General features: G+C 66.1%; 38 protein-coding genes, 5 pseudogenes and 3 CRISPR repeat arrays. Of the genes and pseudogenes, 24 read left to right on the top strand and 19 right to left on the bottom strand.

Annotation, left to right across the window (positions count from 1 at the left end; all coding sequences use genetic code 11):
- The first annotated feature begins 333 nt into the window (after positions 1 to 333).
- Both mycP and DLJ58_RS05360 read left to right on the top strand, forming a co-directional pair.
- Positions 334 to 1,569: a type VII secretion-associated serine protease mycosin gene (mycP, locus tag DLJ58_RS05350; RefSeq protein ID WP_244218791.1), complete on the top strand. Its 1,236-nt coding sequence runs from the start codon at positions 334 to 336 to the stop codon at positions 1,567 to 1,569.
- A gap of 617 nt (positions 1,570 to 2,186) precedes the next feature.
- Positions 2,187 to 2,276: pseudogene (locus DLJ58_RS05360) on the top strand (IS5/IS1182 family transposase); the annotation flags it as partial.
- A gap of 77 nt (positions 2,277 to 2,353) precedes the next feature.
- On the opposite strand, the pseudogene DLJ58_RS35100 reads toward DLJ58_RS05360, so the two are convergent.
- A pseudogene (locus tag DLJ58_RS35100) lies at positions 2,354 to 2,446 on the bottom strand (IS5/IS1182 family transposase); the annotation flags it as partial.
- Between the two features lie 313 nt (positions 2,447 to 2,759).
- Between DLJ58_RS35100 and DLJ58_RS05370 the strand changes: the two are divergent.
- The 6 genes from DLJ58_RS05370 (at position 2,760) to DLJ58_RS05400 (ending at position 7,325) form a co-directional block, all read left to right on the top strand.
- Positions 2,760 to 3,362, top strand: a complete 603-nt coding sequence (locus tag DLJ58_RS05370; RefSeq protein ID WP_244218792.1) for a GTP cyclohydrolase II — start codon at positions 2,760 to 2,762, stop codon at positions 3,360 to 3,362.
- Positions 3,355 to 3,582, top strand: a complete 228-nt coding sequence (locus DLJ58_RS35105; protein ID WP_208740862.1) for a DUF1653 domain-containing protein — start codon at positions 3,355 to 3,357, stop codon at positions 3,580 to 3,582. The genes DLJ58_RS05370 and DLJ58_RS35105 overlap by 8 nt, the downstream gene beginning before the upstream one ends.
- Entirely contained in the window at positions 3,569 to 4,648 is a 1,080-nt protein-coding gene (locus DLJ58_RS05380; RefSeq protein ID WP_412769037.1) for a dCTP deaminase, read from the top strand. Before DLJ58_RS35105 ends, DLJ58_RS05380 begins: the two co-directional genes overlap by 14 nt.
- A 479-nt stretch (positions 4,649 to 5,127) precedes the next feature.
- Entirely contained in the window at positions 5,128 to 5,697 is a 570-nt protein-coding gene (locus DLJ58_RS05390) for a hypothetical protein (RefSeq protein ID WP_124854133.1), read from the top strand.
- Positions 5,698 to 5,706: 9 nt separating this feature from the next.
- Positions 5,707 to 6,012, top strand: a complete 306-nt coding sequence (locus DLJ58_RS05395) for a hypothetical protein (protein ID WP_124854134.1) — start codon at positions 5,707 to 5,709, stop codon at positions 6,010 to 6,012.
- The gene (locus DLJ58_RS05400; protein ID WP_124854135.1) at positions 6,009 to 7,325 is read left to right on the top strand and encodes a hypothetical protein; all 1,317 of its coding nucleotides are present in this window, start codon (positions 6,009 to 6,011) and stop codon (positions 7,323 to 7,325) included. Before DLJ58_RS05395 ends, DLJ58_RS05400 begins: the two co-directional genes overlap by 4 nt.
- A gap of 331 nt (positions 7,326 to 7,656) precedes the next feature.
- On the opposite strand, the gene DLJ58_RS05405 is transcribed toward DLJ58_RS05400, so the two are convergent.
- The 8 genes from DLJ58_RS05405 to DLJ58_RS05445 form a co-directional block, all read right to left on the bottom strand.
- Positions 7,657 to 8,721, bottom strand: coding sequence for a hypothetical protein (locus tag DLJ58_RS05405; RefSeq protein ID WP_124854136.1), 1,065 nt, complete (start codon positions 8,719 to 8,721; stop codon positions 7,657 to 7,659).
- A 71-nt stretch (positions 8,722 to 8,792) separates the two neighbouring features.
- Complete coding sequence (locus DLJ58_RS05410; RefSeq protein ID WP_124854137.1) at positions 8,793 to 10,142, bottom strand: ATP-binding protein; 1,350 nt, start codon at positions 10,140 to 10,142, stop codon at positions 8,793 to 8,795.
- Between the two features lie 662 nt (positions 10,143 to 10,804).
- Positions 10,805 to 12,712: a methyltransferase, FxLD system gene (fxlM, locus tag DLJ58_RS34235; protein ID WP_208740864.1), complete on the bottom strand. Its 1,908-nt coding sequence runs from the start codon at positions 12,710 to 12,712 to the stop codon at positions 10,805 to 10,807.
- Positions 12,713 to 12,720: 8 nt separating this feature from the next.
- On the bottom strand, positions 12,721 to 13,383 hold the full coding sequence (locus DLJ58_RS05420; RefSeq protein ID WP_124854138.1) for a GNAT family N-acetyltransferase: 663 nt from the start codon (positions 13,381 to 13,383) through the stop codon (positions 12,721 to 12,723).
- 18 nt (positions 13,384 to 13,401) lie between these two features.
- Entirely contained in the window at positions 13,402 to 14,895 is a 1,494-nt protein-coding gene (locus DLJ58_RS05425) for an APC family permease (protein ID WP_124854139.1), read from the bottom strand.
- A gap of 38 nt (positions 14,896 to 14,933) precedes the next feature.
- Complete coding sequence (locus DLJ58_RS05430) at positions 14,934 to 15,596, bottom strand: GOLPH3/VPS74 family protein (protein WP_244218787.1); 663 nt, start codon at positions 15,594 to 15,596, stop codon at positions 14,934 to 14,936.
- A 301-nt stretch (positions 15,597 to 15,897) separates the two neighbouring features.
- Positions 15,898 to 16,173 (bottom strand): hypothetical protein, encoded by a 276-nt coding sequence (locus DLJ58_RS05440; protein ID WP_124854142.1) that lies wholly within the window; start codon positions 16,171 to 16,173, stop codon positions 15,898 to 15,900.
- Positions 16,170 to 16,427, bottom strand: coding sequence for a hypothetical protein (locus DLJ58_RS05445; RefSeq protein WP_124854143.1), 258 nt, complete (start codon positions 16,425 to 16,427; stop codon positions 16,170 to 16,172). Before DLJ58_RS05445 ends, DLJ58_RS05440 begins: the two co-directional genes overlap by 4 nt.
- Positions 16,428 to 16,861: 434 nt before the next feature.
- Between DLJ58_RS05445 and DLJ58_RS05450 the strand changes: the two genes are divergently transcribed.
- The 4 genes from DLJ58_RS05450 (at position 16,862) to ribD (ending at position 20,357) form a co-directional block, all read left to right on the top strand.
- Positions 16,862 to 17,749, top strand: coding sequence for a helix-turn-helix domain-containing protein (locus tag DLJ58_RS05450; RefSeq protein ID WP_124854144.1), 888 nt, complete (start codon positions 16,862 to 16,864; stop codon positions 17,747 to 17,749).
- Entirely contained in the window at positions 17,746 to 17,940 is a 195-nt protein-coding gene (locus DLJ58_RS05455) for a DUF397 domain-containing protein (protein ID WP_124854145.1), read from the top strand. The genes DLJ58_RS05450 and DLJ58_RS05455 overlap by 4 nt, the downstream gene beginning before the upstream one ends.
- 396 nt (positions 17,941 to 18,336) lie before the next feature.
- Positions 18,337 to 19,473, top strand: coding sequence for an NsdA family TPR-like regulatory protein (locus DLJ58_RS05460; RefSeq protein ID WP_124854146.1), 1,137 nt, complete (start codon positions 18,337 to 18,339; stop codon positions 19,471 to 19,473).
- Positions 19,474 to 19,499: 26 nt separating this feature from the next.
- Positions 19,500 to 20,357 (top strand): bifunctional diaminohydroxyphosphoribosylaminopyrimidine deaminase/5-amino-6-(5-phosphoribosylamino)uracil reductase RibD, encoded by an 858-nt coding sequence (ribD, locus tag DLJ58_RS05465; protein ID WP_244218793.1) that lies wholly within the window; start codon positions 19,500 to 19,502, stop codon positions 20,355 to 20,357.
- A 42-nt stretch (positions 20,358 to 20,399) separates the two neighbouring features.
- Here the strand turns inward: ribD and DLJ58_RS05470 are convergent, their stop codons facing one another.
- From DLJ58_RS05470 to DLJ58_RS05495, 6 genes and pseudogenes are all read right to left on the bottom strand, one after another.
- The gene (locus DLJ58_RS05470) at positions 20,400 to 21,359 is read right to left on the bottom strand and encodes a hypothetical protein (protein ID WP_208740866.1); all 960 of its coding nucleotides are present in this window, start codon (positions 21,357 to 21,359) and stop codon (positions 20,400 to 20,402) included.
- Positions 21,360 to 21,708: 349 nt separating this feature from the next.
- Positions 21,709 to 22,479 (bottom strand): polyprenyl diphosphate synthase, encoded by a 771-nt coding sequence (gene uppS / locus DLJ58_RS05475; protein ID WP_341869896.1) that lies wholly within the window; start codon positions 22,477 to 22,479, stop codon positions 21,709 to 21,711.
- Positions 22,480 to 22,609: 130 nt separating this feature from the next.
- A complete protein-coding gene (locus DLJ58_RS05480) occupies positions 22,610 to 22,804 on the bottom strand; it encodes a hypothetical protein (RefSeq protein ID WP_099855341.1) in 195 nt (64 codons plus the stop codon).
- A gap of 18 nt (positions 22,805 to 22,822) precedes the next feature.
- Positions 22,823 to 23,581, bottom strand: coding sequence for an IS21-like element helper ATPase IstB (gene istB, locus DLJ58_RS05485; protein WP_099855343.1), 759 nt, complete (start codon positions 23,579 to 23,581; stop codon positions 22,823 to 22,825).
- 187 nt (positions 23,582 to 23,768) lie between these two features.
- Positions 23,769 to 25,280: pseudogene (gene istA / locus DLJ58_RS05490) on the bottom strand (IS21 family transposase); the annotation flags it as partial.
- Positions 25,281 to 27,532: 2,252 nt separating this feature from the next.
- A CRISPR array of direct repeats spans positions 27,533 to 28,352; the repeat unit is 28 nt; unit sequence GGATCACCCCCGCGTGCGCGGGGAGCAG.
- A gap of 277 nt (positions 28,353 to 28,629) precedes the next feature.
- On the bottom strand, positions 28,630 to 30,726 hold the full coding sequence (locus tag DLJ58_RS05495; protein ID WP_124854150.1) for an N-6 DNA methylase: 2,097 nt from the start codon (positions 30,724 to 30,726) through the stop codon (positions 28,630 to 28,632).
- 315 nt (positions 30,727 to 31,041) lie between these two features.
- Here DLJ58_RS05495 and DLJ58_RS05500 point away from each other — a divergent pair, with 315 nt between their 5' ends.
- Positions 31,042 to 31,749, top strand: coding sequence for a hypothetical protein (locus DLJ58_RS05500; RefSeq protein ID WP_244218788.1), 708 nt, complete (start codon positions 31,042 to 31,044; stop codon positions 31,747 to 31,749).
- On the opposite strand, the gene DLJ58_RS05505 is transcribed toward DLJ58_RS05500, so the two are convergent.
- The gene (locus DLJ58_RS05505) at positions 31,688 to 32,998 is read right to left on the bottom strand and encodes a serine/threonine-protein kinase (protein ID WP_124854151.1); all 1,311 of its coding nucleotides are present in this window, start codon (positions 32,996 to 32,998) and stop codon (positions 31,688 to 31,690) included. The two genes, DLJ58_RS05500 and DLJ58_RS05505, sit on opposite strands and share 62 nt — an antisense overlap.
- Before the next feature lie 191 nt (positions 32,999 to 33,189).
- On the opposite strand from DLJ58_RS05505, the gene DLJ58_RS05510 reads away from it, so the two are divergent.
- From DLJ58_RS05510 to cas2e, 10 genes and pseudogenes are all read left to right on the top strand, one after another.
- Positions 33,190 to 35,295, top strand: a complete 2,106-nt coding sequence (locus DLJ58_RS05510) for a UvrD-helicase domain-containing protein (protein ID WP_158629550.1) — start codon at positions 33,190 to 33,192, stop codon at positions 35,293 to 35,295.
- Positions 35,292 to 38,135 (top strand): CRISPR-associated helicase Cas3', encoded by a 2,844-nt coding sequence (gene cas3, locus DLJ58_RS05515; protein ID WP_124854153.1) that lies wholly within the window; start codon positions 35,292 to 35,294, stop codon positions 38,133 to 38,135. Before DLJ58_RS05510 ends, cas3 begins: the two co-directional genes overlap by 4 nt.
- Entirely contained in the window at positions 38,029 to 39,828 is a 1,800-nt protein-coding gene (gene casA / locus DLJ58_RS05520; protein ID WP_244218789.1) for a type I-E CRISPR-associated protein Cse1/CasA, read from the top strand. Before cas3 ends, casA begins: the two co-directional genes overlap by 107 nt.
- Positions 39,825 to 40,499 (top strand): type I-E CRISPR-associated protein Cse2/CasB, encoded by a 675-nt coding sequence (casB, locus tag DLJ58_RS05525; RefSeq protein WP_124854155.1) that lies wholly within the window; start codon positions 39,825 to 39,827, stop codon positions 40,497 to 40,499. Before casA ends, casB begins: the two co-directional genes overlap by 4 nt.
- Positions 40,496 to 41,620, top strand: coding sequence for a type I-E CRISPR-associated protein Cas7/Cse4/CasC (gene cas7e / locus DLJ58_RS05530; protein ID WP_124854156.1), 1,125 nt, complete (start codon positions 40,496 to 40,498; stop codon positions 41,618 to 41,620). Before casB ends, cas7e begins: the two co-directional genes overlap by 4 nt.
- Entirely contained in the window at positions 41,617 to 42,318 is a 702-nt protein-coding gene (cas5e, locus tag DLJ58_RS05535; RefSeq protein WP_124854157.1) for a type I-E CRISPR-associated protein Cas5/CasD, read from the top strand. The genes cas7e and cas5e overlap by 4 nt, the downstream gene beginning before the upstream one ends.
- Before the next feature lie 2 nt (positions 42,319 to 42,320).
- Positions 42,321 to 42,986 carry a type I-E CRISPR-associated protein Cas6/Cse3/CasE gene (gene cas6e / locus DLJ58_RS05540; RefSeq protein WP_124854158.1) on the top strand — a complete coding sequence of 222 codons (666 nt, stop codon included), beginning with the start codon at positions 42,321 to 42,323 and terminating at the stop codon, positions 42,984 to 42,986.
- Positions 42,987 to 43,000: 14 nt separating this feature from the next.
- Positions 43,001 to 43,345 (top strand): annotated as a pseudogene (locus DLJ58_RS34440) (CRISPR-associated endonuclease Cas1); the annotation flags it as partial.
- A gap of 239 nt (positions 43,346 to 43,584) precedes the next feature.
- Complete coding sequence (locus DLJ58_RS34445) at positions 43,585 to 43,950, top strand: CRISPR-associated endonuclease Cas1 (protein ID WP_244218790.1); 366 nt, start codon at positions 43,585 to 43,587, stop codon at positions 43,948 to 43,950.
- Positions 43,950 to 44,306: a type I-E CRISPR-associated endoribonuclease Cas2e gene (cas2e, locus tag DLJ58_RS05550; protein ID WP_124854159.1), complete on the top strand. Its 357-nt coding sequence runs from the start codon at positions 43,950 to 43,952 to the stop codon at positions 44,304 to 44,306. Before DLJ58_RS34445 ends, cas2e begins: the two co-directional genes overlap by 1 nt.
- A 97-nt stretch (positions 44,307 to 44,403) precedes the next feature.
- Positions 44,404 to 45,652: a CRISPR direct-repeat array (repeat unit 28 nt; unit sequence GGATCACCCCCGCGTGCGCGGGGAGCAG).
- Positions 45,653 to 46,101: 449 nt separating this feature from the next.
- Here the strand turns inward: cas2e and DLJ58_RS05555 are convergent.
- Positions 46,102 to 46,593, bottom strand: coding sequence for a hypothetical protein (locus DLJ58_RS05555; protein WP_124854160.1), 492 nt, complete (start codon positions 46,591 to 46,593; stop codon positions 46,102 to 46,104).
- Between the two features lie 383 nt (positions 46,594 to 46,976).
- On the opposite strand from DLJ58_RS05555, the gene DLJ58_RS05560 reads away from it, so the two are divergent.
- Entirely contained in the window at positions 46,977 to 47,645 is a 669-nt protein-coding gene (locus DLJ58_RS05560; RefSeq protein WP_124854161.1) for an HNH endonuclease family protein, read from the top strand.
- 353 nt (positions 47,646 to 47,998) lie between these two features.
- A CRISPR array of direct repeats spans positions 47,999 to 48,880; the repeat unit is 28 nt; unit sequence GGATCACCCCCGCGTGCGCGGGGAGCAG.
- Positions 48,881 to 49,036: 156 nt separating this feature from the next.
- Here DLJ58_RS05560 and DLJ58_RS05565 read toward each other — a convergent pair.
- Positions 49,037 to 52,135 carry a C-terminal helicase domain-containing protein gene (locus DLJ58_RS05565; RefSeq protein ID WP_124854162.1) on the bottom strand — a complete coding sequence of 1,033 codons (3,099 nt, stop codon included), beginning with the start codon at positions 52,133 to 52,135 and terminating at the stop codon, positions 49,037 to 49,039.
- Positions 52,132 to 52,236: pseudogene (locus tag DLJ58_RS34450) on the bottom strand (IS5 family transposase); the annotation flags it as partial. The gene DLJ58_RS05565 and the pseudogene DLJ58_RS34450, both read right to left, overlap by 4 nt.

Consider the following 52,236-nt stretch of genomic DNA (forward strand, 5'->3'; position numbering starts at 1 on the left):
GAGGTGGGGGCAGCCCTGTCGTCGGCGGCGGGGTCAGTGCGGGCGGCATCCCTGGCATGGTCGGCGGTGGCAACGGCAGGGTGCCGCCGGTGACCAGTGCGGCCAGGGCGGTGCGCAACGCAACCGGTGCCGGTCGCGATGGCGCCGGCGCGGGTGGCTCGCGGGGCAGCGCGGGCGGTTTGCTCGGCGGCGCCGGTGCCGCTGGACGCGGCAACGGCGCGGAGCACGATGAATCTGGTCCCGGATCGTCGTGGTTGACTGAGGACGACGACCCGTGGTGTGCCGATGACACCGGTTCTCCGGGGATCCTGCGATGAGGACGGACGGTTGAGTGTGAACGTCGGCGCGCTCCGGCCTGTCGCGGCTGGCCTGCTGGCCGTGCTCCTGACGGGTGCCGCCGCCCAACCTGCCGTCGCCGCGCCTCAGCGGGCCGAACAGTGGTACCTGGACGAACTCCGCATCGACCAGGCGCACAAGCTTTCCACCGGCCGAGGGGTGACCGTCGCGGTGGTGGACAGTGGCGTCGACGCTACCCACCCGGACATCCGGGGCCAGGTGCTCCCCGGTGGTCGGAGCTATGGCGCCTCCGGCGACGGCCGCGCCGACGAGGACGGCCACGGCACGCACATGGCCGGCATCATCGCAGCGACGAACGCAGCCACCGACGGCGTGGACGGAATCGCCCCGGACGCCAAGATCCTTCCCATCAAAATCAAGAAGGGTAAGGGTCCGGCTAGCGACCAGGCGCAGGCTCAGGGCATCCGGATGGCCGCCGACGGCGGCGCCACGGTGATCAACCTGTCCGTCGGCGGGCCAGGCGCCGCCTCTCCAGAGGAAGAGCAGGCCATCGCGTACGCCCTCGAACGCGACGTCGTCGTGGTCGCCTCCGCCGGCAACACCGCCAAGGGAGAGAGCGCAGTCATCTCACCAGCCAACATTCCAGGCGTGCTCGCCGTAACGGGCACGACCCGCGGCGGAGCGTTCTGGTCCGGCTCAGTGCGAGGGCCGGAGGCAGTGGTAGCGGCCCCCGGTGATGGCATTCTCAACATCGGCCCCGCCCATGGATACGGGTGGGGGGACGGCACCTCTGACTCCGCCGCCATCGTCTCCGGCGTCGCGGCGCTGGTCCGGTCGAAGTATCCGGACCTGGACGCGGCGAACGTGATCAACAGGATCATCCGAACCGCGCGCGACGCCGGTCCGTCGGGCCGCGACACGCAGTACGGGTTCGGTCGGATCGACCCGGTGGCCGCGTTGACAGCGGACGTGCCGACGGTCTCCGAGAACCCGTTGCTCGATCGCGCTGCCCCGGCCGGCGGCACTGCCCAGGCAGCCGAGGACGACACCTTCGACGTGACCAAGTACGGCGACCAGGGCGGCCCGACCGACCAGCAGGTCGTCGTGATCGCCGCCGGCATTGGCCTGGTTCTGGTGATCCTGCTGGCGTTGGTGATCTTCCTGATCTGGAACCGTCGCCGCCGCAGCCGAGAGGCCGATGCCCGGGCAGGTGCGCGGGACGAACTACTCGATGAGGTTTCCGCTGGTGGTCACCCGCAGCAGCCGCGATGAACGGCTCGGGGCCGTAATCGTACGCAGGGCCGATACTGCGACAACAGTCGGCGAATCGAGTTCGGCTCGTGCTCGTTGGCTCCTGTGATGGATGTTGATGTTGGTCGGGGTATTTAGACCTGGAGCGGTTGCGTGCGTGGGTCGGGTTCCGGTTTCGCTGGTCGGAACCGCGGCGGCGGGCTCGTCAATAAGCCTTCGCGGGGGCCCCACATCCGAGTCACTCGAACCCATCACGCAGTATCGAGAAGTGGGACATGCCGAGTTCGTCGAGCGCGCACCGACGGGTTACTCGCTCAAGGAGGGTGATCTGTTGCAAGTCCGGTCAGGTCACCCTCCGCTGAGATCGGACTGGCTCGCGGCCTGCTGGCGAATACTGCCAGCGATGATCAAGGAGCCCTTTTCAAGCTGATCTTGCAGTTCAGGGTGAGTGTGGTGAGCCCGGCAATCGATGAGGGCGAGGCTCCAGGTAAGACAGGGCATGATCCCGAATGGCTCAGCTGGGCCTCCGAGGCGTAGAGCCGCCGCCCCTGCCGGCCCACCCGCTCGGCCCGGTACGTGGTGTCGCCGGCCCGACGCAGCGCGTCCCGCGGGTCGGCGTAGTGCGACGGCGCGATGCCGAGCTACGCATCTGCCCACGCCGCGCCACTGCCGCCGTGCAGGCCATCCCCGTCCTGCACCACGTCGAAGCGAACCGCTACGCAGGATGAAAATGCCTCAAGGGACCACGGGAAGACTCGTCGTTGACGTTGCCGCCGGAGCGCACCGAGGAGGCCAGGGCCGGTCCGACGCCGTTGACGTCGCGGTGAATCTTGGTGGTCAGTCCACCTCGGCTTCGACCGTGAATGTGATCTTGTTGTTCGTCTGATTCTCGACGCTTCCTCTAGCGTCAGCGCCTGGGTTGGTAGGCCGCACGCAGTGGTATTCGAGCCACTGCAGCGGCACTAGCCATGGACGCCTGGACGCCTGGACGCCGCGCTGTGCGTGCCGTTTCAGCGTCGCCTCACATCAGTCCATCAGCTAATCGCGGAGCCGCAGTGCGCAGGCGGCAAGCCACTCTCTCCACTTTGGCCATGTTCGACAATGGGTGCTACAGTGACACTTGTGAATCTTGGCCGAAATCCGTGTTTTTGAACAAATGTTGATATAGATGAAACGTCCCGCTCGCATCGCAACCATGATTGGTCGTGCTCATGGATATCATTCAGAGCTTGCTCAAGACGCGTGTCGGGACCTTCGGGGCGTTTTGCTTCGATGACGGCAGGACACAACCTCCGGTCGCGTTCGCCTTCGGGGCGTACAAAGAACGACCACCGCTAGTCCGGATTCAATCTGAGTGCCTGACCGGGCTCGTCTTCGGCTCGCTTACTTGTGACTGTGCTGGCCAGCGTGACGACGCGCTCGACGCAATTGCCGCAGACGGGGCGGGAGTGGTCATCCACCTATGGCAGGAAGGTCGCGGCATCGGCCTCGCGGACAAGATGCGCGCCTACGCCCGCCAGATCAACGACGGTGCCGACACGGTGGATGCGAACCTCCTCATCGGCCGCCAGATCGACGAACGAAGCTACGTCGACGTCAAAGCAATCCTGAATTGGTTCCAGATTCCGGCTGTTCGACTGCTGACAAATAACCCCTCCAAGGTTGATGCATTGCGTCAGCTTGGCATCGAGGTTGCGGAGACCGTATCCATCCCACCTCAAGTGAATCCTTTGAACCGCAACTACATCCGCACAAAGGCTGTTCGCCTCAATCACACGTACGATCTGTCGTCTGTGGATGCGGTCGATGACTGAAAGCGGCATCTACCGCCATTATAAGGGCGGCCTGTACGAAGTTTTCGGAGTCGCAGAACACACTGAGAACGGCGAGCGTTTTGTCGTATACACGGATGCGCTTGGCCGGCTCTGGGTGCGTCCACAGGCCATGTTCGACGAGGTTGTCAAGGTTGCTGGTTTATCCCAGCCTCGCTTCCGCTACCTCGGACGGTCCGGGGGTGATCATGTACCTAGCTGACGTCGACATTCGCGCTCACCTAGACGACATCAACTTCGAATGCAGGCTCCCTGAACATCCGTTTAGTCCAGATGTACAGATCGGCCCTGCATCTGTAGATATACGCATCGACACCGTGTTCTGGGAGGCGAAGCGCAAGAACCCGAGGCGCTGGCGTAGTAGCCGGTCTGGTAGGCGATGGCGGGCTGAGGATGTAGTGGATCTACGACGGCACGACGTGTACGAGGCGCAGCCGACGCTGCACTGGAGACAGCGCAGGCTTGCGCCTGGCGAGACTCTTGTCGTCAATCCTGGCGAGTCAATCATGGCGCGAACATACGAAGAATTCTCGATGCCGAAAGGAATGGCGGGCAAGCTCGCTGCTCGCGTCTCATATTCGCGCCTAGGCTTGCTCGTCCATTGCGGCAATGACTTTATGAACCCCGGATGGCGCGGACACCACCCCCTACAGCTGGTGAACCTTTCGGGTTTACCGATCCGGATCGCACCACTGTTCCCGGTAGCCCAGCTCAGCTTCGTACGTCTGACTCAGCTGAGCGAGCAGGTCTATGGCGAGGGTGAGCGATACATGCACGACGACGGCGGTCCGTCCAAGTGGTGGCGCGATTCGCTCGTCCGTGACGTTGTTAGTGCATACGGTCAGGATAACCTTCCCCGTTCGGTAAGCGACCGGATCAACGGCGTCATCGCTAATGGAGCGTTCAGCGATGAGCAGCTCGTCCGCATGCTTGCCTTCCGTGAATCAGTAACCGTCTCCCGATTCACCAGCGGCAGTGACTTCATCAGCGAGTTCGCTGAAAGGGAACTCGCGAGGAAGAGGCGGCGACAAAAATGGCGCGTCATTAAGCTGGGTGCCCCACCGCTCCTGTTCGGTGCTACCCTCGGATCGCTCTTCGAGCGGCCCTACGACTGGCTGCATCTAGGATTAGCGGTTGCCACACTCGTCTCATTCGCAATCGGCCTACACGAGTTACTCACACATCGTGACGAGGATCTCTTTCTTCCCCAACAGTGGCTCGAATATGAGGAGCAGGAGCGGGTGCAGTCACGAGGCAACCCAACCTGAACACCGGGGGCCTACCCCTAAGAACTGTCATTGCAGTACACGCGCTGCGTGGTGCCCCGCTGGTGCATGATCTGCGCTGATCGCTGAGGACAGCGGGCCGGTGACGCCCGTTGATAGGGTCATCGCCATGATGGCGCTGCGACGGGAGGCCGCGTCCGTCGGACGCTCGCACGGTCCGATGGCGGCGGTCCGCACTGTCGTCCGGAAAGGACCGGTCCGATGACCTCCGGGCCACCTAAGCCCTCAGATCCCGACGTAGCTGCTCCTGGACCTGATGTCGATGTGTACTCGCCGGACCGGTCTGTTCGCATCGCTGCCACGAGTCGGGGTGACATCGCGGTCGAGGTAGACGGCCTGCACCGGCACACGGACGATTCGCTGGCCCGGCAGGTGCGGGCCGCGGCCAGGGTCGCGTTGGCGTCACTGCAGCTGCCGGCACCCCATGTGAAGCCTTCCGAGTACGAGCAGCGGTCTGAATCGTGAGCGGTCCGATGAGTAGGAGGACGCTGGCCGTTGTGGCTGTCGTTGTTGTCGTGGCCGGCGGGTTGCTCGGCGCGTGGCGGTGGGGGCCGTTCGGCGACGATGAAGTCGTTCCCTCATGCAGTGAGTTGGCTGAGGCCCTGCCGAGCGTCGTCGAGGGGGCGTGGAATCTGACCCGTGCGGAGCCCAAGCGCGAATCCAGCAAGTCCCTGGTCAGCTGCGAGTTCGACTTCTCGTCGGCCGAGCGGTCGTATCGGGGCAAAATCGCCGTGAGTCTCACGGAGAGCGACGACGAGGCATATCTGCGCAAGACGGCGGCCGAGGGCCCCTGTTACGGGGAGGCGGTGCCGTACCCGAGCGCTGCCAAGTACCGGGTCGCGCGTTCATGCGCGGAGAAGATCAACGAGAAGATCTTCGCGGGCGTGTTTGTGGCATCCGATGACCGGTACGCGCACGTCTACGCGGATTTCAGCAACCCCGGTTTAGGGGTTGAGCAGCTTGTCGAGTACGCGAACACCACCGCTCAGCGCGTCACCGACCGGGCAATGACGCTCAAGTCCACCGAGTAGGAGCACGCCGTGGGCAAGTTGGAGCGCTACTTCGAGGACGTGGCCCGGATCAAGGCCGAAGGCGTCTCCACCAACGGTTGGGTGACGGTCGTCCGGGACCACGACGGAGACCTGAAGGTCGGCATTCGGCCTGGGATGCTGCGCCGGTGTGGTCCAGACCATGTGGCGTCCGAGATCCGGACAGCCCTGCTCGCGGCAGTGGCGGATCACCGGCGGCAGTACCGCCAGCTGCGCATCGACTACTTCGGTTCGCCCCTCGGCGTTGAGCTGCTCACGCCGATCGAGCCGACAAACGGGGAGAGACACGGGGAATGACCACGGACACGTCGGCCCTGCGGGTCGAATCGCGGGCCCTGGTGGCCTTCGGAGTGGAACGCTACGAGGACGCCGTGACCTACAGCGCCGTTCGCCGCTACCTCGGCGACGTCGGTGCGGTCCCGGTCGCCGCCTGGGGCACGCTCGAGGGGATATCCGACAAGCTCAACCGAGACTGGGCGACGGCCCTGGGTAGCAGGCTGTCCGAGGCGAACATCGCCCGGAACGAGATGGAGCGCATCGCCGACGGCCTGATGCAGATCGCCGCCGACTACGAGGGCACCGAGTTGGACGTCACCACCAACTTCGACGTGTTCAACCGGGACCTGGGACCCTATCTACCGCTCAGCGACGGCTACGGCAGCAGCGTACGGGTGCGTCCGGGTGGTGCCGGCATCCTGTCCCAGCCGCACGAGCGCCAGCTTCCCGGCGACGAGCCGGTGCTGGTCATCCCAGACGGCAACGACCGATTGGGCGCCACCCGCAACGAGCGGCTGCCGCAGACCCGCGTGGTCGAGGAGCCGATCACCATCGGCAGCACCGACGGCAACAACCTCGGCTTCTCCGGCGGCCGGACCACCCACTACGAGAACGGCGAGGGCGACCAACTCGACACGTTCATCCACGAGCACCGGGACACGCTGCTCCAGTTGGAGGCGATCCTGATCGAGCTGGGCACCGGCCAGCGTCTCCCGCTGAGCGATCTGATGGTCCATGCCTGGCGCTCCGCGCCCAAGCTGATCTGGAACCGTGCTGACCTGGTGCACTCGGCTGCCGGCACCTACGCCGAGCTGCGCGCCGAGATGGACGGTGAGCTGAAGAACCTCAAGTTGTACTGGGAGGGCAGCGCCTCGCAGGCGTTCGGCCAGTACGCCGAACGCGCCTCGGCCTACCTGCTCCAGCTCGAGACCCAGACGCGGTGGCTGGCCGAGGAGGGCAAGAAGGCCGCGAGCATGTTGGAAGGCCTTCGCAACGCGTACGCCGGCCTCGGCTACCAGCACATCGGGAAGCTCGTCGAGGCCCTCAACGGCTATATCGAAGCCGTCAACGGTCTCTTCTCGTCCTGCTCGAACCCCGAAGCGGCCCTCCTGGCGGTAGTGAAGGACTTCGTGACCTTCCTGCTGGACGCGGAGCGCCGGCACGTCGAAGCCATGTCAGACCTGATCAAGATCGACGAGCAGGAGCGCAAAGAACGCCCCGACCTTGGCACCCGCAGCCACAACACGACGCCCTTCCCGCAGGCCGAGGTGGGTGCCAACGCCTGGTTGGACGGCGGCAAGTGGACTCCTCGGCCAGACCGTCCAGCCGCGTGATCGGTTATGGGAGGTGCTCAGCCCTCAGCGTGCCGGCTGTCGAGGGATGACAGTGTGACCGTCCGAGGCCACCATGGATCCGTGGCGAGCTTCCCAGAGGCGTACTTGGGTAACGTTAGGCTCTAGCGGAAACGATACCCATTAGTCCACGCTTGCCGACTATCAGGGAAAACCAGCGGCTCCTCATGCTGGCAAACATCCCGCGTAGCGTACTTAACGCCGAAAGTGATGATCGGCCGGTCCCCCGCGTCGTCCCGATGGCTCGAAGTGGTATTGCCTGGGAACGCACGCGACCCGGAGTACGACTAATTAGGCGGATGCAGAACGGTGTTCATCCCAATTGTTGGCGTACCAATCCAACCCACATGCCGACGATTTCCTCATCGTTTCCCTTCAAGTCACGCATGTGAGAAACTCGGTTTCTGATCGGCATGACCTGCTCCACAAATCGCCTCCAGATGACAGCGTCAACGCCAAGTCCGTTGAACTTGTTCGAGCGCGCGATATCTAGCAGTTCGCCGAGCGTTAGCCACTCAAGAGGATCTCGAAGTTCCTTTACGCTCGCAGCGCTAATGCTTGAGTCTAATCGTGCGCGGCTGAGAACTTCTGTAGACAGAGCTCCGACAATAGAGCTTCGCCATTTCGGTCCATCGATCGATACGGCGGCCGACCGCAGGGTGGACCGGATGGTTCGCTCGATATACCAAAGACCATTTACGACGGCCGCCAGATCTCTTGCCGGAACCGTTGTGGAGCTAATCACATTGGCGAGTGCACTCTTCAACTCCAGCAGGCGATTAGGAATTGTCAGAGAACATCTTCCTGAAGTGTCCACCTCAACAAGGCCTGCGCACCGAAGGGCCTCTTTATCTCGATGCGAGAGGTAGGCCAATCCCGCAGCTCCCCTCGGGTCGATCTCGAATACGCAATGATCCAGCGAGCTAAGAACGCCAGGGCCTAATTCTTTGAGAATCGACACAAAAAGGTCTTCCAGTCTGACGTCTGCGCCCATGCCGATGGTCGGTAGTTTCCATCCGATTTCTGATCGGCCTTCATTGGGGCATTCTTCCAAGGATAGAAGAGGGAGATGGAGTAATGCAGCATCCTCTAGGATGGAGCTCCCTGGAATGCTCGCAAATGCTACTCGTGGCGCACGAGAAACCAGGCAAATGTTCTTGCCCTCATCCATTAGCTTTATAACTATTTCGCGGAGGGCGCCCATGGTGACTTCTGGCCTGCCGGATGTGGGCGTAACCAACACTTCGATGTCAGTTATCACGTACGACGCCGACTTCGAGAAGTCATAGGTCTTAGATAAGACATCCGAAACAGTGACGAGCTCCGCACCCAGGCGCTCGAGCATGGATTGCCGCATGGCTTCAAAGGCCGCACCCATCTGTATTAGTACCAGACGGTGTCGTGCCAAGCTCGCTCGGATCGCGTCGGACCGTACAACGACCGCTTGTGTCATAGCAGGCTCAGAATGGTTGTGGCTTCATAGTCATGTCCATCTGCTCGCACGAGACCGAGGCTGAGAAGGTGCTGCAATGCTGCTGGGTACTCGTTTGCTAGCTCGGTAAATGATGCCGGCTCTTGCGTCAGGACCTCAAGAAGGACGCTCTCGTTTGGATAGTAACGCCGTACATGATTCAGCATCTCTTCGATGTTCCCGGAAACGGAGCGCTTCCATTGTGTAACAGTGCGAAGTACGTCGGCGCGGGTCACATGTCTTTGAAAGACGTCAACGGGAAGACTTTGAACGACAGCAGAGGCTAGACTTCGGTAAAGGAAAGCGTGTCCGCCTGTAGCTTCATATAGGGCCTCTAAGGCCCCTTCTTCGACGTCAATGCCCATTCTGCTGCTAATCGACGTTGCTAGCTCGTCGGCCTCGCTGCGATCAAAGGGTGTGAGGAAATGAGATTTTGACCAGGAGAACAAGGGGTTCGGGCGACCGTATAGCCGGCCACCCTCCGTTATTGCGCTCGTTAGGCCAGACAGCAGGAAGGTGAAGTTAGGATTTTCCTGCACTAGACTCCGAAGCGCTCCGAGGAACTGGGCCACGGAGGTCATATCACCCTCGTAGATGTCGATGCGGTCGGAAGGCGTTAGATACTCGATCTCGTCAAGCATCAGCACAATGCTTACCTCGCGAGCCGCCAGAGCGCGTAACACCGATTGCATCGCCCGCCTAAAATCTGAAATATCCGTTGAGTTCGCGAGCTGTTGAAGCTCCGTTTCAAGGTGTGGCTGCGCGAGAAATCTATCCTTGATGTCTGCGACAAGATCTTTCAGAAGACTTGGAATCGGGTCTATAGGCGGCGACGGTAAGCTCTCCAAGTCACGTAAGATGACTACACGTGCAGGAGACGAGATGACCTCCGAGAGTTGAGAAAGAACGCTTGTCTTCCCCGCCTTTCGAAGGCCAAATAGTCCAGCTACTCGCTGGCTCTGCACGTCGTCGCGTAAACTCTGAAGAATCTGGCGACGTCCAAAGAATCGATCGCCTCGAACCGGGGTTGACTCGTAGAAGAGATCCCGAGCGTAAATATAGTCACGGAGGAGGGAAATTAGCGCCACTGGGTCATTGCTCTGAATCGACGCGAGCGGAATTGCCAGCAGGCCGCCGCCTTGTGACCAATCGTCCAGCTTCTGGCGTGATCGCGGATCAGGCGACCAGATGAAAATTACATCCGGCGTGACGGCTCGGCGGAGCATTTTAATCGCATTCTTGGCGGCTTCGAACTCCCTGATTTGTAGGTCAGGATATGGGCTGTAGAAGAACAATACTTCCCGCGTTAGACCGAACGCGGCCTCCACGGCCCCACTGAAACGAACCAAGCCGAGGCGGCATCGGTGCAGGCCCTTCTGTTCACATCGCTGCGCGTGAACCATCTGCGAGCCTAGCTCAGACAGGGCGGCCCGATGATCTTCAACAACGGGGAAATCGGCTTCGAGGGCCGAAATGTGCCTTTGCAGAGTGTCGCTCGAGGGTGGCTTAACGGCGCCGGCGTTCCAACTACTTCCCACTCTTGGCAACGCTCTTACCCCTCATCTTGGAAGTTCGGGTGCCGTTGTGCGTACGGTGCCGCCGGGCGTCCATTATATGGCTGCTGCCGGCTTGAGCACGTACCGCTAGCCGCCGGTGTACAAGAAAGGGGTTAAGTAGGTTGATCGGGCGGACATGGTCATCGAGTTGACGACCAAAATGGTGCGCTTGGCGACGAAAAACCTTTAACTAGCTGTTTGTTCTAGCTGCAGGTTGGGTCCTCGCACTAGCTTGCAGGCCGCCGTGCTCGAGGTCACCCGTTATGTGATGAAAGCAGCCTGATTGCGCCTGGTGCTGACGTCGCGGTCGCTCTCTTGCCTGGCGTGACCGGCCAGGGCATGCAGGTCGTCAAGCGGGTGACCAAGGATCTGGATGGGCTGCGTTCGGTCGAGGAGCGGGAAGCGGCACAGAAACACGCTGTCCCGCGTCCGGCTCATTCCCAGGTGACAGTGATGGGGTGGTGTGGCCGGGCGAGGACGAAGCGTCCGACCGCGGGGTCCGCTCCGATGGGAGCGTCGGGAATCTCGAAGCGGACTTCGCGGGAGCGGTAATTGGTATACCAGCTGCGGATCTCCTCGCTGACGTGGTGCGCGAGGTCCCGCCCGTTGGGTCCGTGGCCGATGACGCCCACCTCGTACAGTCTGCTGCCGTCCGGCCTGGCCAGCGCCGGCCTGGTCGTGAGGTAGGCGAGGTCCGCGCCGCGGGTGGTCGCCATCGCGCCCCACGAGAACATCGGGGTGACGGCGCCGCGTTGGACGGCCGTGGGTTGCACGCTCATTCGCATGATGGCGTTGTCGAGGCGGCAGGCCAGCCAGAGGTCCATCCACTCGTACGGCACCATCGGCGGGAAGAACACGTCGGTCCAGACCTTGCGGCGCTCGGTCTCGAGTACGTCGGCGAGTGCCGCAGCCTCGACCTCCTGATCTTTGTGCACCTGCAGGATCACGTCCAGCTCGGGGGTGAGGGAGACGAGTCGGCGGGCATCGTCGCCGATGCCGCGCAGCGGCATGAACACGGCCAGCTCACTGCCCTGATCGCGCCACCCGCCGTCGTACCTCTCGAAGATGATCGAACGTGAGGCGGCCCCGCGCAGACGGAGCGGTACGACGAGTCGTCCATCGGGGGCGAGCTGCTTTAACCAAGCCGCCGGGGTCTCGTAGGCACCGACGGTGGCGATGATCCGGTCGTAGGGGGCGCCCTCGGAGTAGCCAAGTGCTCCGTCACCGTGCACAACGTCGACGTTGGCAACGCCAGCGGCGGCGAGGCTTTTGCGCGCCCCGTTGACGAGGTCCTCGTCGACGTCGATCGTGACCACGCGTCCGCTGTCACCGACGACAGCTGCCAGGAGGGCAGCGTTGTAGCCGGTGCCGGCCCCGGCTTCCATGACTCGCTGGCCGGACCGTACGTCGAGTTGCTCGAGCATCATGGCCACGATCCGCGGCTGCGATGCGGCGCTGATCGAGGTGCCGCAGGTGTCGGTCTTGGTGTAGACAGGCTCGTCGGCGTACGCCTGCTGCATTGGTACCCCGGGGAGGAACAGGTGGCGCGGGGTCCGGCGCATCGCAACCTCGACGGCGGACGTGCGGATCGTGTCCTCGGCGCATAGCTGGTCGATGAGGTTTGTTCGCAGGTCCGAGGCCTCACGAAGCATGGTCACTCGCTCGACGCTAGTGGTCGTGAAGGTGGGTTCTGAGGTGGACACGACTTCAGCCACCGCCGATGGCACCCCATTTCGGCCGGCCTGGTCGGATCGTGCTGCGGGGTGGCCAGGGCGGCGCAGTGGCCAGAGCCGTGGTCCGCTTGGCAGGTGCAACGGCAGCCCGGCGATGTAGCCGTGGAAGGTCAGGAAATCCCGGGCACGCTCGCTTGTTACCACGACGTCGACTGGCAACCCGCGCTGATCGACGACCTGGTGGTGACGGGCGAGCAGTTCGGTGCCAACGCCCTGCCCGCGGCAGTCGTGCTCCACGTAGAGCCATGCCAACCAGTGATGGGGCGCGTCGGACCGATAGCTGTTCAACAGGGCGGTGAGCTGCCGGAACCGAGGCATGCCTCCCCTCGTGAAGGCACCCAGGTGATGATCCGACAAGACTGGCGCGTCGTCGGCCGGATGGCGGCGCCACACCGCGACGCCGCTCATGTCCGGTAACACGTCAACGTCGCCCCACTCGACGGCGTGGTCGACCTCCATCGCCAGCAGTCCCTGAAAGACGGCTTGCCGCTCGGCTGGGTCGGGCACAAGCCACTCAGCCACCGGGTCCTCGGCGAGACCTCGGGTCAGCAGAGCAGCTATCGCCGCTACATCGCTGGGCTGAGCGGGTCGTGCGAGCAGGGTCGACACCGCAGGGCTCACCTGGCACTCCGGCGTGGGAGCAATCCGCTCGCGGGGAAGCCCTCAGGCCGGGCGGCATTCGGTTGCCCGCGCCACATCCGCCAGATCGTCGGCCCGGTGGTGGGGAGGATCATCGGGGGTCCAGCCCGGTACCCAAGTCGGACGTACAGCTCGCGGTTGCGGAGGTTGCTGGCCTCCAGGTACGCGGGCATGTCGATGGCGTCGAGCTGGCGATGGTGGTGGCTCAGCAACGCGGCGCCGATCCCACGGTTCTGCTGCTCGGGGTTGACGGCGACGTAGGCGAGGTAGTGATGTGGCTCGCCCGGGTGATACGCCTCGAACACTGCGTCGAGAAGAGCGAACTTCGGTGCGTACACCCCAGTGGCCGCTTCCAGCGCGGCCGGGTGCTCCAGCGAGCCTTTGGGCGAGGGTTCGGGGCGCGGGTACCAGATCGCGACGGCGGACAGGTCTGCCGTGGTGTCGACGTGGCCGTTGTCGAGGCCGTGGCTCAGGGCCAGCTCGAAGTACCGCCGGTAGACGGTCCGGCGGTCGTTGGGGTCGGGGACCAGCCAGTCGGCGACGGGCCCGTCGAAGAACGCCTCGGCGAGAACGGAAATCAAGCCTTGCGTGTCACCGCGGGTTGCCTGGCGCACCGTCACGCCGGTGCTGATGTCGGTCATTGAAACTCCTGGCAAAGATCAGGCCGGCTGGCGGATGGCAGTAGGGCTGCGGAGGGACGCGGTGGCGCTCTCCGGGCCGAGGCCGATGGCGCTGTAGACGTCTGGCCTGGCCGCGCGGAGGATCAGCGCCCAGGTCGCGCCGATGAGGGCGACGATGGCGTACGCGGCCGGGAAGAGCCAGCGCAGCGGCGAGTGCGGGTGAACGCCCAGGAGGGTGTCGAACTCGTCCAGGGTGACGACGAGGATCGCGGTCAGCGCGATCGTGGCGATCAGCGGTGCGACGACGGCCCGCCATGGCCCCTCGCCGTGCCTGATGCGGGCGAAGAAGCTGACCACCGCGGCAGAAGTCACGGTCATCAGGGCCAGGACGCCGAGACCACCGGTAACGGTGACCCAGAAGAACAGGTGGACGATCGGGTCGGCGTTCGCCGCCGCGTAGCCGACGAGTACGACCACCGCGACGACGCTCTGGATGATCGAGCCGACCTTCGGCGCGCCGGTGCGGCGGCTGGTCCGACCCAGTGCGGCAGGGAGCACCCGCTCACGCCCGAGGGCGAACAGGTACCTGGCCACGGTGTGGTGAAACGACAGCAGCGCGGCGAACAGACTGGTGATGAAGAGGACCCGGCCGATCGTGACGACGCTTGTGCCGAGGTGCGGTGAGACCAAGTTGAAGATCAGGTCGGTCCCGTCGGCCCGGGCAGCGTCCACGATGCTGTCGGGACCGGTGGCGACGGACATGGCCCACGCCGACAGGCCGTAGAGCAGGCCGGTGAGCACCACGGCGATGTACGTGGCACGCGGCACGGTCCGTCGGGGGTCCTTGGTCTCCTCGCTGAAGACGACGGTGCCCTCGAAGCCGACGAAACCCGTGATTGCGGTGACCAGTGCGGCGCCGATTCCGGCAGCGAAGATGTGCGACGGGGCGAGGGTGTCGAAAGTGACCGTCCCGCTGGCGGGGTGGCCGAGCATTACCGCATCGAAGACGAGGGCGACGGCGCACTCGGCGACGAGCATGACCGCCAGGACCTTGCCGTTCAGGTCGATGCGCAGGAGACCGAGCACGGCGACGACGGCCCAGGCGATCAACGCGCAGAGCCACCAGGTGATGTCCCAGCCGTACCGACTCTGCAGGAACTGGGCGAGAACCGCGCCGAACCCGCCGTACAGGCCGATCTGCATGGCGTTGTAGGCCAGTAGCGCGACCATGGCTGCGGCGACGCCGGCCGGGCGGCCGAGTCCGTAGGTGACGTAGGTGTAGAAGGCGCCGGCGTTGACGATCCGCCGGGACATCGCCACGTAGCCAACCGCGAACAGCGCGAGCACGGCGGCGACGACGAGGTACGACACGGGGATGCCTGTCACACCGGTAACGGCGTACCCGGTGGTTGCGCCGCCGGCGATGACGGTGAGTGGCGCGGCTGCGGCGATCACGAAGAACACCACGGAGGGGATCCCGAGTCGGCCGTGCGCCAGGACAGCTGTGACCGTGTCAGGTTTCGAGCGGGGCATGGCTTCTCTTTCGTCTCTGGGCGGTGTGTGAACGAACGTCAGGAGGTGCGGTGGCTGAGAACGCCGGCACCGATGACGCTGCTGAGGTCAGCGAGGAGGTCGCGTAGCGGCAGCCAGGACTGGTTGACCAGTTGGCGTAGGTGCGCGTGAGCGCTGTACGGCGCGCCGTCGAGCAGGGCTGTGTCCAGCTGGGTGTGCAGCGTCAGGCCGGCCAGTGCGATGTCGAAGTGGTCGAGCTGGCGGTAGTTGCGTACCTGCTGAGACAGTCGCGCCCAAGACCAGGCAGCAGTGTTGATGTCGGTGGGCACGTAGACGGTGCGCTGCCGCCAGAGCCGGCTAACCTGCGTCTGTTGGAGGAGCCCGACCTGCCACATGCGTGTGGCGACCTGCTCGTAGGCGGTGGTGGCCAGGAACGCCAGCCAGGTTCGGGTGTCGGTGTGCTGTGGCTGCGCGATCAACTGGTCGAGGACGAGGTGTTGCAGCCAATCCTTCGGCGGGAAACGCTGGAGGACGTCGACCTTCCCGTGCTCGAACGTGATGCGGCGTTCGTAGTACAGCTCGACCAGCAGCGCGGCGGCGAGGCCCGAGGACAGTGCCGTATCGAAGAGGCGGGGCCGGCCAGTCTGGTCGTCGTGCGCCATGTAGAAGAACTCGTCGGCGATGCGAGGGGTGACTGCGGCAGCGGTACCAACGGCTCTCACCGGCCGACGTGGCGGTACTGGCTCGTTGTGGGCGTGGATGGTGTGCTCATCGGCTGCGCCTGGGGGTCTGTTCACCGCGGCTGGCCTTCCGGGGGCGAGTTATGGGCGGTGGGAAGCAACCCGAGGCGGCACAAGAGATGCCGGCCCCCGGCGTGGTGGGTGAGCTCCTCCACCGCCCAGGCGTACTGCTTGCATTCGTTGTCCCTGCAGTGGAAGCACGTCCGGACACCTACGTGCTGGAGCACCGTCAGACGGGCCGACTCGAAACGGTCGACGGGACGGGCACTTTCGCCGGTGCTGGTCACGGCGTCCGCGCATTCCGGCGTAGCGCGGCGACGCTGACGCGCAACTCCATACAGGGCGGGTGAAGATCAACGTTGGGGTAGTCGCATTGGGGTTGGTGGCCGCGTACCCACATCCACTCCTCGCTGAGGTGCGCGAGGTCGGTGCGGAGCCAGGCGACGACGACGTCGACGTGCGTGCCAGGGGTCAGGTCTCGGCCGAAAGACCAATCGTCGGGACCGAGCCTCAGTAGCGTCCCGGGCTCGGCGGTGGGCAGATTGCCGGGGTCGTTCATTGCGCGGTCTTCTCGTCACCGGGAGGGGTGAGACGGATCTGCCGATCGGCAGGCGCCCGGTCAAGACCGGCCCAGAAGGCACGGTTTTCCGCAGCGAGTTCTTGAGGGGAGGGTTGGTTCGGGCCAGCCGTGCCGGTCCGGTTCCATCCGCTGTGGTGAGCGAACAGCGTCGCCGCGCCTTCGCAGTCGATGCCGAACGGCCGGTACTGTCGACCGTCCTGTGCCGGGACGAACCACTTGATTCGTTTCGCCACCGTCATCTCCCCTCACTGGGTGGGTGCGCGGCCGGGACCCTTGCCGGCCCTGGCCGCGCACCCGTCCGGCGGGTGCAGGGACCGACTCGCGCGGGGGACGCGACGGACGGCCCCTGCACCCTGCTCGACGGGTAGTGCCGTAGCAGGCACCTGCCCAGCTGAATCTCGGGCGATTGAGCAACCGCCTGGTGGGTCTGGCCCACTGGCGAACAACTGATTGCGAGTCAACGATCACGGAATGCTGTGCGACTGGGAATGCCGACCTCGTGTCCGACCTCGTGTACCGACCTCCGGTCCGACCGCCCTCTGAGCTGCGCATTCATGGTTGCTCAGGGGCCGTCTCCAAGATCGTTCGCTGTACGTCGGGGTTACATTGAGGTCACCGAGCCGGCCGTATGGTCGTCCGGCTTGAGACGCAGCCGTGGAGGCCGCCGATGAGCAGACCCAGTCCGTACGTCCGGCGACGATGGCTTGGACGCGAGATCAGGCGCCTGCGTAACGAGCACGGTTTGGCGGCGGAACCGCTCTCGCGCGCCGTTGGGTTCCCGCGGCAACAGCTCAGTGCCGTGGAAAATGGGCACCTGGGTCCCGACATCGATCTGGTCAGCGCGATCTGTGACTACCTGGCCGTTGGCGTGATCCGGCGGACAGCCATCATGGACGCGGCGACCGACGGCTGGGCGCGGGGATGGTGGATGGCCGACGCGGAACGGATGGGCGCCCGGCAGGCCACCTACGCCGACCTGGAGAGCGGCACCAGAGCCATTACGGAGTACGCCCTGGCGCTGGTGCCCGGGCTGCTCCAGACGACGGCGTTTGCCGATGCTCGGCTGCGGAGTGACCCCGCCCGTCACACCGAGACCTTCGACCCCGCCGCAGCGGTCGCCGCCCGGGCGCATCGGCAGCAACTGCTACTCGCCACTGATGGGCCGCGCTACGACGTCGTGCTCGACGAAATTGCGATCCGGCGCGGTGCCGCCGAGCCACACATCGTTGCCGACCAGTTCCGGCACATCGTCGCCGTCTACGCTGACCACCCAACCGTGACCGTCCGCGTGCTACCGATCGGCGCCTCGATCAAGGGCCACAGCGCGCCCAGGTCGGCGTACTCGATCTACCGCTATCGCGACACGCCGGACTTCATGGCTGTCGCCGCCGACACGCTCACGAGTGATCTGATTTACACCGAACCGGATGACGTCCAGCCCTATCTGAGCCTGCACAGCCGGCTGAAGGCCGCCGCGCTTGCACCTGACATCAGCATTCATATGCTCCGTGTCGCGGCGCAGGACCTGTCACCCATCGAAGGAGTTTCCGCATGACCTCGCGATATACGAGGTGGCGCAAGTCCACCCGCAGCGACGATGGCAACTGCGTCGAGGTCGCCAACGCCGTCGACGGCACCATCGGCGTGCGCGACTCGAAGGACATCACCGGTCCGATACTGGAATTCCACCCCGCCGCTTGGAGCATCTTCACCAGCGGCCTGCGGGTGGACAAGTTCAGCCACTGACCCTGGCCAGAGTGCGCTGCAGCGCCATACGGTGTGACTCGTCCTCCGACGCGAGGGCTTGAACCCGATGGAACGGTGGCCCGCCGGGCCCGATGTTGGCATCCTGGACATCGAATCCACATGGCTTCGAGTAGCCGACCAGCAGCAGCGAAGCGCCCGTCACGGGTCGACGTGAAAGGGGGAGCCAATGTCACGTCATCCCGATACCGCCGTCGAACTGGGTAGGCAGCTCAGAGGTGATGGCGACGAGAGTTTCGGCCTTCACCTGCCAGCGCGCCGGGACCGGTAGTGCCCCGTCACCCGGATACGGTAATCAGCCCGAACACCCAGCTCAGCGATGCCCGCCGGCGGCTAACCTCACCTCGGCGACCGGGTCAATCACTGTCGCGCAGCGAGTTGGCCGACGCCGTCAACGCAGCTCTCGATCGGCTCTACCCCGGCAGGGTCCTCACCGCGCACTACGTCGACTCTCGGTGGATCGGCAAGCTCGAACGCGGCGAGCACCGTTGGCCCAGCGAGGAGCGTCGCGCTGCCCTCCGCCACGTTCTCGGTGCCGCCAGCGACGGCCAACTCAACCTCTACAGCCCGCGGCGTACCGACGTCCCCACTACCGCCAACCACGGCACTGAGCAGCCGATGCCGGGAAGCTTGGATGAGACGGTCTATCAGCTGCGAGCCCAGTGGCACCTGCTGGTCCAGAACGACAAGCTGTTCGGACCGCAGTACGCCCTGATCGGGGTCACGGCTCAGCTAAATCTGCTCGACCGGCTGCTCAATGACGTGCCATCGTCGTTTCGTCCCAGCCTCGTTCGCCTCGCTGCCCAGTACGCCGAGTCTGCGGCATGGCTGAACCACTCGCTCAACGACGCCCTAGCCGCCCAGCAGTGGACCCGGAAGGCGCTCATCTGGGCGGAGCAGATTGCTGATCCGACCATGACAGCCTGGGCGACGTACCGCAGCAGCCAGCACTGGCTTATTGCCGGGAAGCCGCACCGCGCTGTGGAAGAGGCTGAAGCCGCAATGCTCCAGGACAAGAAGGTGCCCAGCCCGGTGCGTGCGGCACTTCGCGTCCAGCATGCCCATGCGCTCGCGACCGTTGGCGAGCACCGCAAGGCCATGCAGCTTCTCGACAGCGCGCATGAGTGGGCGGCGGACCGCCGTCCGGGTAAGCCTGAAGGCGAGCACGCCTCCTACTGCACGAGTGGTTACATCGAGGTTCACCGAGGCACCTGCCTGAGGATTGGGCGCCGGCCGGACGAGGCCATCGCGGTTCTCGATGCCGCGCTGCCGTCGATCCCGTCGCTTCATCGGCAGGACTTCACTGCAGCCCTTCTAACCAAAGCCGCAGCCCATGTAGCGGCTGACCAACCCGAGCAAGCTGCTGCCACGGCCCACATCGCGCTGCCGATCGCCCGCCAAGCAGGCTCGCGCCGGATCCTGCACCAGCTCGGCCAGATCGGTTCTGCTGTTGACGGGCACCGTCACCTGGCCGACGTCCGTGCGTTCCTCGACGACCTTGTGGAGGCTGCCTGATGGCGTCAGACCTTGAGCTGTCCGCGATGCGGCAGGCCATCACCCTCTCCGCTCTTGGCCTGGGCACCACGAGCCCGAACCCGCCCGTCGGGTGTGTGATCCTGAATCAGCACGGAGCGGTAGTGGGTGCGGGCTTTCATCGCCGCAAAGGAGAGCCGCACGCCGAAGCGCACGCTCTCAACGCAGCGGGAGATGCGGCCTGCGGCGGTACGGCTGTCGTCACGCTTGAACCGTGCAACCACGTCGGAGTCACGCCAGCTTGTCGCCAGGAGCTGATCAACGCCGGTGTCTCCCGGGTCGTCATCGCCGTCATGGACCCAACGTCCCGCGGTGAAGGTGGCGCCTCGATGCTCGCCGCCGCAGGCGTAGAGGTCGAGACTGACGTGTTGCGCAACGAAGCCCTGACCGTCCTTGAGCCGTGGTTGACCGCAACCGTGCGCCGACGGCCGTACCTGACTTGGGCGTTTGCCGCGGAAGGCGGGCATCAATCGGCGGCGGAAGAACGGGGCCTGCTCGACCTTCGCGCGAACGCGGACCTCGTCCTCGCGGGCAAGACGGTCGACGAGGGCATTCCAGGAGGCCACGCTAGCGCGCACTTCGCACTACCCGACGATGCAGACATGGGCGTTGCTCTCTTGCTGTGGCTCTCAGCCGCCTACGACGCCGGCGCACGCAGCGTGCTTGTAGTCGGTCACGAGCACGGTGCCGGGATGCGACCGCACTTGGACGCCGTCGACGAGCTCGTCGTCTCTGTGCCGAGAACCGACCCGTCTCGAGCGTTGGAAGTGGTCCAATCCGACCTCATTCTGATTGGCTTTCGACTGGTCGAAGTCACGGCTCACGCCGACTCATTGACGTCCCGCATGCGACGCGTCCGCAGATAGCGGGGAAGGCTCATCCCGTCACCCGCTGATCATCGCGCGCTGTCAGCCAGCAGGCACAACAGGAAGCCTCTTGCAGACGAAGAGGCCGGCCTCTTCATGGATAACGACCTCGGTTCCGGGTAGGGCTTCGTACATGTCGGAGATCCCTTCTGCTGCACCGATGGCTTTACAGTGGGCGGCATCAGCTTCTGTCTGGATCAGATACGCTTGCGGGCAGGCGCATCCCGTCGCGAACGCGTAGAATCTGCCTCGGAGAGCCTCTGCAAGGATGACTGCCGGATAGCAATAAGAGTGTTTTCCGCACAGCGCGGGGACGTGAACCTTGCCGTCCACGATGACGCTACGCGGCAAATCGATTGCGGGAGTCCAAGGTTGGAGCTCCACGCTTTCAACGGCTGACCCTAGCATTTTTCCATTCGCGAGGTGTTGGAACATTGCCTCAGTGCACGGTTGTCCTGTCGGCCATCGAACTGGCCCTTGAGGCGGCCATATTTGCGGTATCCCCAGGCTCATCGTTACATCAATCTCCAGTGCCGGCGTGGTGAAGACAAGCCCGTGCAGGGCGAGTTTGCCGAGGACGATCGTCACCGCGTAGCACTGTGGCCGGTCGAGTTCCGCAATCCCTGGGATACGAACAGCGAGTGGGGTCACATGGATAGCTGCGAATCCCAATTTTCCCTCATACTGCCCCACCCAAAATCGGCTGCCACCCAAAGGCTCCATCCGGCTTTGGCAGTCGTAGAACATCGTGTAGACCGATTTCGGTAGGCCGTATCCACGACTTCTTTGTTCCTTGCTTGATAGGAGCATCGCAGTTAACGCGGTCTTTTGCGCCCACACCGCGATCACAGGCTGGTCTTGGGTTGATATCGCCCCGGGTTCGCCGAGGATTATTGGAGACAGGACTCGTCGAGCCGTATCTTCGAGCCGACTCATCCAGCCGTTGTTGCAGGAGGAACAGAAATCCTTGACCGTCTGCCGATATGGAGGCTGTTCGCCCATATCCCGGGGCACACCGTTCAAGGGACCCGCAATGTGTCGGACGGGACTCAGGTCCAAGCCGATCTTGCTGACCCATTGGCCGAAGACATGCTCACGAGTCAGTGGCCTTGTCGAGCCGCAGAAGGCACAGGAGTCAGTCATAGGCTCATCCTTCAGTATCCGGAGCCGAAGAAGAAAGTCCCTTTGCCGGCCAAGATCCGTCTCACGCTCATGTTGTGTGGGCGCTCACGTAATCGACCCAGGGTCGGCTCACGTTATTGAGCCGGTCCTGGGCGGCCCGGGCTGAGGTGCTTGGCCTGGTGGTGTGGTTTCTGTTCGCGGGATTCCTGGTGCGGCTTGTGGTGCTGGGTCAGGCACCGAACCGGCGATGGCGTGCGGCGTAGGACCGTAGGGCTCGGAGAAAGTCGATCTTCCGGAAGCCGGGCCAGTAGACGTCGGTGAAGTGCAGCTCGGAGTATGCGGCCTGCCAGAGGAGGAACCCTGACATGCGGCGTTCTCCGCTGGTTCGGATGACCAGGTCTGGGTCGGGCTGGCCGCTGGTGTAGAGGTGGGTGGCGATCTGGTCGGCGGTCAGCTGCTGGGCGATGTCGTCGATGGTGTGACCAGCTCGCCCTTGCTCTTCGAGCAGGGACCGGATGGCGTTGAGGATTTCTTCGCGCCCGTCGTAACCGATGGCGATGTTGAGGTGAAAGGCCGTGTCGTTGTGCCGGGTAGCTTCCTCGGCCAGCTTCAGGGCGTGTCTGGTCGAGTCGGGCAGGACGTCGAGCCTGCCGGCCGGGTGGATCTGCCAGATACTGGACGGCCGGGCCAGGCGTTCAGCGACCACTTCCTCGATCATGTGCAGGAGGTTGTCGACCTCGTCGGAGTCTCGTTTCTGCAGGTTGTCTACGGAGGCGACGAACGCGGTCACGTGCTGGATGCCGAGTTCGGCGCACCACTGAAGGACCTCGTCGAGGTGCTCTGCCCCGTAGCGGTGGCCGATCTTGGCGTCGGCGAACCCGGCCTGTCGTGCCCATCGGCGGTTACCGTCCATGACGATCGCGACGTGCCGGGGCAGGCTCGCGCCGGCCAGCTGCGCGTTGAGGCGCCGGGCATAGAACGAGTAAGCCGTGCTCTTCACTGTCGTCCACATTCGCCAGATCTAATCATCGCGGAGCTGACAGTCCAGACGTTTCGCTCGTTCCTTCACACGACTCTCACAACTGCTCGCCGGCCGGGCTCAGGATGAGGGCTGGCGCAGCTGCCGGTCCCTAGAGAATTTCGTCGATGGGGCTCTGGGCGCTGCTGGTGGTTGGTGTCCAGTCGTCGATGTCGTCGGGCCAGGGTGCGGGGCGGCCCGTGTCGTCCCAGAAGCCGCTTTCGGTGCCGGTGGAGAGCAGGGCGTCGTTGAGTGCCTCACGTTCGGCTCGGCTGGGGATATCCGAGTGCGGTGCCGGATCGTTCATGCTGCGGTCGGTCCGCTCCTACTTGGTGGCCGCGGCCTTGGGTCGTTTGTTCGGCCGGTAGGAGGGGCCGTTCATGAAGACTTGGTGGCTGGTGTTGATCAGCCGGTCGAGCAGCGATTCGGCGACCACAGGGTTGGGGAACAGCGGATACCAGTCCTGGGGTGCCCGGTTGGCGGTGATCGCGAGGGAGCGGCCTTCGGCGATGCGTTGGGAGATCAATTCGTAGAGGTCGTCGGCTTGGCCGGGGGTGAACTCGCGCATCGCGAAGTCGTCCAGGATCAGCAGGTCGGCTTTGACATGTGCGGCCAGGCGTTTGTCGAAGGTGCGGTCGGCGTGGCCGCCGGCGAGGTCGGCCAGGATGCGGCTGGTCTTGTGGAAGCGGACCTCGGCGCCGGCGCGGATGGCCAGGTGTCCCATGGCTTGAGCGACGTGGGTTTTGCCGACACCGACGGCGCCGTAGAGGATGATCGATTCTCCGGCTTGCAGCCAGCGCAGCGCGGCGAGGTCGCGGATCTGCGCGGCGGGCAGTTTCGAGTTGGCGCCGAAGTCGAAGCCTTCGAGGGTGGTTTCGGTGTCGAATCGGGCGCGGCGCAGCCGGCGGCCCATGGCGACCTGTTCGCGGCGGGTGATCTCGTCGTCGCAGAGGATCTGCAGGAACTCCAGATAACCGAGGTCACCGCCTTGCGCCTGGGCGAGACGGGCGTCGAGGGTCTCCAACATCCCGGACAGTCTCAAGGTCCGGAGGCTGTCGGCCAGCGCGGGGCGCAGAATCGTCATCGGTTCGTCTCGTCCTTCGTCTGTGCGGCGGGAATGAGCAGGGAGGGGGTCATGACACGGCGCCTTCCGGCTCGTCATCCGCGGCGTCGTCACGATGATCGGACCCGGTCACGCTCGTCGTGCCGGCCGTCGCCGCGGCGGACGCGGCCGGGGCGGGGAACGGAATCACGTCGGCGAACAGGCCGGCCGGGCCATGCAGGAACGCGGGCGCCCCGGCGTCACCGGTGGGCCGGTCAGCCTCGATGTCCTCAAGCCCAGCGGCCAGGATGTTGCGGATGGTTCGATAGGAAGGGTCACCGGCCGCAGTTGCCTTGCGGCAGGCCGCCTCCAGCCGGGCGTCGGAGTACTTGCCCGCCAGGTTGAGGATCGCCTGCGCCGAACGCAGCCGATGCAGCGCTTGACTTTCCAGCAGCTCGGCGATCACCGCGGAGGTCGCGGGTCCGGTCTGCTCAGCCCGCTCGCGGCACCACTGCGGGGTGCGCGTGTGGAACGCGATCTTCTCCGGCGGATAGTCGCCGACGTCGGTGACCTTGCCCTTGTCTTTGCGGACGTGTGTCTTGACCAGCTCGCCGTGGTGGAAGATCTGCACCATCGTCGCGGTGGCGCGGATGTCGACCAGCTGCCCGATCAACCGCCAGGGCACCGAATAGAGCGCCTTGCCGCACTTGACGTGGACATCCGTGCCGACCTTGGCCCGCGACCACTCCGCCAGGGTGAACGCCGCGACCGGCAGCGGCGTCAGCGTCCCGGCCTCGGCCTGATCGAACACCTCCGCCGGGGTGCGGCCGTCCAGGCCGCGGTGCTTGCGTTGCCCGGCGACCTCCCGACACCAGTGCAGCGCGGAAGCCTGCATCTCGACCAGCGAGGTGAACTCCCGGCCCTTCCACCAAGAGTCCCGGATATAAGGCATCTGCCGCTCGACGCGGGGCTTGTCCTTGGGTTTGCGGGCCCGCGCCGGGTCGACCAGGACGCCGTAGTGCGCGGCGAGCTCGGCATAGGCCCGGTTCAGTTTCGGGTCGTAGAGGTCGGGCTTGTCCACCCCGGTCTTCAGATTGTCCGGGATCAGCCGGGCCGGGCAGCCGCCGAAGAACGCGAACGCCTCGACATGGCTGGCCGTCCACGAGGCCTGGTCCATGCTGATCACCGGCCGCACGAACATGTGCCGCGAGTGCGACAAGACCATGACGAACGCCCAGATCCGCTGCGAACGTCCGGTCCGCGGGTCCGTCCAGGAACCCAACAGGCCGTAGTCGATCTGCCCTTCCAACCCCGGCTCGGGGTCAGCGCGCAGCACCGTCACCTTCTCCCGGACCGCGTCCTCGGCCAGGTTCCCCGCGACATACCGCTTGAACGAGGCCAGCGACCCGGTCACTGCGTGCTCGTCACGCAGCCGCTGATGGATCGTCGCCTTGGTCACCCCGGCACGCAGCATCTCGGCGACGTACTCGCGGTGCTTGTCGAAATCCGGCCAGGTCACCTGCCGCAACCGGGTATCGGTCAAATGCGGGAACCACTGCTTGACCAGCGGCTCCCAGTCCGCCTGGCTCATCGACGGCGTCCCGCCCGGCACGAACCCTGCCGCGATCGCCGGCTCGACGTAACGCCGGATCGTTCCGCGAGCCACGCCCAGCGACCCCGCGACATCATGCTGAGACCGGCCCGCGTACCAGTGCGCCAGGATCTCGGTTATATCGATCACGTGGAACGTCCTCCTCGCCATCCGCTCCCCAGCCACCAGGGCCGTCGGGCGAAGATCATGGACGAGGAGGAGCAAGGATCTTGAAAACTGCAGCCGAACGCTCGTCAGATCCTCCACGAACATCACGAGCGCCTGACCAGGCACGACGAGCGACGACTGGGTCAATTACATGAGCGAGTCAGACCCCGACGGGAACATTCGGTGAGCGCTGACATGTTGTGAAGCGCGCGACGCGCCGGGGAAGCTAGCTGTCAGCCAGTCGCGACCCAAACTAACGCAGCGTTACGTCGTATCGCGGGCCGGGCGGCCAACACGAGCCGTCAGGGTCTTCCGGACGGTGTCACGCGTCGTCGATCTACCTCTGTGATGCCAGCGGCTGCCCCGTCGTGCAGGTGGGTGCGAGGTGTCGCCAAAGTTCAGTAGACGCGTATCTGGCAACAACCCCCACGGTCACGCTGCACAAACTGCCGTCGAGGCGTACGCGTCTGCGCTCGGCCCAGCACTCTGCGAACGATAGGAAGTTTCTCGAAGGTTCGCACAGCTCAGCGTCACGTCGGACCGAAGGTCCTTAGTGAGCGCACCGGTGCCCCAGTCGCCGATGCACCGTGCTCCGCCTGGCCTACGGAGGTCAGGCATCACCGATGCCCACACGGGTAGTAGCGCGAACACTCTCCAGCAGGGCACTATCCGCGGCCCACGGCAGCACCATCGATGAGGTTTTCCCCTAACCAGGACCACCAGGCGTTCGTACCGTGGGTCGGTCGCCGCCTGGGCTGCGGCTACAGCGCCTCCGGCGGGGGCGCTCCGGCTCCAGGATGGCCGGAGGTCGTCCGCGGCTGCCGGCTCAGTGAGTGGCTGCGGTGAGGACATCCTGCCCGCCATCGACCCGGGCAAGCCGAGCAGGCCACCGCCCGGCCCGCCAGCGTACGAACGAGGTGTCGAGCTTCGAGGGCCGTGGCGGGCCGGGCGGCGGCCTGCTCCCCCGACGGGCGGGTCGATGGCAGACAGGATGCTGGGTGTTTCTGGTTTGGTCTGCGCGGCCTGTCTGTGTCGCGCCCCTCTAGCAGTCAACGGTGTCAACGCGAACGGCGAATCGATCTGCAAGGACCCCGCCGAACCGTGGAGGGGCAGTCCCTCGCAGGCACGCCGGCCGGTGGTGACACCTCCGAACTATGCGATGATGGCGGACCGTGTTGCCGCGCTGGCGGAAGGACCAAATCCCGCGAATAACTTCGCCTCCGCCAGGCACCGCTCAGCGTTCGACGCCGTTAAGAACGGGCGGGATCGCCGGCTGCGCGAGGAGTAGGTGCAACCGGTGCGTTGATGATGAGGATCCGGGAATCATTACTACGTGCGGGAGTAGCAGTGAGCGTCAGCCGAGCGCAGTAATGGCTCGTAGGTATCACCCCGCGTGCCTGGGGAGCAGACTTCCGGGCGCCGGCATAACAGCTTCACCAATGGATCACCCCCGGCACGTGGGGAAAGCGGGCTTCGTTGGCAAGCCGAGCATCTGCACCATCGGATCACCCCCGCTTGCGCGGGGAGCAGCGGCTGGGGATCAACCGGGCCAGGCTCGGCCCGGGGGCCACCCTCGCATTCGCGGGGAGCAGAGGTCGGCGTGCATCGACTATGGGCGCGACCTGGGATCAACCCCGCGTGCGCGGGCAGCAGAGAGCAGGCGGCTGTTAACCGCAAGATTCCTGTGGATCACCCCCGCGTGCGCGGGAAGCAGCAACGTGCGGATTACGTCTCTGGTGGTTGGGGAGGACCACCGTCGCGTGCGCGGGGAGCAGGAGATCGCCGCTCAGAAGAAGACGTACGAGGACGGATCACCCCCGCGTGGGCGGGGAGCAGGACGGGTCGTCCTGGAACGCGTACCCGCCGAACGGATCACCCCCGTGTGGGCGGGGAGCAGGTTCGCACTGCCGGCACCGACGAGCCCTTCGAGGGATCACCCCCGCGTGCGCGGGGAGCAGAACTTCGACCGGACAGTGATGTTGTTGCCCGACGGATCACCCCCGCGTGCGCAGGGAGCAGTCCAACTCGTCATCGGTCATCGTGTCTTCGTAGGGATCACCCCCGCGTGCGCGGGGAGCAGGTTCTCCGCCAGCTTCAGCGGGTACCGGCCAGCGGATCACCCCCGCGTGCGCGGGGAGCAGTCGCTGGCTTTCGACCGGCCGGGGGCGAGCGCGGGATCACCCCCCGTGCGCGGGGAGCAGGGGTGGGCGTAGTGGCGCCCGGGGGTGGGTTAGGGATCACCCCCGCGTGCGCGGGGAGCAGGGTGCGCCGATCACCGACGGAGCGATCCAGGCGGGATCACCCCCGCGTGCGCGGGGAGCAGGTGCTCTCCATCCCCCGGCAGGTGGCGAAGACGGGATCACCCCCGCGTGCGCGGGGAGCAGCAGTTGGCCGCCCTGCTCGACACCGCCGACACCGGATCACCCCCGCGTGCGCGGGGAGCAGGCACCGGAACCCCCTGCGGGTGGTGCGCCATGGGATCACCCCCGCGTGCGCGGGGAGCAGTCGCCGTCACCGACGCTGACCCGGTCATCGGCAGGATCACCCCCGCGTGCGCGGGGAGCAGCGACGTCAACGTGATCGACGAATTCCGGAAGTCGGATCACCCCCGCGTGCGCGAGGAGCAGCCCACGGTGTTATTCCACGCCCGGGCAACCGCGGGATCACCCCCGCGTGCGCGGGGAGCAGGCCGGCGGGGAGACAACGTTGGTGGCGGTTGCGGGATCACCCCCGCGTGCGCGGGGAGCAGAGACCCCCAACCACCGGTACCTGATCATGCCGAGGATCACCCCCGCGTGCGCGGGGAGCAGTTGTCCCAGTCGAGGTTGACGGCGCCGTTCGTGGGATCACCCCCGCGTGCGCGGGGAGCAGGGGTACGCCGTCCGATTCGATCTTGCCGACTACGGATCACCCCCGCGTGCGCGGGGAGCAGGTTGCCGCGTCGGCCGCCGGGCTGCCCGGGGCGGGATCACCCCCGCGTGCGCGGGGAGCAGACACCCGGTAGAAGTTCGGATTCACCACACCCGGGATCACCCCCGCGTGCGCGGGGAGCAGACTTCTTGACCTGCAGCGTTATAGATCAACCCCGTCGTTTTCATTCACTAGGGTCCGCAAGATCGTCTCGCTCGGTCGGGTTCCAGGGAGTAATTATTCTCGAGGGTAAACGACCCCTGCTGCAGGGTAGTTGCTGAGGCTCCGGCACAGCGAACAGCAACGCTTAGGCTGCCCAACGGCGGCGGGAGGAGGTTAGGCCATGCGCCGGCGCCGATCAAGCGGTGGTGGGATCCGTGGCTGGGACACCGAACACCTGGTCCGTATGGAGTCGGTCTGATCAGGATGGAGGGGCGAGGGCCCCGGCGGTCAGGCTGTCGCCGATTTCGCGGGCGAGCGCGGCCCCGGTTGCTGCGGCCCGGTCGAGTCGGGTCCGAAACTCAACAAGCTGGCTAAAGGCTTGCCCGTACGCCTGCTGCCGGTCTAGCGGCAGTACCGGGATGGCGAGCCGTTTGATGTCGATGCGCAGGGCTCCGCTGCCGGTGCTGGATGAGCGACCCGCGACGCGCAGGTTGTCTGTGCGGGAGATGACGCCGGCGACAAACCATGGATCGAATCGGGTCCGGTCGACGCGGAGCAGCTGCACGCCGGTACCGAGCTCGGCGCCGACTTGCTCTGGAGTGGCTACTCGGGCGCTGATTTTGCGCCCGATGACTGGGATGAGGATGTCTCCGGCTTGTACCTCCGGCCCGGCGTCGTCGTCGGAGGCACGGGTCGCTGTGCCGGTGGCCGGGGCACCGGCCAGGACGTCGGCTCCAGTCAGCACCAAGGCGCTCGCGGGGGTATGGGCTGATCGGCTACGGGAAACCGCGCGCTGTATGGACATGCCGCCCGACCGGATCAGGTCGGCGATGTCGGCCTGGGGGGCGAGTCCAAGCGCTGCTGTGTCCACCTCTTGCACCGCTGGGAGGCTGCGTCGTACCTGTTCCAGGAGGTTATCGAAGTCGCTGATCCTGGCGATGATCTCTGCCGGGTTGGTGGCGAGTTCATCGGATCGTGGCAGGTAGCGCTGGGGTGTGAGGTCGACCTGGTCATCTAGCACTTCGATTGCGGGTACGGCGCGGTGGACGCCGGGCTCTTCGGCGTAGTGGTCGGACAGGTAGGCGCGCCAGGCGGTTCCCGCTAGGTCGGCGATGGCCCGGGTGGTTGGTGCAGTAGCGGCGTCGACAACGAGTAGGGCTCCGGCGTGTGGCTGACGCAGGTCGGGCAGTTTGAGCACCCAGATGTGTAGTCCGATGCCGGTTGGTGGCATCAGGCCGGCAGGTAGAGCGATGACTGCCCGTAGCGCTCCATGACGGACCAGTTCGGCGCGGACGCGGCGGCCGGCTGGGCGCGTAGCGGCAGCCGGGGGCATGAGAACAACGGCGGTGCCGTCGGGGGAGAGGTGGGCCAGGGCGTGCTGTACCCAGGCGAGTTCGGGCTCGGTGCGCGGTGGTAGGCCGTAGGTCCAACGGGGGTCGTAGGCCAGGCGATCGTGGCCCCAATCGTGAATGCCGAACGGAAAGTTGGCCACGACGACGTCGGCCCGTAGGTCGGGCGTGGCGTCGGCGAGCAGGCTGTCGCCGATGTGTACGACGGGAGGCTCCGCTGCGTGCCCGGCACGCTTGGCGCGGAGGTGTATGAACCAGAGCCGCAGCAGCGTGATCAGGGCGTACTGAGGATTGATCTCCTGTGCGTAGCACCGGGTGACGCTAGTGTCTTGGAGTGCCCGGTCGGCGGCCATCCGCAGGATCGATCCGGTGCCGCTGGTGAAGTCGAACGTGCTGGCCCCGGTGCCGGCGAGGTTCAGCAGCACTTCCGCGACGCCGTCAGGTGTGCCGGCAAGACCGGAAAGCGAGTGAGCCGAGGCGACGTACTGGCTGTGCAGGTACTCGAAGGCTGCCTCCGGCTCCCGTTCTCGGCCGAGTTGGTCGACCGCGCTCAGCAGGGTGGTGAGCTGCGGTGTCCATTGCTTTGGCAGCACGTCGTCGACTAGCTCGGCCAGATCGGAGTCGATTGCGCGAAGGTGCGTGAGGAGCCTTCGGGGAGTAGGCAGGCTGTCGGCTGCGGCCTCGGGCCGGTCGAATCGGATGAGCAGGTAGGCGCCGGCGATGCTGAGCGCGTCACTGATCCCTGCAGCGGGCTGGTAGCTCTCGATGTGTCGCCAGGCCCACTGCTCAGCGCCGGCCTCATGGAGCCTGCCGTGACGACGAAGCCAGCTCTCCACCTCGCGTGCGTCAAAGGATGGGCTTGTCGGGGTACCGCCGGCGGGTGCCGGGAAGTCGGCGTAACGGCGACGCCAATTACTCACCGCGGCCCGGCCGACGTTGGCCAGTCGGGCGATGCCGCTGGCGGTCAGGGTGGCGTCGCTGGGGGCCGTCCTCGGCTCTCGGGTCACCCGTGAACGGTACCATCAGCTAAGGCATTGTGCACACGGTTCACAGTCATGTACCTTGTCGATGGCTCGATTCACGACTCACCGAGGAGGGTCCCATGCCACGTCGTGGGCACAGCACCACCATCGGAAAGTTCGCAAAGCTGTACCAGAACCGTCGAGCGTCGGAGGTCCGTGTGCTCGGCGAGATGCTGCGCCGCGAGCAGCACAAGCAGCCCAATCAGGGCCCGGAGGCGCGTGCTACGCGAGAGGACGTAGAAGCTCGCTGACCTGATCTGATCCGCAAACCGGACTATCGAAGGAGGACCATGAACACCCTTGCTCGCGCCCGCGCTGCTGACTACTCCGTCCCCGACCTTTCCGCCGGTCACCTACGTGCACGACGGCGTACGGCGGTATTGCTCTGGCTCCGCGGACGCCACTCTCCCGGACGCGTACGAGCGAGTGCGCCTTGACCCGGTCGTCGGCGCTGCGATTGCGGACGCGTACATGGCCGCGCCCGTTCGAGACGATCGGGCCTACAGCGCGTATGCCGCGTTCTGCCGGGAAACCGTGCAGCAGTACGACTTCCTAGTGGGCCGGGCCGAGTTCGGAGGTCTCGGCCTGTCGGTGCGGATCGTCGACGAGGACCCGTACTCGGACGTCAAATCCATGGTCGAAGACGTGCGGAGACGCCGGTTGAACGTCTGGGCCAGCGCAGCCAGTAGCAACCCGCATCCCTACCTCACCTACGGCGAGAACGACATGTTCCGTGCGGTCCACGACGTGTTTGGGCATGCCGCGAGCGGTCGTGGCTTCGACCGGCACGGCGAAGAGGCGGCATGGTTGAAGCACAGCACGATGTACTCGTCTTTGGCTCGACGCGCCTTGACGACCGAGACACGCGGGCAGAACTGCGCCCTGAACTTCCATTACCGCGGTACCCGCTTCCCCGAGCAGAAGGCGGCACTGCTGCCTCGCTGGTTCAGCGACCCGGGTTTGGCTCGTATCGCGAGGACTGTCGCGGAGCAGGCCGTTGCTTGGTGAGCTGCTCAATTTCCTGCTGAAGGTCCAGCACGGCAGCGTGCCTGGGTCCATCCGCGCGGATTCGCTCCCGAAGCAGCTGGTTGAGGTGGCGCAGGGCGCGGCCATGCTCACCAAGTGGTACGTGAGCGCGGGCCGCGCGCAGTTGGAATTCGAAGACCAGAGGGTCATGGGCACCCTGCCGCTGCGCGAGATGGTCGGCGAGCTGTCGCCATTTTCGTGCGGCAGCACGGAACTCGCCAGCTGTGTGCAACTGCTCCGCCTGTTCGGCGGTCCGTTCAACGTCGAGCTCGGTCTGCTCGGAGGGTGCCGCCGACAGGAGGTGAGACTGGAGTGGTGTTCGCCCGACGATCGCGGCGTAGGCCCGTACAGCCCCGGCGGGGTCGTCAAGCACCCCGGGAATCGGCACCAGATCCTGGGCGAGTGGAGCCAATACCGCGTAGACCTCGGTGGCCGTGGCTGGTCGGTCCTGCGGGCGGTTGGCCAGCAGCGCGTAGACCAGGTCATCGAGCACGGCCGGGATTTCCGATCGCATGTGGGTCGGGCGCGGAGGCGGATCGTCTAGCTGGTGTCGCAGCGTGGTCGTGGTAGTGACCCCATCGAAAGGTGGGTGTGCGGTGAGCATGTCGAAAAGGGTGGCCCCCAGGCCGTACAGGTCGGTGCGGTGATCCGTGGCTTCGCCGAGGATCTGTTCGGGAGCCATGTAGCCGACCGTGCCGAGACTCTGATCGCTCTGGGTGATCCGCGAATACCGGTCGTCATCGGGCATGGCAGCGAGGCCGAAGTCGAGCACCTTCACTGCCCCGCTCTTCTCCAGCATGACGTTGCTCGGCTTGATGTCCCTGTGCACCAGGCCGATCTGTCGAGCGGCGAGCAGGACGCAGCTGATCTGCGCCCCGATGGCGGCCACCCAGCCGATCGGGAGCGGACCTTGCTCCGCCACGAGGATGTGAAGCGGAGTCCCATCGATCCATTGAAGAATTGCGTACGGGCGACCGTCGTGGTTTCCCAGGTCGTAGATGGCGGGCACGCCGGGATGGCCGAGTCGGGCGGTCAGTAGCGCCTCACGGCGAAATCGCCGCACCAGGTCAACGTTCATCGCGGCGGCGTTGACGAACTTCACGGCGACGGGACGATCGAGGAGGGTGTCCTGGGCTGTCCAAACCTCGCCCATTCCCTTGTGTGTGAGTGGGAGCCGACCCAACCTGTACCGGTCCTTGAGGATCGCGCCCGCCACCACGAGGGTCAGCATAACGGGCTTGCCGGCCCAAACTTCGGCACTTAATCGGCCAGGTCGCACACGTCCGGTGAATCTTTCACACAAAAAGATGCTTGCAAGCACAGTTCACAAGATGACAGACTGTCGGCCTGTGCCGGAGCGCCATGGCGGACGGTGGCGGGTGGATCGCGTCTCGCGCGACAGGGTCGAGGAACGGGGAAGGTATGGCTGAGCTGGCTATCGAGCGGGGGTTCCTCCCCGCCTACGCTGGACTGCAGCGCCGGGTGCAGCGCGCCGTCGACGCCGCCATCAGCAAGTTCGCCGAGCACACCCACGCCGGCCTGCACCTGGAGAAGCTGACCGGTGCACGCGACCCGAACATCCGCACCATCCGCATCGACCAGTTCTACCGCGGAGTGGTGCTGTCCCTCGGAGGACAGAAGTACGCCCTGCTCAACGTCCTGCCACACGATGAGGCCATCGCCTTCGCGGTGAGTCGCCGATTCACCGTCAACCAGGCGCTCGGCGTGCTGGAGATGCGCGATCAAGCGGGCATCGAGGAGTTCGCCCGCGCCGAGGCGTCTCCCGCGCCGAGCGTCGGGCTGTTTGACCACGTCTCACCTGCGGACTTCCTCCGACTTGGCGTGGACGGGGACTTGGTGCCGCTGCTGCGAATCATCGGCACGGACCAGCAGCTGGAAAGCCTTGGCGGGCGCCTTCCCGAGATGCAGCTCGACATCCTTCGCGGCCTGGCCAGCGGGCTGCCCGTGGAGGAGGTGTGGGCGGAGCTGGCTGATCGGATCGTGTCGGGCGTGGACACGGAAGACCTCCTGACTGCAGCGCGCCGTACCCCTGAGCGGATCGCCTTCGTCTCTGGCCCGGTGGAGCTGGCAGCCATTCTCGCTCATCCCTTCGATGTGTGGCGGACGTTCCTGCACCCGACACAACGCGACGTGGCCTACCGGGAGACCTACAGCGGCCCTGCGCTGGTCACCGGCAGTGCCGGGACCGGTAAGACGGTTACCGGTCTGCATCGGGCGGTCTTCCTCGCCGAGCGGCTGCCAGAGGGTGGCGGGAAGGTGCTGCTGACCACGTTCACCCGCGCGCTCGCGGACTCCTTGGGTCGACAGCTGTACCGACTCACCGCCGACCCGGCGGTCCGGGCTCGCATCGATGTGGTCAGCGTCGACAAGCTGGCCTACGAGATCGCGACTCGGGGCGGCAGGAAGATCACGGTCGCCGACGGCGAAACCGCGGATCGGTTGTGGGAAGCAATCGCCGAATCTGGTCCGACCTACGTGAGTCGGGCCGGCCACGTCACAACCTTCAGCGCCGCCTTCCTCAGGCGGGAGTGGGAGCAGGTGGTGCTGGCCCAGCAGTTGACCACACTTGAGGCCTACCGCGACGCCCCACGTAAGGGCCGCGGCGAAGGGCTGCGTGCGACCCAACGTGAGCAGGTGTGGGGCGCGATCGAAGCTGTGCGCCGCGACCTGACGAAGCGGCGGCTGAGCACGCACACCCAACTCGCCGACGAAGCGGCCTCGATCGCCCGGCAGTCACCACCCCCGTACCGACACGTCATCGTTGACGAGGGGCAGGATCTCCACCCGGCACAGTGGCGGCTGCTGCGCGCACTGGTCCCGCCCGGACCGAACGATATGTTCCTGCTCGCCGATCCGTACCAGCGCATCTACGACAACCACGTGTCACTCGCGCAGCTCGGCATCGAGGTGCGCGGCCGAACCCGCCGACTCACTGTCAACTACCGCACGACCCACGAAATTCTGGACCTATCAGTGAAGGTCCTCAGCGGCGACGCCGCCGTCGGCCTGGACGGTGAGGGCGACACGCTGCGCGGCTACCGCTCGCTTACGCGCGGCGGCGTACCCAAGGTCGTAGCCTGCGACGACCGCGACAGCGAGTTCGAAGCGCTCATCGAGCGCGTCGGGACCTGGCTGGAGCAGGACGTAGAGCCGCACGCGATCGGCGTAGCCGTCCGCACGGGGCAGCTCGTCAAGGCCATCAGCAACACCTTGAGCGACGCCCACATCCCCGTTGCCGACCACCAACGAGGTGTCGACGGGGTGCACGTCGCCACCATGCATCGCATGAAGGGCTTGGAATTCCAGTGCCTTGCGGTTGTCGGACTGGATGCAGGGGTGCTGCCGGCGCCGTATGCGTTAGCGACGGCGACGGAGGATCCGCACGGTCACAAGCAGGATCTGCAGCGAGAGCGATGCCTCCTGTTCGTCGCGTTGACCCGCGCTCGTGACGTGCTCTATCTGTCGCACAGCGGCACACCCAGCTCCCTGCTACCGGCGGTCCGATGAGCACCCGCATCGCTGCCGGAACTCTGAAGCTTGGAGACGCGGCCCGGTCAGCGTGGGGTAAGACCGACCGTACGGGCACCTCGCCGGTCGGGTGGCTGCCGCTGTGGCGCCACCTGGCTGACAGTGCCGACGTGGCCGGACGGCTGTGGGATCACTGGTTGAGCCCGGCAGTTCGTCGACGTATCGCCGACGAGCTGCCCGGCGGCGACGCAGACGCCCGCACCTTGGCCGTCTGGATCGCCGGCGTACACGACATCGGCAAGGCCACCCCAGCCTTCGCCTGCCAGGCATACGCGTTGGCCGAGCGGATGCGTGACCATGGGCTCCACTACGACCGGGACCTGATTCGCGCTGACCGTAAGTACGCCCCGCACGCCACCGCTGGGCACCTCGTTCTGGCCGACTGGCTCCGGCAGCAGGACTGGATCGAACCGCACCCGTACGCAGTCGTCGTCGGTGGCCACCACGGCACCCCGCCGACCGATGAGGGCCTTCGCGACGCGCAGGTGCGCCCATACCTGCTCGGTGACCAGGCATGGCAGCAGGTGCAGCACGAGATCCTGACTTGGATGGCCGAACGGTCTGGCGCGGAAGGCCGGCTTGTCGAGTGGAGCAGTGCGCCGCTGTCGCAGCCCGTGCAGGCTGCACTCACCGGCCTGGTCATCGTCGCCGACTGGATCGCGAGCAACGAAGAACTCTTCCCATACGTCCTCGACAGTGCAGACGACGACCGGCTGACCGCCGGTTGGGAGTTGCTGGGCCTGCCCGTACCGTGGCTGCCGGCTGCACCGCCGGCGACCGTTGACGAACTGTTCGACGCGCGATTCGAGCTACCCGCAGGCGCGGCGGCCCGACCGGTCCAGCGCACGGTCGCTGAACTGGCCGCGTCCATGCCTGCGCCCGGGATGATCATCGTCGAGGCGGCGATGGGGGAGGGCAAGACAGAGGCGGCGCTGGCGGCGGTTGAGATCTTGGCGCGGCGCACCGGAGTATCCGGCTGCTACCTCGCGCTACCTACCCGCGCCACCAGCGATGCCATGTTCGCCCGGATGCTCTCCTGGCTGCGCCGGCTACCCGATGCCCAGGTTGGTCGAGGCGACCGCGACGTACGGCTGGCGCACGGCAAGGCAGCGCTCAACCCCGAGTACGACCAGCTGCGGATGACGTCCCTGCCGAGTGGCATCGGCGAGGACTCTGGTGGCGCGGCCATCGGCGTACACCGTTGGCTTGCCGGCCCGAAGCGGACGCTGTTGTCCAGCTTCGTGGTCGGCACCATCGACCAGCTGCTGTTCGCGGCGCTACGCGGCAAGCACCTCGTGCTGCGCCACCTCGGTCTCGCCGGCAAGGTCGTGGTCATCGACGAGGCGCACGCCTACGACGTCTACATGGGGCGATTCCTAGACCGGGCGCTGGAGTGGCTGGGCGCGTATGGCGTCCCGGTCGTCGTCCTCTCCGCGACACTCCCCGCCCACCGAAGGGCCGAGCTGATGGCGGCGTACGACAACGGCCGCCTCGGACCCTTGCCCCCACTGACCTGGCGCGATCGCGGCAAGACGAAGGTTGACCCATACGCCGCCCTCCGAACCGACCTGCGATATCCCCTGGTCACGGTCTCCAGCGCCGATCGGGGTGCCGTAGCCGTCAGCTGCTCCGACTCAGGGCGCAACGTCGAAGTGAAAGTGCGTCGTCTGGACGACGATCTGCGTGCGCTGGGGGAGCTGTTGCGCGAACAGCTGACCGGCGGGGGTTGCGTGCTCGTGGTCCGCAATACCGTGGCGCGAGTCCAGGAGACCGCGACCGTACTCCGGGCGGTGCTCGGGCCAGACACCCCGGTATCGGTCGCGCATTCCCGGTTCATGGCCGTCGACCGTGCCGCGAAAGATCGCTGGCTGCGCGACACCTTCGGGCCGCCGGGCAGCGGCAACCGCCCTCACCGTCACGTAGTGGTGGCCAGTCAGGTCGCCGAGCAGTCCCTTGACATCGACTTCGACCTGCTCGTCACCGACCTGGCCCCGATCGACCTGGTGCTGCAGCGCATCGGCCGGCTGCATCGCCACCCCCGCGACGGTCGTCCAGTTCGGCTCGGGACACCGGAGTGTTGGGTCACTGGTGCGGATTGGAGCACCGAACCGCCGCAGCCGGTCGCCGGCTCGCGTCGCGTCTACCAACTGGCGATGCTCCTGCGCAGCGCCGCAGTGCTGCTGCCACACCTGGACGGCGCCCCGCTCCGAATCCCGTCGGACATCGCGCCACTCACCCAGTCCGCCTACGCCGGCGAGCCACTCGGTCCACCGTCGTGGCAACCAGCGATGGTTGAGGCGGAAGCGAAGCAGCGAGATGAGATCGCTGCCAAGGAGATGAAGGCGGATGGCTTCCGCCTCGCCAGTGTGGGCGAGCGTGGGGTGCCCCTGATCAGCTGGCTCTCGGGCGGTGTCGCGGGTGCCGACGACCGTGCAGCGCAAGGCCACGTCCGCGATACCGCCGCCGAGACTCTCGAGGTCCTGCTGCTGGTACGGACACCGGACGGTTTGGTCCTGCCGCCGTGGATCGATGGCGGAGCAATGCCGGTACTGACCACGAGCGTTCCGCGCTGGCCACTACCCCGGCTGATCGCGCGCTGCACCCTGCCGCTACCGAGGGCTATGACCGACGCAGACGTGATCGATGAGGTCATCGCCGAGTTGGAACGGCGTACCGACGTCAGCGCCTGGCAGGACAGTCACTGGCTGGCAGGTGAGCTCGTGCTGGACCTGGACGCGGACGGGAGAGCCACGGTCGCGGGCTTCAAACTGCAATACGACCCGGATGACGGGCTGCGCGTCGAACGCGCCGACGCCTAGATCCACATCGATCGCAAAGGAGGTGGTGCCGGTGACAGGCTCACCGAAGTCAGCCGAATTCTCGCTCGTGGATGACGCGTGGATCCCGGTGCTGGACGCTGCGGGACAGCGCCGTGAGGTGTCCCTGCTCGGCCTTTTCGAACAGGCCGGCGACATTCGCATGATCGCCTGCGAGCTACCCACGCAGTCGTTCGCGATCCTGCGACTCGCGCTCGCTGTCCTGCATCGAGCGACGGGTGGCCCGCCTGGCGACGGCGCTTGGAGGGCACTGTGGCATGCCCGGCAACTCCCGGTCGGGGATGTCGCCGATTACCTCGGAGTGTTCCGTGACCGCTTCGATCTGCTGCACCCGGAACAGCCGTTCTACCAGGTCGCAGACCTTCGGGCGGCCAAGAACAACACGTTCGGGCTGGAGCGGCTCATCGCTGACGTGCCCAATGGCATTCCGTTCCTGACCACGCGTGCGGGGGAAGGGATGAAGTCGATTTCGCCGGTGGAGGCGGCCCGCTGGTTGGTGCACTGCCAGGCGTACGACCCATCCGGCATCAAGACGGGTGCCGTCGGAGACCCACGGGTCAAGGGCGGGCGAGGCTATCCGATCGGCGTGGGGTCTGTCGGGGCGTTGGGTGGTGTTCACCTTGAGGGTGCGACTCTGCGGGAAACACTGCTGCTCAACCTGGTGCCGGTCGCCCCTGGCTGGCAGAACGGCGACGATCGAGACCTGCCGGTGTGGGAGCGCGAGCCGCAGACTGCCTCCGAAGAGAGCGATGCGACCCGCGGCCCCTACGGACTGCTCAGTCTGTATACCTGGCAGTCTCGCCGCGTCCGGCTCTTCGGTGATGCCAGCGGCATCACCGGCGCCATGATCGCCATCGGGGATCGGTTCGATTGGCAGGATCGGCACCTGCTGGAACCGATGAGTGTGTGGGGACGCAGCGGGCCGCGCGAGCGCGAACAAAAGCGGACCCCGATCTACCTACCGCGGCCGCACGACCACAGCCGCGCCCTGTGGCGTGGTTTGCAGACCCTGCTGCCGGCGCCACCGGCACCCGGCGCCGAACCGCCACAGCGGCTCTCGCCGATGGTGGTGCAGTGGCTGGCCCGACTGACTGTGACCGGGGTGGTCGGGTCGGACTTTCGGGTCCGTCCGCGCGCCACCAGCGTCACCTACGGCACTCAGCAGGCAGTCGTCGACGAGGTGTTCAGCGACGCGCTGACCATGAATGTGCTGCTGCTGGTCGAAAACTCCGAGCTGCGCACGGCAGCTGTCGACGCCGCAGCTGACGCGGAGAGCGCGGTGAAGGTGCTGCGTCGGCTCGCTGACAACTTGGCCCGGGCCGCCGGTAGCCGGGACACCGACAGCGGCGACGCCGAACGGGCTGCCGAGCAGGCGTACGCCCGGCTGGACCAGGACTTTCGCGACTGGCTGGCGCGCCTCGGTCCGGACAGTGACCCGGTGACCGAGCGCGCCTCGTGGCAGCGGTTGGTGCGCCGGGCCATCCTTCGGCTCGGTGACGAACTGGTCGCCGCAACCGGTCCAGCGGCCTGGATCGGCCGCGCGGGCGTCGACCGAAACGGCAGAGAAGTTCACTACTCCAGCTCGCAGGCCGAGGCGTGGTTCCGCGTCGGCCTGGCCAAGGCGCTGCCCATGGCGGCCGAGACTCCGCAACAACGGCAGGAGGAACCAGCATGACCATGGTGGAGACTGATCCCTCACCTACGCCGGCACGTAAACCGTGGGTCCGGCGCCGCAAGGACCTCGGTGAGCACGTGGCCCGCACCGTGGGCAGCCTGCAGGCGCGACTGCTCAGCGACGCATCGCAACCGGAGGCGGTCAGCGCCCTGGCCCGGCTACGACGCGGAATCGGCCGAGCTCCGGGCTTCGATTTCACCTTGGAGCGGTACCTGCAGGTGCCGGAGCACCTGCTGGGCTACCGGCCCGCCGACGATGCAGAGGCGGCCGACACCGAGCACGCGGTACACGACGCAGTGACCCTGTACGCGCTGCACCAGCAGTCGCGCCGGGAACGGATGCACGTGAACGGACGTGGGCTGGGCCTCGCCATGGCTGACCTCGTCCGCAAGTCCAACGGCCCGGAGGGGGTGCGCCGCCGCTTTGCCGCGCTCGGCACCGCCACCACATACCAGGAGAGCATTTACCACCTTCGCAGCCTGACCACCATGCTGCGTGAGCACCAGGTCCCGGTCGACTATGGACTGCTCGCCGACGACCTTCACACCCTTCGCCGGCCTGGCGGTCGTGCCCAGATCCAGGCCATCTGGGGCCGGGAGTCGTTCCGCAGCCAGCCGAGCACGGACGTTCAGACCCTCGCCACCGAGACCTCTGAGGAGGACCCATCATGAGCCGCACCATCATTGACGTCTACGCCCTGCAGACGGTGCCACCGAGCAACCTCAACCGCGACGACACCGGCTCACCCAAGACCGCTGTCTATGGTGGCGTGCGCCGTGCACGGGTATCCAGCCAGGCCTGGAAGCGAGCCGTCCGGCTAGCGTTCGCCGACCTGCTCGACCGCTCCCAGCTCGGCGAGCGAACCAAGCGCGTGGGGGAGTCGCTCGCGACACGGATCAAGGCCCTCGACCCGAGCCAGTCCGACGAGACCGCGTCCGCACTGGCCGCCGAGGTGTTCGTCGCTTCCGGCCTTGCCAAGGCTGAGAAGAAGAAGGGCGAGGTGAAGGACGTCGAGTCCGGATACTTGCTCTTCCTCAGCCACCAGCAGCTGGACAACCTTGCCGCCGCTGCGCTGGAAGCAGCGCGCACCGGCACTCCGCTGGACAAGGCCCGGTTCAAGGCGTTGGCCAACACGGACCACTCGATCGACATCGCCATGTTCGGCCGGATGATGGCGGACATGACGGACATCAACGTCGACGCTGCCTGCCAGGTCTCCCACGCCATCAGCGTGCACGCGGTCGACAACGAGTTCGACTACTTCACCGCGGTGGACGACCGAAAGGCCGATGCCGCCGAGACCGGCGCCGGAATGATCGGCACCATCGAGTTCAACTCGTCCACCCTCTACCGGTACGCCACAGTCGACGTCGACGCTCTGCACCGTACCCTCGGCGACGCGGAAGCCACCCGTGCAGCCGTCGAGGCATTCCTGGTCGCGTTCGCGCGCAGCATGCCGTCGGGAAAGCAGAACACATTCGCCCACCGGACGCTGCCCGACGCGGTGCTGGTGAGGCTGCGCGACTCGCAACCGATCAATCTCGTCGGTGCGTTCGAAACGCCCATCCGTGAGACGAACGCCGGCGGCCGCGTCGAACTGGCCTCTGCAGCCCTGGCCAAGCACACCGCGGCAGTCGAGAACGCCTTCGGTGAGCGGCCGGTCGCCAGCTGGGTCACCCAGGTCGGCGAGAAGACCGCTGTGCTCGCCGACCTCGGCAAGGCGGTCAGCTTCAGTGAACTGGTCACCGGGGTGGGAGAGCACGTCGCCGTAGCGCTCGGCCAGCCGGCATGAGCGTCCTGCTGCTCAGGCTGGCCGGCCCCCTGCAATCATGGGGGTCGTCCAGCCGCTTCGCCCGCCGAGGCACCGAGGTCGCACCGACCAAGAGCGGCGTCATCGGGCTGCTAGCCGCAGCCAAAGGTGTACGACGTACCGAGCCGCTCACCGACCTGCTCGGTCTGGAGTTCGGGGTACGGCTCGACCAGCCGGGGCAGATCCTGCGGGACTTCCAGACCGCCCGTTCTCTCGACGGCCGTCTCAGCGCACCACTGACCTACCGCTTCTACCTGTCAGACGCAGCCTTCCTCGCCGCCGTCAGCGGGGAGAGCGAGCTGCTGTACGGCCTGGCGGAGGCACTGAGCCGGCCGCAATTTCCCCTCTACCTCGGGCGCCGCTCATGCCCGCCGGTCGGGCCAATCAGCCTCGGCGTCCACGAGGAGACCCTCGACGATGCCCTGGCCTCGTGGCCTTGGCTCGCCCCTGACTGGTACCGACGCAAGGCAGCTCCGATGGTCCGACTGGAGATCATCAGGGACGCCCGACCCGGTGAGCCCGTCAGCGAGACGGTGCCCGACGAGCCGGTCAGCTTTGACCCGGCGCATCGGCAGCACACCTGGCGGTCGATTCTGCGCCGGCACGTGGACGTTACCAACGAACGCGCGGATCGGACGGACGTTGCCGAGCATGATCCGCTAAGCCTGCTGGGAGGCTGAAGTTGTTCCTCACCCGATTTCAGATCAACCCGGCCCGCCGGGGCGCACGAAAGCTGCTGTCATCACCGCACGCCATGCACGCCGCGGTGCGCTCGGCCTTCGCAACCCCGGAGGATCACGAGCGGGACGGCACCCGGACGTTGTGGCGGCTGGACACGTCGGCGCCCGCGACTGTTTACCTCTACGTCGTAAGCCCTGGCCGTCCCGACCTCACCCATCTCGTCGAGCAGGCAGGCTGGCCCACTACCGAGACGTGGGTGACACGCGACTACAACAGCCTGCTCCTCTCGCTGAACACCGGCCAGGACTGGGCGTTCCGATTGACCGCCAACCCAACCCACAGCGGTCGCAAGACTAGTGATTCGAAGGAGACGCAACGCTTCGGCTTCCTGCGCGAGGATGCGCAGGTGCAATGGCTGACGAGCCGCGCCGCCCGAAACGGATTCGCGCTGGCACAGCAGCAGGACGGACGCCCGAACCTGCGGCTGCACCGCAGTCAGACGCAGGCCTTCAAACGCGGCATGGGCACCGTCACCCTGACCAGCGTCACCTATGACGGCATCCTCCAGATCACCGATGCCGATGCCTTCCGTCGAACGCTAACCAGCGGGATCGGACATGCCAAGGCGTACGGCTGTGGGCTGCTCACGCTCGCCCCGGCCAGCTGATGCCGGTCTGACCAATGAAGATCCCAGGCGTACCGCCAGCTGAGCTCGCTGATCTGACCCGGGCCGAGGACCGAATCAGCTTCCTCTACCTCGAACGTAGCGTGATCCACAGAGATAGCAACGCGATCACTGCCACCGATGACCGAGGCGTGGTCCACATCCCGGCCGCCTCAGTGGGCGTACTGCTGCTCGGACCTGGAACCAGCATCACCCACCAGGCCATCGCCCTGCTCGCCGACCACGGTGCCACTGCCATCTGGGTCGGCGAGCGGGGCGTGCGCTACTACGCCCACGGTCGCTCACTTGCCGCCTCCAGCCGGCTGCTCCTTGCACAGGCTGCTGCGGTCAGCCACCGTGATCGGCGGCTGGCCGTCGCCCGCACCATGTACGCGATGCGCTTCCCAGGTGAGAGCACCGTCGACCTCACGATGCAGCAACTACGTGGCAAGGAAGGCGCGCGAATCCGCCGGACCTATCGCGAACACTCCAGCGAAGTGGCGTCGCCTGGAGCCATCGTGACTATGACCAGGCCGACTTCGCCAGCGGCGACCCCATCAACCAGTCGCTGTCAGCCGCGCATGCCTGCCTGTATGGCATCGTGCACGCCGTCATCGTCGCGCTCGGGGCCGCGCCCGGGCTCGGATTCGTGCACACCGGGCATGAGCGTGCCTTCGTTTACGACATCGCTGACCTGTACAAGGCGGAGATCAACGTCCCCGTCGCCTTCGACGTGGTGGCGAGCGGTTCGACTGACATCGGCGCGGACACCCGACGGGCCGTACGCGATCGTGTTCACGACGGCGCGATCCTCGCGCGCTGCGTTCGCGACATCCGTATGTTGCTCCTTCAGCCGCAACCGGGCGGTGAGATTGAGGAAGAGGATTCTCTCCGCCTCTGGGATGACAGCGGTATCGAACTCACCGCCGGCCGTAATTACGCCGACATCGGTGAGGCCGATTTCTGATGACCGTCATCATCCTGACCGCGTGCCCTCCTGGGCTGCGGGGACATTTGACGCAGTGGTTGTTGGAACTGACCGCAGGTGTATATGTAGGACACATAAGCGCCCGGGTGCGAGTCAGGTTGTGGACTCGGGTGACCGAGATGGCAGGCGTAGGTCGAGCTCTGATGGTCTATCAGATTCCCGGTGAACAGAGGCTCTCGTTCCTGGCCCACGACCATCACTGGGTGCCGGTGGATCTCGACGGGGTGACCTTGATGCGTCGCCCAGTTGCCCCGATCATCAATCCTGCGATACCCGGCGGCTGGAGCAAAGCGGCAAGGCGCCGCCGGTTTGGGAAGCGCGGACGTCCGGCGTAGAGAAGCTGGACCGGCAAGGGCGATTGGTGCCGTACCCGAGGCGGAAGCTGTTCCCGGGGAGCAGATGCGGCGGGAGTTCTTCGAGTTCCGGCCGACGGGATCACCCCCGCGTGCGCGGGGAGCAGTGGCAGGACGTGGCGTACCGCAAGGACATCGCGGGATCACCCCCGCGTGCGCGGGGAGCAGCTGAGGGACGGCCCGCGCGGGCCGGTCGCTTGAGGATCACCCCCGCGTGCGCGGGGAGCAGAGAACCTGTTCACTCGGATTCGGCCGCGCATCCGGATCACCCTCGCGTGCGCGGGGAGCAGATCTTCGTCGGGACCTCGTACCGCGCAACCGTGGGATCACCCCCGCGTGCGCGGAAAGCAGGGCGGGTGGGGCGACCTGGAGAAGTTGGGACCGGGATCACCCCCGCGTGCGCGGGGAGCAGGCAACGCCGAGTTCCAGCGTCCGCGCAGCGATGGGATCACCCCCGCGTGCGCGGGGAGCAGATCCAGGGCACGCCGGCGCCGAAGGCCATGACGGGATCACCCCCGCGTGCGCGGGGAGCAGGCTTCACACGCGACGGCAGCCGCGTCGATGTCCGGATCACCCCCGCGTGCGCGGGGAGCAGGTCTTCCTGCTCGGTCGTGGTCCGCCACCGCAGGGATCACCCCCGCGTGCGCGGGGAGCAGCGGCACCCCCTGCATGGATGCACCCCAAAGAAGGGATCACCCCCGCGTGCGCGGGGAGCAGGGGGACAGCACCACGGCCAGGGCCAGGCGCAGGGGATCACCCCCGCGTGCGCGGGGAGCAGGCCGACAACGACGGGAACGTCGAGGGCTGGGACGGATCACCCCCGCGTGCGCGGGGAGCAGGGTGGAGGTACGTAGCGCCGGACCCCATCCGAAGGATCACCCCCGCGTGCGCGGGGAGCAGCGCAAGGCCGTCGAGACCAGCGTGCACCTGACCGGATCACCCCCGCGTGCGCGGGGAGCAGGGGCAGGGATACTCACAGTTCATTGATGTTGACGGATCACCCCCGCGTGCGCGGGGGAGCAGTGGCGGTGCGCCGCGGCCTGCTGCCCGGTGGCCGGATCACCCCCGCGTGCGCGGGGAGCAGCGTCTGGCCTGCTGAGGCACCCGCCTACCACGCGGATCACCCCCGCGTGCGCGGGGAGCAGGCGCTCGCCGCCCTCGCCAGCGGACAGGAGACCGGATCACCCCCGCGTGCGCGGGGAGCAGGAGCTCTCGCCCCTCACGGTCGTCACTGATGCGGGATCACCCCCGCGTGCGCGGGGAGCAGCCCCCGGCGTCGGCGTGCGCCGCGTACAGGGTGGGATCACCCCCGCGTGCGCGGGGAGCAGACTTCTTGACCTGGAGCGTTATAGATCAACTTCGCGGTTCTTATTCACTAGGGTCCGCAAGATCATTCCACTCGGTCTCGGTTGGCGTAGGGCTATCTACGCGAGCGAGCTCGGCTACAGCCTAGCGGGTGATGCTCGTGTGAGACGACGAGTGAGCGCTGCATTGCGTGGCCGAGAGTAGAGGGTGGGTCATGTGTCGGCGACACCTACCAGGCGGTGGCAGTCGACCCACGTACGGGATGTGAGGGACGGGTCGCTCCGCCCGCCAGCACGTCAAGGTGCTGCCTGGGTGGCGGTAATGGCGCTTCGGCGCAGCGGCGTGGCCGACGGAATCGACACCTGGCCAGACCGCGCCTCGGCGGCCACCATTGTCGACCAGTCCCGGCCATATCTGAAGGCGGCAGCTCCGGCTGACACGAGCTCCCGTACGACTGTATTCGACACGGTGGTCAGCCGCAGAGCGCGCACCGCCTCCGATACCTCGGCGAGCGGCTTTCGCAGGTGTCCACCGGCAGCCCTAGCCGGATCCATTGGCCTTGCGCGTCGAACAGCAGCAGATTAGGTTCCCAAGGCATGTCTGCGGTGCAGGCCTCGATGGCGGTCGTGTCGTCGGGCGGGCGTAGCGCCGTCAGATCGCTGGCGCGGCCCTCGGTGAGGACCACTTCCTCGCCGCCGTCGGCACGTCGCTTCGGCCCGAGCTGGCAGTGGACCGCGGATGCGACCGCTAAATCATTGCCCAGGTGCGGCAGAGTGAGGGCGTTGGGCGGGCGCCCGTCGTCGCCGACCGGGGCGTTGACCGCGCAGGAGGTCCACCTGGATTGGGCGGTCGGTGTGCTGGTGAGCACTGTCGACGGCTTAACCTCCGGCCCGTCGACCGGTGCCTCGGCCACCGTCGACGCACTCCCAGCACACGCGGCAAGGCTGGCCACGGTCATCATCACGACGAGCCCTTTGATGACTACTCGCGTATCGCTCCTTGGTAGGCGAATGCAGGCAATTGGTGCACCTCTGAGACGATGTCGGCGAGGATGCGGTTCCCGGCCATCCTCCCCGGGCTTCGGTCCGACCTGATCGTCGAACTGGGCACCGCTGGAAGGAGCTTCCGTATCGCATGGGCCTGAAAGATGCCGAACGCCGGGCGGGCGGTATGCGCAATGAGCGGCATGGCTGGGGTCCCCAGGACTCCCAGCCCACGCCCGCGAACCAGTGACGCTCAAGCTCGTCGAAGTTTCGTAGCTACTTCCCTACCTCTTCACAAGCAAGTACATGGATGTACATGATCGTCGGAGACGGTTGCCATCCACCCACTGCCGAGGAGGCCCTCATGCGAGTAGTCCGGCTCTCCGCCCGTTTCCCACGTGTCACGCGCCACGCAGGCGCAGTCGTCCTAGCCGCCGTCGCCGGCCTGGTCGGCGTCAGCGCGCAGCCGGCGTCGGCCACGCCTCCCGGGATCCCGTCGAAGGCGACGGCACAGTCACAGCTCAACGCCCTGACCGTGGCGACGCAAGGCTCGACCAGCGGCTACTCCCGTGACCTGTTCCCGCACTGGAGCACGGTCAGCGGGAGTTGCAACACCCGCGAGCAGGTCCTCAAGCGCGACGGCACCTCCGTCGTCGTCAACAGCTCCTGCGCGGCCACCTCCGGCCGCTGGTACAGCCCCTACGACGGAGCCACTTGGACGGCGGCCTCGGACGTCGACATCGACCACGTCGTGCCCCTTGCCGAGGCCTGGCGCTCCGGGGCCAACGCCTGGACGACCAGCCGCCGGCAGAGCTTCGCCAACGACCTCACCCGCCCGCAACTGATCGCGGTAACGGACAACGTCAACCAGTCCAAGGGCGACCAGGACCCCTCCACCTGGCAGCCGTCTCTGTCGTCGTACCGGTGCGCCTACAGCAAGATGTGGATCACCGTGAAGTACAGCTGGGGTCTGACTCTGCAGTCGTCGGAAAAGTCCGCCCTACAGAGCATGCTCAACACCTGCAGCTCGTGACCAGACCCCTGGGATCTTGCGCTTCGCAGTCCTAGTGGTTTGCCTCCGCAAGCTGGGTCTTGCGCCTGTCGCGATGACCGGAGCCCAATCGTCTGCGGCACTTGTCTGCCGTGTCGCCGAGGAAAAACGCTTGGACCATGGTCGTCGGTATTCAGCCGGTGCCGCACGTTGGGCCGTGGATGGACTGCGAGGCGATCAGGTCACGCCAGGGATTGGTCCCGCCCGGAGGCGTGTGGTCGCAGTCGTTAGGACCTGGCACTTGCCTTGGCGTGGGCCAGACCGAGATTGCCCTACTGGCGCGGAAAGCAGGTGCGCGGGTCGACCGCGACCCCGTCGGGCCACGGACGTTTGTGGGATCACTCCCGCGGGCATGGGCAGCAGGCGGTGAGTCTGTCCAGTGAGGAGGCCCGAGCAGGATCACCCCCGCGTGCGCGGGGAGCAGACCAACCGCGAACCCTTCAGCGCCGCCAGGTCGGGATCACCCCCGCGTGCGCGGGGAGCAGGCCCGGCTCGACGCCGACAAGGCCGTTGCCGTGGGATCACCCCCGCGTGCGCGGGGAGCAGATCATCGACGTTCCCGACGGCCAACGGTTGTGGGGATCACCCCCGCGTGCGCGGGGAGCAGTGAATCTCGATGACTCGGGCCGCGATTCCAACGGGATCACCCCCGCGTGCGCGGGGAGCAGGCCAACAGCGGTCAGGTGTCCCGCAACTCGGGCGGATCACCCCCGCGTGCGCGGGGAGCAGGCCAACAGCGGTCAGGTGTCCCGCAACTCGGGCGGATCACCCCCGCGTGCGCGGGGAGCAGACCTGCGACCTGCCCGAGGACCGCTGGCCCGCGGGATCACCCCCGCGTGCGCGGGGAGCAGGGCGGCCGCGTACACGGCGTCGACGTGGGTCGGGGATCACCCCCGCGTGCGCGGGGAGCAGTCCCGACCAGGAAGGACCGAACGGTGGGAGAGGGGATCACCCCCGCGTGCGCGGGGAGCAGGGCACCGACCAGGACAGCCGCCCGATCGTGTTGGGATCACCCCCGCGTGCGCGGGGAGCAGGAGCAAGCGCGAACTCAAGGCCGTCTAACCGAGGGATCACCCCCGCGTGCGCGGGGAGCAGCGCGGAAACCACAAGCAGATCCCGCCGACGTCGGGATCACCCCCGCGTGCGCGGGGAGCAGCCGGACCTCGCCAGCGCCGAACTCTGCTGAAGGGGATCACCCCCGCGTGCGCGGGGAGCAGACTTCTTGACCTGCAGCGTTAGAGATCGACTTCGCGGTTTTCATTCACTTTGGATTGCAAGATCGTTCCCTTGGTCTCGGTATCGACGGTTGGAGAACACCCCAAGCATCTTCGGCTGCAGCGTAATCAAACGCTCGCGTCGTCGGCCAGTTGTCCTTACAGCTGGTTGCCATCCGGCCGGGGACGTAGATCGAGGACCTCAGGTACGTCGGTCTCGCCGATAGGCTGCCGTTGCAAAAGAAGTAGCAGGTCTTCCTGTCGTGGTTGACCGAAAGCGAGCCGGTATCGCACCAGGTCCGTCTTGAGTCGGTCGAACCGCGCCTGGTCGCGACTGAGCGGGTAGGGCAGGACATGCCGCTCGATCTTTGCTCTCCCCGGGAACACCCAGTACGGCGCGAAGTCGCCAAGCTCTCCGGACTCTGCTCGGGCGGCGTCGTACAGGGCCTTCCAGACATCCGGTTCTGACGAGCGTAGGGCGTCGGCCCGGTGTGCGGCTGCAACGTTTCGCCGTACGGCGTGGCCGCCGAAGCGGTGCACCCGCCCCTCGCGTTGCTCGAAGTCGACGGGGTTTGCGGGCGTGTTCCAGTGCACGACGGCCGAGCACCACTGGTGGAAGTCGATGCCTTCTTGGCCTGCGCTTGTGGTGGCAACGATGAACGGCCAAAAGGGGCTGTTGAATGAGCGCCGCACGACCACTTTGCGGTCAACCTGAGATTGTTCCTCGCCACGTCCGCCGTACCGCAGGGCGAAGCGCCCGGGCAGCTTGATGGGCCGCTGCGGGTTGTGCGGGTCGAAGGCTTCATACGTCGACTGTCGGCTGGCCATCGCCTGCCGCGCTTCGTCGGCAATTTTCCACAGTTCGTCGTCGTCGAGCAGGGTGTCCGGGGCACCGCTGCGCAACGTGTGCAGGTGTTCGTCGAGAACGGCCTGCAGCCCGCCGGCGGCGCAGTATCGGAGCACCGCCTGCCAGTAGACCTTGCCCATCGTCAGGTAATCGAGTAGCTGTGCGGACTCCGGCCGGTTGAACAGGGAACGCAGTCCATTGGCGAGGAGCGCAGCGGCGCGCCAGTGTCCTGATGGGGTGACCTGGCTGCCCGGCTCGATCAGCCGGGACAGCGCCCGCCAGGCGACGTTGCCGGGGCCGTGCAATGCGATGGCCGTAATGCTGTCCATCAGCCCGTCCAGCTGGTCCTCTGTTGGGTAGACAGCGTGGTGAATCAAGTCGCGGGCTCGGGCCACGTGCCCATCTAGACCCGTAGCCGGTCCCTCGTCCGCGGAGGAGCCGAGGGCCGTAGCGGGATCCTCGATGCCGGGATCGGCGCCCGGCCATTGGAATACCAACTCCCACGGCTCGGACGGTCCTGCCACCCTCGGCAATGCCTCGGCTGAGGTGTGAGCGCGGAGCAGTTCGCGGACGTCTCGCTCGAAGGCGTCGAGAGGCGCGGTGTCGTCCGGTCGCTGCCGAGCTAATGCCAGTGGGTCGCACAGCTCGGCCAGGGCGGGATGGGGCCAGAAGAGCGCGAGGACGCTCATCGCCGCCGGGCGGCCGTGTTCGAGGCGGTAGTCGAGGTGCCGGTGTCCCTCCCCGGCGGCGCCCAATCGGCGTTCGGCCTCGTAGCTGAGCAGGCCTGCCACTGCGGTGGGAGTGGCGTTCCAGGATGAGAACAGCAGCCGCTTGGTGATGCCGTCATCCGCTGCGGTAGCGAACGGCTCACCGAGCGCGTGGTAGGGGAGCGACGGTGGCAGCCACAGGAGTTGCCACCAACCTCGGTCGACGGTGTCTGCGGCGAGCTGCCGCAGCCGGCTGTTGCCAAGGTCGACCGGCTCGCGTCGGCGGATCGTCCCGGCATCGAGCAACTGCGCGGTGGCCAATAGTGCCGGTATCTCGGAATCTGCCTGGTCATCGAGCGCCGCGCGGACCTTGGTGCCGAGCTGGTAGCCGTCGAGGAAATTCAGGAAGTACGGTGCGGACTTCCAGTATTCGACGGTCATGGGAGCGCCGACACTCTTGGCGATCTTGCGCATCGCCACGTAGCTCCGTATGTCCTGCGGGTTGAGGTCGTCGGCCAGGGTGAGGTGCTCGCGCAGCATCCCGTCCTGCCCGAGCAGGGGCCGCTCGGTACGGCACATGACCGGTAGCAGCAGATCGCGTAGCCAGCCGCGCAGGTCCGCGCAGGGCTCGCCCCGGACCAGCGCTTCCCGGTACGCCTCGAACGCCTTCGTCACGTCGGCATGCCAGGACATGTCGTCGCTGAGAAAGCGCAGCACTTGCCGGAAGTCGCTGTAGTGGTCCTCGCCGGTGGCTGCCTCTTCGGCGAAGGTGAACGGCTTGTATGGGGTGGCGGACAGCAACAAGACCCGTGCGTCCCGGTAGTCGAACAGGTGCCGGGCGAGCTCGGCGCCCTCGCCGCCGTTCGGGTCGAGCAGCTCCCGGAAACGCTGGAACTCGTCGAGGATGATCAAATCGGGCTCCAGGACTTCGACGCCGGCGGTGGCCAGCGTTGTACGAAGATCCCCGGTAAGCCTCCGAGCGCTCTCTCGTAGTGCATCTGGCAGCTTCGGACGCCGGCCAATGCCGTCGAGCAGCGCGTTGAATCTGTCGAGTAGTCCCCGCTGCCGGGCCCGGCGCAGAAACTCGCTGGTGATCGTGGGATCGATCTTTCCGCCAAGGCTCTCCCACAGGCGGTCGCACTGGTCCTCGAAACGGCCGGGGTTCGCGACGCCCGCCTGCAACGCGCGCAGCGCGGCCCTGGTCCGCCAGCCGTTCCACGAGCCCGCCTGTTCAAGGATCAAGAACAGTAGTGCGCGTTCCTCCGCCGTTCCGGTGCGCCAGCCTTGGTCGAAGGAGGTGCCAGGGGTGAAGGCGACCAGGTTGATTGGTTTGCCGGCGGAAGCGGTGGCGGCGTTGAGCCTGTCCGTGTGCTTGGCGAGCAGGGTGAGCCTGCTGGACAGGGTGACGGTCTCGTCGGGAGTGACCCGTAACCGGCCGATGTTCTGCCGTGCCACATCTTGGTTCGAGCAGACGTAGATGACGTCAACCCGATCGATGCTGTCGTCGTCCTGCAGTCGCTGCAGGGTCTGGGCGATCACGCCTCGGGCGACCACACTCTTACCGAGGCCGGTCTCGTCGGCGACCAGGAACCGGCGGGTCGGATCGGCGCCGAAGTACCGGTCGATGACATGCGCGACGGTGGCGCGCTGGAAGTCCTTCAATCCGGCCATGACCGGGCTAGGGCCTGTGTCGAAGTCGGTCACAGCCACTCGTTGATGGCGGCGAGGTGGATGGTGGCCTCGTAGCGGACGGCCAGCTTGTCGAAACGGGTGGCCACGGCTCGGTTGCGCTTGAGGCGGTTGAT

The organism is Micromonospora arida (assembly GCF_003857035.1).
Lineage (GTDB): Bacteria > Actinomycetota > Actinomycetes > Mycobacteriales > Micromonosporaceae > Micromonospora > Micromonospora arida.

Bases quoted from the DNA above. Each gene is read 5' to 3' on its own strand.
- DLJ58_RS05440 (WP_124854142.1), bottom strand. From the start codon at position 16,173: ATGAACGACCCCGGCAATCTGCCCACCGCCGAGCCCGGGACGCTACTG.
- DLJ58_RS05425 (WP_124854139.1), bottom strand. From the start codon at position 14,895: ATGCCCCGCTCGAAACCTGACACGGTCACAGCTGTCCTGGCGCACGGC.
- DLJ58_RS05480 (WP_099855341.1), bottom strand. From the start codon at position 22,804: ATGAACGATCCGGCACCGCACTCGGATATCCCCAGCCGAGCCGAACGT.
- DLJ58_RS05470 (WP_208740866.1), bottom strand. From the start codon at position 21,359: ATGGGCGAACAGCCTCCATATCGGCAGACGGTCAAGGATTTCTGTTCC.
- DLJ58_RS05510 (WP_158629550.1), top strand. From the start codon at position 33,190: ATGGCTGAGCTGGCTATCGAGCGGGGGTTCCTCCCCGCCTACGCTGGA.
- DLJ58_RS05380 (WP_412769037.1), top strand. From the start codon at position 3,569: ATGTACCTAGCTGACGTCGACATTCGCGCTCACCTAGACGACATCAAC.
- DLJ58_RS05505 (WP_124854151.1), bottom strand. From the start codon at position 32,998: ATGCTGACCCTCGTGGTGGCGGGCGCGATCCTCAAGGACCGGTACAGG.
- cas7e (WP_124854156.1), top strand. From the start codon at position 40,496: ATGAGCCGCACCATCATTGACGTCTACGCCCTGCAGACGGTGCCACCG.
- cas2e (WP_124854159.1), top strand. From the start codon at position 43,950: ATGACCGTCATCATCCTGACCGCGTGCCCTCCTGGGCTGCGGGGACAT.
- DLJ58_RS05420 (WP_124854138.1), bottom strand. From the start codon at position 13,383: ATGACCGACATCAGCACCGGCGTGACGGTGCGCCAGGCAACCCGCGGT.
- casB (WP_124854155.1), top strand. From the start codon at position 39,825: ATGACCATGGTGGAGACTGATCCCTCACCTACGCCGGCACGTAAACCG.
- DLJ58_RS05450 (WP_124854144.1), top strand. From the start codon at position 16,862: ATGAGCAGACCCAGTCCGTACGTCCGGCGACGATGGCTTGGACGCGAG.
- DLJ58_RS05560 (WP_124854161.1), top strand. From the start codon at position 46,977: ATGCGAGTAGTCCGGCTCTCCGCCCGTTTCCCACGTGTCACGCGCCAC.
- DLJ58_RS05400 (WP_124854135.1), top strand. From the start codon at position 6,009: ATGACCACGGACACGTCGGCCCTGCGGGTCGAATCGCGGGCCCTGGTG.
- cas3 (WP_124854153.1), top strand. From the start codon at position 35,292: ATGAGCACCCGCATCGCTGCCGGAACTCTGAAGCTTGGAGACGCGGCC.
- DLJ58_RS35105 (WP_208740862.1), top strand. From the start codon at position 3,355: ATGACTGAAAGCGGCATCTACCGCCATTATAAGGGCGGCCTGTACGAA.
- DLJ58_RS05405 (WP_124854136.1), bottom strand. From the start codon at position 8,721: ATGGGTGCGGCCTTTGAAGCCATGCGGCAATCCATGCTCGAGCGCCTG.
- istB (WP_099855343.1), bottom strand. From the start codon at position 23,581: ATGACGATTCTGCGCCCCGCGCTGGCCGACAGCCTCCGGACCTTGAGA.
- DLJ58_RS05370 (WP_244218792.1), top strand. From the start codon at position 2,760: ATGGATATCATTCAGAGCTTGCTCAAGACGCGTGTCGGGACCTTCGGG.
- DLJ58_RS05455 (WP_124854145.1), top strand. From the start codon at position 17,746: ATGACCTCGCGATATACGAGGTGGCGCAAGTCCACCCGCAGCGACGAT.
- ribD (WP_244218793.1), top strand. From the start codon at position 19,500: ATGCGGCAGGCCATCACCCTCTCCGCTCTTGGCCTGGGCACCACGAGC.
- cas5e (WP_124854157.1), top strand. From the start codon at position 41,617: ATGAGCGTCCTGCTGCTCAGGCTGGCCGGCCCCCTGCAATCATGGGGG.